This window comes from Photorhabdus sp. P32, assembly GCF_038085095.1.
Classification (GTDB): domain Bacteria; phylum Pseudomonadota; class Gammaproteobacteria; order Enterobacterales; family Enterobacteriaceae; genus Photorhabdus; species Photorhabdus luminescens.
Genome location: NZ_JAZGJN010000270.1, coordinates 1 through 56,166, shown reverse-complemented (window position 1 = coordinate 56,166; position 56,166 = coordinate 1). Strand labels below are relative to the sequence as shown.

Below are 56,166 nucleotides of genomic sequence, written 5' to 3'. Positions count from 1 at the left end.
TGCTGATTATAATTTGGCGAAATAATATTACTACAATTTTCATAATAATATTTGGCTTGATGATTTAAGAAATAAATATCATGCTCTTGAAAGTTTTCATCAAGAATAGAATGGTGCAAGTTATGGATTAATTCAGCTTCAAAATAACATGAAATATCCCTTCCTTTCAATTTTTTACTGTGAGTTTGTATATTCCTTATATAAGGTAGAGATAATGCTAACATCTTTATATATATTTCATTTTTTTTCATTTGCATACCTCATTAATACCAAGCATCATTTTCTTACCAGTAATGGTTTGGCGCCTACCGGAGTATTCTTAGTTTGCGTCTACAAACCGTTTTATAAAAGTTTTTCTATACACAATGAGTCACCAATTTTACGATATATTTCCTAGGCTGCTACCATACGATGATTTCCTTCCGCTATTTAATTCTCTTTTGCTTATGGCCGCTTGTAGGATTGCGTTTAATCCCTGAGCGACAACACTGACTCTGGCATACCCTAGTCTATAAGCCACACGATGTACCCTGATGAAAAATCAGCCGCCAATTATGTTCATTAGAAAATACCCAAGTTGATGACCTCAGTGCTGCATGACCACCGTCCTGATTGTGAGTTCTGTAAAGTATAATAACGCACATTTCTTCCACTATCGTCAGCCGGAAGTCAGAACTTACGATGCAATTAGTACTATTTTCAGCTATCAGGGCGTCAATCGTTTCACTGCGACCGACTAAGTGACCTAAGCGAGTTATTTCGAGAAAATCAGGATGAAGGATTTTCTCAAGCCATGCTCTGTCATACCGCCGGACACCGTGAAGACTACATTCCAGAGATGTTATTGTTTCAAGAAGCATATATCCTCCTGCATAGATATAGAAACTCGGATTTGCACCAAAAGGTGACATTTTAAATTTGGAATAACAAGGCGTTTTTCTGGTGATTATGCTGATCATCATGATGCCCCACGTCAAAAGTACTAACCTGGCGTCAATGCCTTTAGAACAAGGTTTAGTATTTTCGGCTATTCCCGTGGTATTCACCTCTTCTTGGATAATGCATCAAGAAGCGCCATACTTAATTGCTCGTCATTTGTATTTGGGGGCAATAAATAGTGGCCTCCTTGTAGATAAAAACTTGGCATTCGATAATCAGAAAAGGTCTCAATGAGGTAAGGCTTTTTTAGTAACTATTTAAACCTTTTTGAAATAATTAGCGGACACATAATAGTCATTACGAGTTCACTTTAATTAATTCTATAAATCAAAACTCATGACTAATCACTCATGACTAATCAGTACAAAAGCCGTTGTTTTATTATCAAACATAACTTCTACAACGTGAAAAAGCCAGCCGTAATGCCGTACCTACTTCCTCAGGGGAACTGTCTGCCGGAATGATGACATAATCAGATTCAACAATACCTTGCCCTGTCCAAAGTTCAAGTTTCTCATGACCATAAGGTTTAATAGTTATGACACCATCTAACAAGCGAATATCACAACTGTTCATCTTCTTAAATAACTGACGTCTTGAGCGATAGCGATAAAATCCCATCATCTCTGTAACCCACTGCTCGTATCGTTCTTTTCTTTTTTCATTATCTAAAAAATCTCCAAGACTCTCATAGGGAATAAATCGACTTTTAGAAAGAGCACTAAAAACCACAGCACCTAATTCTTCATCAGAAGTATCAGGAAATAACATATGGTTACCTCCTAAAGGGTCTAAATGCAAAGCACGATAACCGGAATAAGTTGTTACTGAATAAAAATCACCATTAAATACACATCCGGCATTCTTCCATCGTTCAAAAATCTCACTCATTATTTCACCACCGTGATTTTAGCAGTAAAGCTCATTAAATAATGCTTTAAACCTTTTGAGATAATTAGCAGACACATAATAGCTATTACGTGTCCACTTTAATTAATTCTATAAATCAAAACTCATGACTAATCAGTACAAAAGCCGTTGTTTTATTGTCAAACATAACTTCTGCAACGTGAAAAAGCCAGCCGTAATGCCGCACCAACTTCCTCAGGGGAACTGTCTGCCGGAATAATGACATAATCTGACTCGACAATACCTTGCCCTGTCCAAAGCTCAAGTTTTTCATGACCATAAGGTTTAATAGTTATGACACCATCTAATAAACAAATATTACAACTGTTCATTCTCTTAAATAACTGACGTCTTGAGCGATAGCGATGAAATCCCATCATCTCTGTAACCCACTGCTCGTATCGTTCTTTTCTTTTTTCATTATCTAAAAAATCACCAAGACTCTCATAGGGAATAAATCGACTTTTAGAAAGAGCATTAAAAACTGCACCCCTTAATTTTTCATCAGAAGTATCAGGAGATAACATATGGTTACCCCCTAAAAGGTCTAAATTCAGTGAACGATAACCCGAATAACTTGTTATTGAATAAAAATCACCATTAAATACACATCTGGCATTTAATCCTTGTTTAAAATCTGCACTCATTATTTCACCACCGTAATTTTGGCATTAATATTTTTTTCTTCGCAATAAACTATTGTACAATTATTTAGAGGATCTTAATTTCTAAGCTCTAATAATATTAACGGTTACTTTTACTCGATTTATTAATTTACTCCCTCTTAATATCATTACTTATGATATTAAGTGCTACAACTAATTGTAGTTTATTTTTCTTATACCTAAGCGTTTTTTCATATTGTGCCAAAGATATCTCTTCTAAAATTAATTTCTCTGAATTAATTCTGGATATTTCTACTGTCACAATTAGCTCCTTATCCAATAGAACAGTATACAAATCTTCACCTTGTTCTGGCACCCATTCTAACACAAATGCACTTTTAGTCTCTGGTCTCACTTCATACAAAAGTGAAAGTAACTCAGGGTTATCACCAGCAAACAACGACTTTCTTGATTGAAGCAATTGTTGACGATATTCTTTTTCTATTAACGAATCTATCAATTTCATTTTATTCTTCCCGGAGTTGTTGTAATTAGGTTACCATGTTTATCAGTTAAGATGGTTATAATATTAGTAGATTTGTTATCACTAAAATTAGATCCGCCGGGCTAACAAACTCTGAAGCATAAGCTTGCCCTGATATAGCGAATAGAACAGATACAATTAATTTCCTAAGACAAACAGATATACTTTCCATTGGTAATTTTTATTTCACCATACGTTAATTATTAAAACAATGAATAACGTCTTATTTTAATTGGTAATCTAGATGAAAATAAAAATCAATCTTATTTAAGTGTGAATAAAATCTTGTTTTTTAAATACTTAACAGGATAAGTAACTTTTTATATTTAATGAAATACATAATTTAGGATCATGCGAAAAGACAATTGTAATTATTTATTTACACTAAATGTAACCTTAATTTGACACAAATAAATTAATCCTTTAGCCTGCCTTTCTATAATGATTTCAATCAGTTCAGAAACTAGGGGAAAGCGTGAAGAATCGTACTCTTGGCAGTATTTTTATCGTAGCGGGCACGACAATTGGCGCAGGAATGCTGGCGATGCCGCTGGCAGCGGCCGGTGTCGGTTTTGGAACAACCTTCGTAATGTTAGTCGCTCTTTGGGTTTTGATGAGCTATACCGCTTTATTGCTAGTGGAAGTTTATCAATACAGCCCGGCCGATACGGGTCTGGGAACCGTGGCAAAACGTTATCTTGGTCGAGGAGGCCAATGGCTCACCGGTTTCAGTATGCTCTTCCTGATGTATGCCCTGACCACCGCTTATATCAGTGGCGCCGGTGAGTTGCTCTCAGGCAGTCTCTCTTCATGGCTGGATAAACCTATTTCTGTCTCATTTGGCGTGCTGATTTTTACCCTTGTCGCGGGTTGTGTTGTCACTATCGGTACTCAATCTGTCGATATGATTAATCGCCTGCTATTTACGGCAAAAATCATCTTTCTGGTTATTATGCTGACCGTCATGATGCCCCACATCAAAAGCACTAACCTGATGTCAATGCCTTTAGAACAAGGTTTGGTATTATCAGCAATTCCCGTGGTATTCACCTCTTTCGGTTTTCACGGCAGTGTGCCAAGTATCGTCAATTATATGGGAGGCGATACCCGCAAGTTACGCAAAATATTTGTTATCGGCAGTGCAATCCCATTAACTGCCTATATCCTATGGCAATTGGCAACATTAGGCGCCATCTCTTCTCATACTTTTGTCGGGATCTTAGCGGAACAATCAGGGCTGAATGGGCTATTGAAAGCCGTAAGAGAAGTTGTCGCGACGCCTCGTGTAGAGCTTGCTGTCCGTCTGTTTGCTGATTTGGCATTGGCAACCTCATTTCTTGGGGTCTCCTTAGGTTTGTTTGATTACATGGCAGATCTGTTCAAACGCCGTAACAACGCAACAGGCCGCCTGCAAACCGGCATCATTACTTTTGTTCCACCGCTACTTTGTGCTTTGTACTATCCAAACTTTGTGATGGCGTTAACTTTCGCCGCAGTAGCGCTGTCCATTCTCGCACTGTTACTGCCTTCCATGCTGGCATGGCGCAGCCGTCAAATTGAGCAAAGAGCCTATCGGGTAAAAGGCGGAAAACCCGCTTTGATTCTGATATTTCTTTGCGGGATTACGGTAATTACCATCCAAATTGGTATTGTCAGTGGTTTACTGCCAAAAGTGGGCTAATTAGACGTCGAAGCTGTCCGCATCAGAGATGGTGCGGACAGCATGCAAAAAGTAAATTAAAAATTCAAACCGGCACCGATATAAAATCCATCAGCCAATTTGTTATCCCTGTGTCCGTCTTTCCCTCTCATATTCATAACCCGATAACCGGCATCCACCGTCAACGGTTTAAATACGGTAAAACGTAAACCACCAGCAGCCTCAGCATAAGAATTAATACCCGAGGTTAATCTGGATGGCGCACCGTAAACTTCACCGTACAGAACTAAAGAGGGCATAACAGCCCAACTTAACCCCACACCTGCCGCTAATGCCTCACCATTTTTCCCATCTTTAGGGGATAAGTAGAGAGCCTTACCGCCAATGCTGGCAGTCAATGGACCGACAGGCAGGCTAAATGCCGTTCCTAAACTCCCCAGTTGCCCGTTATGATCACTGCGTGCCCAATTGCCGTTAAAAGACAAGCCAGCACTGTTATCGCCAATTGCCGCAGAAGTATTGGTGAAATGGCGACCAGCCTGAACATTCACGGAAATTGCATTCGCAGACTCAGCAATGAACAACAAACTGGTTGCTACCGCAGCAAGATAAATCTTCATTACATTTCCTCTTTATTTACTTAATGTTACACATCTTACGTAAATACAACTAAACCGATAGACAACAAAAAGAAATGAATCATCTATACTTACTAAATATGTGTGAATTCTTCATTCCATGTACTTAATAATTAACTATATGAATAATTTCGCATTAAATAGTAAATAAGAAAATAATAAATAAATTATAAAAAAACACAATATTTGCATTTCGCCATTGACCAGAACATTTTTCTTAATCAGCGATTCCGCTGTTTTTTTTCATGTAAAACAGGAGAAGTGTGATGAAAAAGAGAGGACTGACAACGAATGCTGGCGCCCCTGTCGTTGACAACAATAATGTCATGACCGCGGGCCAACGTGGTCCTATGTTGTTACAAGATGTTTGGTTCTTAGAAAAGCTTGCCCATTTTGATCGTGAAGTGATCCCAGAACGTCGTATGCATGCCAAAGGTTCTGGCGCTCATGGAATCTTTGTGGTTACTCACGATATTACTAAGTACACCCGCGCTAAGATTTTTTCTGAAATAGGCAAAAAAACCGAGATGTTCGCCCGTTTCTCAACCGTCGCCGGTGAGCGCGGCGCAGCAGATGCTGAACGTGACATTCGTGGTTTTGCCCTTAAGTTCTATACCGAAGAAGGCAACTGGGATTTAGTCGGCAATAATACCCCAATATTCTATCTTCGCGATCCACTGAAGTTCCCAGATCTTAACCATGTTGTTAAACGCGATCCTCACACTAATTTACGTAATCCTGCCTATAAATGGGATTTCTTCTCTCATCAACCTGAATCACTGCACCAATTAACCATTGATTTCAGTGACCGCGGGGTACCTAAATCTTTCCGCCATATGCACGGTTTTGGTAGCCATGCTTTCAGCTTTATCAACGCAGATAATGAACGTTTCTGGGTGAAATTCCATTTCCGTTGTCAGCAAGGCATTAAAAACCTGATGGATGAAGAGGCAGAAGCGCTGGTAGGTAAAGATCGTGAAAGTTCTCAGCGTGATTTGTTTAACGCAATTGAGCAAGGAGATTATCCACGCTGGAAATTAAAAGTTCAAATCATGCCAGAGAAAGAAGCTAATCTGTTGCCGTACAACCCATTTGATTTGACCAAAGTATGGCCTCACGGCGACTACCCGATGATTGATGTCGGTTATTTCGAGCTAAACCGTAACCCTGATAACTATTTCTCAGACGTTGAACAGGCTGCTTTCAACCCCGCTAATGTCGTGCCAGGTATCAGTTTCTCCCCTGATAAGATGTTACAAGGCCGTCTGTTCTCTTATGGTGATGCTCAACGTTATCGTCTTGGCGTTAACCATCATCAAATTCCGGTCAATACACCTCGCTGTCCGTTCCATAATTACCACCGCGATGGGGCAATGCGTGTTGACGGTAACAGCGGAAATACCGTGACCTATGAACCAAACAATGCAGGATTGTTCCAGGAGCAACCTGAATTCAAACAGTCATCATTGTCTTTAGAAGGAGATGCCGATCACTGGAACCATCGTCAAGATGAAGATTATTTCAGTCAGCCTCGCGGGCTATATAACTTAATCAGCAGTAAAGAGCATCAGCGTATGTTTGACCGTATCGCCAGTGAACTGTCACAAGCACATGAAGATACTCAACGCCGTCAGGTGGAGCTATTTAGGAAAGTTCATCCAGAATATGGCGCTGGTGTTGAAAATGCGCTGAAAAAAATCAAAGGATAGTGTCTAACAATACGTTTTTTTAACCGTCTCTGCCCATTATTACACGATAAATAATGGGCAGTACGAAGTGTTTAATTGAATATTTTCATCATGCCAACTTTTGCCACATATTATCTTTTTCAGCAAAAACCAATTTTTCTGCTTGCTGCTGGATATTGGTTTCTGACAACTTCCTCAGCATTTCACCAATATAACTTTGCTCATCAATTGATTCTGTGTAAAGAGAACGCAAAGCAACATCAGCAACCCTTGGAATACCAGACTGCCCCTTTTCCCAACGGGCAATTGTCTGAATATCGACGCCCAACAAGTTAGATAGGAGCTTTTGAGACATATTCATTTCAATGCGTAAAAAACGAACTTCTTCTGCTGACAGTGGGCGTTTCAAGGAAACTAATACCTTAGCAATTAAACGATGCAATTCATCAAGATTGTCGATATTGATATAAACTTCACCATCAATTATTTCCTGTTGAAATCCATTCGCTAACCAAATATTTGATAATCCACTTTCAACATAATGATACATAATATTATCCTTATTTAACTATCACCGTAATCATCACAAGTCAGGTCATATTCACATCTGCCTCTTTTTAAAATAATAACGACTTCAATTAATTCTCCCGATACAATGCCTTGAAGGTTGATTCTAGTCACCACCTGCCGTTTGATGGGATACAGAACTCGGAGAAAATTCTCTGATTACAGACGATCCATTTTATTCCACGAAAGCTCCCATCAAAAAGATATCTATCATTATGATAGAAAATAAAAATAAGACAAGGGAAACCAGGCAAATCCAACACCTATTTTTTGATCTGCTTGACGGAAAAATTTTAATACCATTATTTTTAAACTGCTAAGGTAAGAAGTGATTAGATTTATTTTTAATTAATTATAGTTATAGATTTCTACTTAAGAAATTACTAATTTGTAGTCCACCATTTTGCTAAAATGCTTTGGATTAGCTATCACGTCCATCCACTTTTTGGAGTGTATTGTATGCAATGGAATGTTATTCGAACACTAAGCTTGTGAGTTCTACTTTATCCACTAGGCATTGATCTCTATTTGGTATCTGTGCCAAACATAAAAGTACACCTATTGGCTTCTGATATAGAAATGAATTGGGTGTTTTCCATCTATCTCATAGGAGTTGCAAGCAGCTTATTACTTGCCGGAAAAACTGTAGACCGATTTGGCACATCGTTAACATCAGTGTTTGGATCAGCGTTGTTTATAGCATCATCAATATCGTGTGCAATCGCTCCTACTCAAGAAATTGAGTTGTTTATTGCCAGTAGATTTCTTCAAGGATGTGGCGGCGGAATATGTTATATAGTGGCACTTTCAACCGTGAGAAAATGTTCTTACGATAGTGATGAAAGAGTAAAAGCTTACTCTATCCTCAATGGTATTTCATGCACAGTGCCAATCTTGGCACCGAGTATAGGAGCGATAATTATTCTATTGGGATGGAAATTCATATTTTACTCTATGGCAGCTCTTGGTGTAATAGTTAGTACTATCTCTGTTAGCATGAGCAAGACCACCAAGCCATTTGAAGATTTCGGGAATAAAGTGCAGTCGATAAGCTCTTTTCTAGATCCCAACTTTATCAAGATGGTGGTTATTTCCTCTGTCAGCCTTACCAGTGTATTCACTTATATAAATATCAGTCCACTCGTACTGATGAGTAAATATGGCTTAACTACCAAAGAATATGCATTTTGGATGGGATTATTTGCAGCATTGAGCGTAACGACGTCTTTTAGTCTGTCTTTATTAAGACGTTGGATTTCCGATAGAAGTTTACTTAACATGGGACTCATTATACTGGGTTCTGCTGGATTCCAACTATACCCTATGGATTTCAAGATGCATCGCGACGGCAAGGGAGCGAATCCCCGGGAGCATAGCAAACTATGTGACCGGGGTGAGCGAGTGCAGCCAACAAAGAGGCAACTTGAAAGATAACGGGTATATACCAATTTGAAGATGTTTTGGGTGCTTATAGCTATTTGATAACTTTTTCACTAATAGGTATCATCAATTCTATTTTATTTACAATCACTCTAAATAGAGCTCTGGAACCTTTTAAGAATAATGCCGGTAGTGCTAGCGGCATTGTTCATACATCCCAATTAATGATTGCTGCTTGTTATATGTATATATCAGGGTTGTTCGATGTTGTTATACATGACATGATAGTCTTTCTATTAATTTTCGGTAGCTTACTGGGCTTGATATGTGTATATACAGTTGAGCAACAGCAGAGGCCAACAAACCAGTAATAACTTGTCAGTAAATAAAAGTCATATCCCTGACTTCCAATGTTATTGAAACAATATTTTTTATCGCATCTAACTATATAATATAGATGATTAGTTAAGTAATGCTAAGATACTCATATCAGTGAATTTAAAGACAATCTTGACGACTTCATGATGAAGACACTTCAAATGTAAGTAATGAAAATGGGTCACAACATGTGACCCATTATTAGGAGACGTAAAATGACAGATATGCTTAATATCGCACTCAGAGCGGTTAAAAAGGTTAAGACAATCACTCTAGATGGATTCAATGGCTCTCAAGAATTTGAATATAAACTCGATCGTTCTGTTGTAACGGATACTGATGTAAGAATCGAATCTGAAATTAGAAATCTTTTAGAGCAACAATGCCCGGGAGTCCCTATTCTTGGTGAGGAATTTGGATTGACTGGGTCTAATAAATTTGAAACTGGTTGGGTTATCGATCCTATTGATGGTACTCGGGCCTTTCTATATGGTGTGCCATTGTTCAGCACTCTGATCGCATTTGTCGAGAATGGCGAGCCTATTATGGGTGTTATTAGTTTTCCTGCTATTTCAACTATTGTGTACTCTTCGGAAGGACAGGGTTGTTGGATGAGTAATAACGATGTCTCATTACGCAGGCTTATTATTCAAAACGGTTCTCCAGATACAATTAGTAATGCCGTCATTTCTGCATCAGGGATACATAGTTCATCATACCATCTAGCCGATGGGGCAATTCCGTACAATCTCAATTCATTGGTGAAGACAGCTCGAGACTTTATGTTTATAAATGACTGTTATCAGCACTCAATGGTTGCAAGTGGTCGTATTCATTGTGCTATCGACACATTAATGAAACCGTGGGATAGCGCAGCTATTCTGCCTTGTATTAAAGAAGCAGGTGGAGATTACTGTACGTTAAATGGTAGTAGAGAAAACGTTATGTTTGGTGGCGGGTTGGTATCTGCCTGTAATTCACAGCTTTTAGATTCGGTTATAGCTTCGCTAAATTCATAGCATAATAAGCAGAATCGCTATTCTGAAGTGGCAATAGAGCAAATGAGATGGATATCCATCTCACCACACAAAATACAAATCAAAATAGCTCAAGAGCAACCGGGCAAACCCAACACCCATTTTTTGACTTGCTGACGGGAAACTTTAATGCCGTTATTTTTAAGCTTTTGAGGTAACAGATAGTAAGCGACTGGGCGCTGAAAAGCAGCCAGTTTACCAATCAACCATTCAGGTAATGTATCAATGACCTCAGATGAATTACTGTCTATGACCGCGACAGGGCGATAACCAAATTCAGGGTCGGGCACCGGAACAGCAAAACTCTGTTCTACCTGTGGATAGGTGTTAATCACCCGTTCAATATCTTCCGGCTGAATTCCTTCTCCACCGCTGAAAAATTGATTATCCATCCGGCCAAGTATCCGCAACTCGCCATTTTGTATCACTCCTCGATCACGAGTATGAAACCAGCCATCTCGATCAGCTAATGGTTGTAATTTTCCATCCAGCCAATATCCACAAGCGAGGCTGCCAGAACGAATCTGAATTTCCTCATTTATTAGCCGAATTTCCTTGCCCGGTAAGGGATTGCCGACACCGGGGCGATCGTCTGCCCGTTTAATGCATACCGTTGAAGCCAATTCGGTCAAACCGTAACTACACCAACAGCAAATGCCTTGCTGCTCCGCTCGTTGAGTCAATTCAATGGGGATCATTGCTCCCCCCAACAGCACTTGTTTCAAATTCAGTGTCTGATTTTGTGATTGCTCCAGTAACCGCCAAAGCTGAGTCGGAACCAATGAAGCGTGAGTACAATCTGCCAAAGCGTGATCTAACAGATTGGCATTTCTGAGCACCAAACAAGCCCCTTTGATTAGCCAGCGCCAAATGATTCCCTGACCCGATACATGAAACAACGGCAATGAGAGCAGCCAGCTATCTTGTTGCTGAAAATCGATGGCTGAAAGTACATCTTGCCCGCTGGCAAGATGAGCATGAATTGAGTGAACAGCCGCTTTAGGTAACCCAGAAGAGCCGGAAGTCAGTATCATACTGGCTGGGCGCATAGCATCCCATACCACTGAATTGTCATCAGAATTTAGTGGTTCACTTTTCCAATCGAGGATTCTGGCATCCATCACAGGCAAGTTGTCACCACAAAAATCAGCCACAAAATCGATATTCAAATGTGGCAGTAATTCAGCCAAGAGCATTTCAGGCAATTGAGGATTCAGTGGCAATACCCGCGCGCCACACTGTAGCGCCGCAAGATAGCAAAACAGCATCTCTTCGCTGTTCTTTCCTCGCAACATTACGCCACTACCTTCAACTACCCCCTGTTGGCGAAAATTGGCCGCAATCGTATCCAAAGAGATCACTAACTGGCGCCAGGTTAGGGAACGATCACACAACTTGACGGCAATATTTTCAGGACTAAATGATGCCCAATAGCGCCACGGCCACTGGGTAAATGGATTTAACTGCGCCATGCGATTTCTAACTCGTCCAATTCTGTTACTGGCATCGTGCTACCCGGCCAACGTCGCACTAACTGAAATTGAATCAATTCCAGCGTATCCAGTCCAGGAATCGTCGCTGGCGTCAGCCAATGAGCAATACGGGCAAGCTGAGTCAAACCAAAGCTGGTTTCAATACTGGAGCTGATCACCGCCTCTAACCCCGCATTGTGCGCGGCTGAAGTCAATTGACAACAACGAGCAAGGCTTCCTATCAGAGTGGGTTTAATCACAATAGCAGCCACCCCTTTTTGGGCCTCTACTTTAAAACCCTCATCACGGACAGTTTCATCCCATGCAATGGCGATCCCAGTCTCACGGGCAAAAGCGAGCGATTGTTCCGGGGTTTGACAAGGTTCTTCCAGAAAGACAATTCGGCTACGGTAATCAGGATTGACATACTTAGCGAAACTGTCCGCTTTAGCACGGCTCCAACTACGGTTAGCATCCAGCCGCAAAGATAAATCCGGTACCGCTTCCAGTAAGACGTTAACTACCATGCCATCACGTACCGCTTCATACAGTCCGATTTTCACTTTGGCAACTTTTTGTCCACTCAAGTTACTGAGACGAACAATCAGTTCATCAGGATCGCCATTACACAATGGCGCTTTCCGGTAGTTAGCGTCTTTCGGTAATTTACCCTGCAATTCAGCTAATGCGCAGCTAATCCCGAATGCGACAGAAGGTAATTCACTTTCATCAGGTTCAGCGCCAAGGCGCCACTGTTTAAGCCATGCCACCACTGCTTCACCTGCCAGTTCAACAGTTTCTTTGCTAAATTCCGGCAATGGTGAAATTTCACCCCATCCCTGTTGACCATTTTCCTGTAAGTGAACCAAAAAACCATCACGAGTTTTAAGCCGCTGATATCGCAGGATAACACCGGCTTCCATTGGCAATTTGAACCGGTATAAAGTTGCAGTTCGCATTATGGATTACGTTTAAATTTACTAAAATCAGGGTGGCGTTTCTCAACGAATGCATTACGTCCCTCTTGACCTTCTTCGGTCATATAGAAAAGCATGGTGGCGTTACCTGCCAGCTCTTGCAATCCAGACTGACCATCACAATCCGCATTTAGAGCAGCTTTTAAGCAACGCAGGGCCATCGGGCTATTTTTCAGCATTTCACGACACCAGCGAACGGTCTCTTTTTCCAGATCCGCATAAGGCACAACGGTGTTAACCAAGCCCATCTCCAACGCTTGTTTAGCATCATATTGACGACACAAGAACCAGATTTCGCGGGCTTTTTTCTGCCCAACAATCCGTGCCATGTAAGATGCCCCCCAACCGCCGTCAAAAGAGCCCACTTTAGGCCCGGTCTGACCGAAAATAGAGTTGTCAGCCGCAATGGTCAGATCACACACCAAATGCAGTACATGACCGCCGCCAATCGCATATCCAGCAACCATAGCAACAACAGGTTTTGGACAAGTACGAATCTGACGCTGGAAATCCAATACATTTAGGTGATGCATGTCATTGGCATCTTTATAACCACCGTAATCGCCACGGACTTTTTGATCACCACCAGCACAAAACGCTTTTTCACCCATACCTGTCAGGATAATCACCCCGATAGTGTCATCATAGCGGGCATCATCCAACGCCCGCATCATCTCTTTAACCGTCAATGGCCGGAATGCGTTACGTACTTGCGGGCGATTAATGGTGATTTTAGCCATACCATCGGTGGATTTGTGATAAAAAATATCTTCAAATCCTTCAGAGCAGTCCTGCCATACAACTGGGGCATAAAGTTCTTCTTCGCTCGGGTAAATCATATTCGTATTCCTTATGCATTAAAGAGTGATAAAAAATGGTTTACTGTCGCAGCAAACGCCGCCGCATTCGCTCGGTGAGCATTATGCCCAACATGTGGAATAGTTTGCAGCGGCAAAGCGCAATGTTTTGCTAATCGTCCGAATTTCTTGTCATTTTCGCCGCATAGATAAGCAAAAGGCAACGTCAGTTGCTGCAATACAGGAACCAACCAAGGTTGATGTCCAAGTGAAGTATTTTCCAGCATTTTAGCCACACCATCGCCATCATTATGGCAGCGTATTTTGATCAGTTGCTGACGCTGTTCAGGTAATAGATCAGAAAAAAGCGGCTGCTGATACCAATCAGATAAAACCTGTTCCATCGGCTGAGAACGAAAACGTTCGGCCCAACTGCTATCGTGTTCGAGACGATCATTCCGCTCCTGTTGGGAAAATAATCCTGGGTTTCCGCCTTCAACCATCAATCCGCATAATCCCTGAATATCACCATAACAAGCATGATGCATGGCAATGCGTCCACCCAAGGAGTAACCAATCAACCAATATTGAGCGATTTGCTGTTTTCTTAACGTTGCAGATAAAAGACGGCTCATGTCTGCAAAATCGTTTATCTGCACTTTTGCGGAATCACCGTGACCGGGTAAATCGATGACCAATGAGGGATGTTGAGCACACAGATTCACTAACGGCAACCATTCATCACCAGAGCCCAATAATCCATGTAACCACACCAGCCAAGGGCGGTCATTGTGATCGTTAAACTTGCGACAAGCCAGACTCACAACACTGCCACCTGTTTTAACAGTTGTTGCAAACACTCAGCCCCTTCTCTCTCCGGCACTTTTAGCTCAATCAGCGTGGTTTCATTCTGTTGCCATGCTTGCTCAATATCTTGTTGCAACTCCATCCAACTTTGTGGGCTGGCATATTTCAAGCCGAACATCGCCGCAGCATGATCAAAACTAACCTGCTGAGGCATACAGTAAAAACGTTGCCTTGCTTCTTCCGGGGTTGATAGTAAAGAGAAAATCTGCCCGCCGTTATTATTTACCACTATTAACACGATTGGTGCGGAAGGATGACGCAACAGAGCCAAACTATTGAGATCATAAAGCGCCGATAAATCACCGATAACCGCTAAAGTGGGCTTGGCTGTTGCCCGTTGCACACCCGCCGCAGTGGAAATTAACCCATCAATGCCGCTAGCGCCCCGGTTACTGTAAACCGGATATCCTGCTGGTAATCGCCCAAGGGCATCTATCAAACGAATAATCAAGCTGTTACCGACAAACAACTGCCCGTGTTCAGGCAGTAATTCACGCAATCGATAGGCCACAGTTGCTTCACCGAATTTCCCTGCCAATGCTGTTCTAACGCAATTAACGGCTTTTTCTGACCAGACAATGAGCTCTTCTGCCCACGGTGTATGCGATTGTGCCCACGGCATACGCGACTGTGCGGGATGAGCCAATAACCAGTCAGCAATATGACAGGTCAATTTTTTGCCGCGATGATTGGCAGGATCAAGCCGACCGGGTATCGGATCAATAATCCAAAACTCCTGCGGCTGGCATTTCGCTTGCCACTGTAACAGGCGTTTCCCTATCAGACTGAAACCAAACTGCACGACCAGTTGCGCTTGCGCTAAAATATCCTGCACATGAGGATTACCCAGCCATAAATCGGCACAGGGCAATGGCTGCCCAGTTTGTGAAAGCACATTGCCAATCAGCGGCCAGCCCAATGCTTTTGCCCATTTAGCAACATTAACTCCCTCTTCGGCACTCATTCGACCAGCCAATACAACGCCTTTTTTCTGCTGCCAACAGTTCCAATCCGGCACTTCTGCCACAACATTAGCTACTGGCTGGCTCAACCAAGGTTCGTTACTTTTCCACCAATCGCCTAACTGCTGCTGCCACTCCTTATAAGCAGGCTCTTCATTACCATATAACGGTTCGGCAAATGGGCAATTAATATGCAAGGCTCCATGTCGCAAACTCGCCATATTATGATCTATGACAGAAACCAGCCAACTTGCCGATATATCTACGGTCGGTCTTGGCAAAGAAATTGTCTGGCATGGATGAGAAGCAAAAATACCATTCTGACGGATAGCCTGATTTGCGCCACAATCCATCAATTCTGGCGGCCGATCAGCAGTAAGGAAAACCACTCGCTCACCCGTTAAACTGGCTTCAATTAATGAAGGATAAAGATTCGCTACCGCGGTTCCAGAAGTGACGATAACGGCAACCGGTTCTCTGCTTGCTTTAGATAATCCCAGTGCCAGATGCCCTAATCCACGTTCGTCAAAATGAGTATGACAAATCAGTTTGTTATTTGCCGCAGCAGCTATTGTCAAAGGCGTGGAACGTGAACCGGGTGCAATGCAAACATGACGTAATCCATGACGAGTAAGTGCTTCCAATAAAAGTTCCGCCCAGCGGCGGTTAAATGCGCTGTTTGACATAGTTTACTCAAAAAATTTCTATAAAAGCTGACTATTAGCCTAACGGCACAGATAATTATTTCTTTATCCTAGTTCAATGAATTGCCACTTAATTGGAGATTGTTTTCATTCAACTATTCCCCTTTCAGCAAAGTACGCAACCCGGCAGCTTTGTTCTCTATTTCTATCCATTCCTGTTGTGGATCAGAACCCATCACAATCCCCGCACCGGCATACAGTGAAAGTAAATTGTTGTTAATTTCTGCGCAACGTAGAGAAACCGCAAACTCACTCTGTTCACAGGAAAGATACCCTGCGGAACCTGCATACCAGTCACGATTAAATGGTTCGCTATCACGAATAAAATCACGTGCCGCTTCACGAGGTAATCCAGCAACTGCGGCCGTTGGTTGTAAACGATGCAAGCAATCACTATCACGGGCATGCTTCAATTTTCCCTGTATCCGGCGGCGTAAATGCTGGACTTTTCGCAGACGAATCACATCTGGCGGAGCCACATCGACAGAAACCACCGCACCTTGAAGACGCTGGCAAATATCATCAACAACGAGTAAATTTTCATGCTGATTTTTTTTATCATCCAGCAACCATTGCCCTAATTTTTCGGCTTGCTGAGCATCATCAGAATTAGCAACCGTCCCCGCCAGCGCTTCGGTATAAAGCTGAGTCTGCTTACGGTAGTAAAGCTGTTCTGGTGAAGACGCCAAAAATGCCTCGTGCCGATTAAAAGCCAGCATAAAATGATAACAACAGTGATTTATCCGGCGACTCGCTGCCATAAACTGTGCAGCCGCTAAAGATTCACTCAGTACTAGTTGCGTCTTACGCGCCATCACTACCTTCTCCATCTTACGATGGGTGATAGCCTCCAAAGCCTGCTCAATCAAGTCACACCACCGGGCGCGTTCCGGCATATTCTCCGCATTCACTACCACCGCCTGTAATGCAGAGAATTCCCGGTGCGGAACTAACTGTTGCAGAAATTCCTGTGCATTTCTCACATCCTGCCGGCCTGCGATATTCAAATACAACCAGCTTTCGTCACGGCAGCGGCGTAATTCGATGCGAGGCAAAAACAGATAACCCGCTTCCCCGGCTGCGGATTGCGTAATACGGGCTGGTTGAATCCGATCCCACGCATTCAGCCCCCAGATCCGTATCTGTGGAAATTGACGGTTTCTGTGCAAAAAATTTTCGGCTAAAGCGATATCACTGAAAAGATGGATTTGCCCACAAGCAGCGACTTCTTCATGGCCCTCTCTGTGATGCCAATAGAATTGCGGATAATGAGACTGCGCCGCCAGCCATTCCAGCCAGTAAGTGCTGCAACCTGCTGGCAGAGGAAATGCAATCTGTTGGATACCAACTTCGCTAACTTGTTCATTATTCAGTGTTTTACATACATCAGCGACAACATTAGCAATTTTATTCACCACTTCTGCCTCAAAAGACGTGATAAAAGTAGGATTATACGGGGCATTAATAATAATTAAAGCCCTGATTATTTATGTAGTTATGCTTGTTCGATTCCGTTAGCAGCATGCTCTTATCCCGATACTGAAACAGGCTGAATCAGAGGTTTTGCCCTTCAAATAACGAATATTAAGTTCACTAGCATGATCAATTCTCACGATGCAATTTATAAAAAAATGACTCTTTTATTTACTACGGAAAATTTACTAAATAAATAACGTTATTATAAACTAGGGAACAAATATTTATCCTTTTAATAAGATCATCCTATAAAAACATGTCTTATTCTCACAATAGCCAAATAGGATTATAGAAAAAACCCTCTTATTTGTTAATTTTAGCTATTATATAAACAATTAAGTCTTTAATTGAAACATATAATTAAAAATAATAAAAAAACATCTGACTTATTTTTTATAAAAATACAACATTACCTAATTTTAAAATTAAAAAGATAGAAATCATATAATCACCACATCGCAAAATTGACCTAATTATTTGTTTTAATTGCATTTTTATATAAAATTTATTTAAACATTTTATATTTATCATTCTAACATCAATAAATAAATGAAAACTTAAGTCATATAGACAAGAAAACCAAAGGATTATTCTCACCCTCAATTGCTAAAACAATAAAAATTCATACTATTTAATTCTATATATCAGACATAAAAAATTAAAAATAAATTTATTTAAGATTAATAGCAACGTAAAAATACTATTTAACAAAACTCATGAATTAAACTATTTTTCCAACAATTAATCACGTAAATATATGTATTTTTAATTAAGATTATTCAATAAAAAACACAACGTGAATTTAACAACATGAGTATTATGACGTTCGGTTATGACTTGATGTATTTAATAATTTTTTAATAAAGCAAGAACCATTAATGGAGAAATATATGTTATTAGCTCAACTTCCAGCGGAAAAAACACTGAACGAAACAGATATTCCCTCGGCTACCTTGCAATTACTGACTGGTAAACAAGAAGGTGTTGCACGCCCAGGAGGAATATTTACCAAAGAAGACCTGATTAATATCAAACTGTATGTTAAGAAAGGGCTATCACTCCCTTTTAATCTTGAGGAGGTGAAAAGCTACTTGGGTTACCAAAAGATCGATATCGCTGGATTAGAACCAAAGGATATTCATGCCTTATTTGAAGAAATCCGCATTCACTCGCTTAGCTGGAGCGATGTGGAAAACGATATTCTGCAACAGAGCATAGACCTGGAAGTTGTTGGCAAACAAATTACCGAAACCGGTGAGAATATCATTAGTCTCATTAATGAAATGCCAATTATTACGCGCATAAAGAGGAGATTGGGAGAAATATCACATAGACAACTCGCCGAGATCACCTACACCCATGAAGACAGAGAAGTATCCTATGTTTTAGGGGAAATCCTTGACACCATGAAAAGTGATATTAAGAAACAGCAGGAAAAAACTGAAAAAGTCAAAACTGAAGTATCTGATTTCAAGCTAAAGCTGATTGGCGGCAGATTATCAAACGGCAATATTGCTCTAGGTTTACAGCCACAAGTCGAAAATAAGCGAAAGCTGATGAGAGATAATAAGGTGTCAGTCAGCATCGGAAATCTGGACGATAAGATCGCTGAGAAAAAAGCGGAAATTACCCAACTCAAGAAAGACTACGATAAATTCGTAGGCCTGGCCTTCTCCGGTATCGCAGGGGGACTAATCGGCCTCGCTATTACTGGCGGCATCTTTGGCTCCAAGGCAGAGGAAGTGCGAAAACGTAAAAACATGCTGATCGAAGAAGTGCGTAGCCTGGAAGAGAACATCAACGGCAAACGCGCACTACAAAAATCTATTACTGGCTTATCCCTTGATTTTAGCGACATTGATACCCGGTTGTTGGATGCAGAAGTCGCTCTGAATCATTTGGATTACATGTGGCAATCCATGCTAACCCAAATTAATGCTTCCAAAGATAAGTTTAGCCAGATTAACGACGCACTGAATCTGACCTCTTTTATGACTAAATTCCAGCAAGTCATAAACCCTTGGAAAGAGGTAGAAGGTTCCGCGAAACAATTGGTCAAAGTTTTCGATGAAGCGTTGAAAGAATACAAATCTCGTTATAACTAATCATTCACGTATTACATAGGATTTACAGAAAAAAGGAGTATTAAAATGACTGACGTCATCACTTTCCCTCAGAAAACGATTACTTATCCAGAAATTAGCGTAAAAACTTTGAGTCAAGCGGTGAAAAATATCTGGCGTTTAACACACCAGCAAAAATCAGGCATTGAAATCATCCAGGAAAAAACTCTGCGGATAAGCTTATATAGTCGCGATATTGATGAAGCTGCTCGCGCCTCTGTTCCTCATCTACAAACTGCTTTGAGGCAACTTCCCCCTCAAGACTATTTCCAGACCATCATCGAAATTGATACTGCTCTGGAAAATACCGAATTGGATGACGAGACACGCAAAACCCTGTTGGAAGCACGTTCAGAACAAGTACTCAATTTGAACAAAGACGTTAAAAACGTTATTTCTAGCTTACACACAGAATCTAACATAATAGCCAGCAAAATTGCCGATGTTAGTAATGTCGTTATTTTAGAACGTCTGGAAGAACGCCTGAAAGAAGAACAGGAAAAAAAAGAAGAGCTGCAAACTGATATCACACAGAAAGAGAAAAATAAGGCCAAATTAATCCCAGATCGCGACAAACTCATCGAAAGCCAAAATATTATCCGTCAATATAATCTGGCCGATATGTTTAAGGACTATATTCCCGATGTCAGTGAACTCGACAAACTGAATCTGGCTAGTCCTAAAAAAGAACTTATCAAACAGGCGATCAAACAAGGAATTGAAATCACTAAAAAGATTCTAAGCAATATCTCCACAGGACTAAAATATGTTGAGCTAGCTGATGCCAGAATCAAATTGGATCAACAAATTGCTCAATTAACCAAAGATTGCGACGATTTAAAAACCCAGTTAAAAGGCGTAGAACAACGGATTGCCGGTATAGCTGATGTGCATCAAATCGACAAAGAACGCATTACCCTATTACTCCAGGCAACTAAACTGGAACAAGTATGGAGCATCTTTGCCAGCCAATTACAGGAAACCATAGATGATCAAACTCGTCAGCAAGGCTTGACTAAACTCATACACGATCAACTAGACTACCTTGACAATCTGGAATCGCAATACAGCGGGCTTCTGCTGAAATAAATATAATATAACTTGCCCCTTGACCTTCATCAGGCAATACAAGGTATTGAGTATGATAAGCAAATAAAAGTCGTGCGAAGTATAATTCAGGGGGAAAAAGTATTATCAATAAGTTGCAACAACCCGGTAAGGACAACCTTACCGGGTCAAGTTATTGACCAACCCATTTAAAAACATCCCCAAAGAAATAAGCAGGGCCGCACGTCGCTAGATTGGGGACATAATATGATTACGCGGAAACTGAAAGATTTTCACAAATCCCCCCTTCTAATAAGCATCAGTCCAGCATTATCGATTGTGTCGCATGATCGATTGTATTGCATGATCGAGTGATGTTTTAATGCTCGGTCACCATCTTTTCGATATAAACTAGGAGAATGTAAATGAGCAAGCTAATTCTGCCCTCTAATATGTTGTTGAAAGAGGAACAAACTGTTTCGTTGACCCAAGTAGACCTAACCAAAGAAGACCCATCTCTGCTGGAGTTGCTACAACAGCAAATTGAAGCCGAGGACAGTCTCACGCAACAGACCGGACCACGTTGGTATCGCTCTGGTTTAGGCCCTAAACCAACTCAAGGCGGTACGTATATTTCTGGTACAACCTTAGCTCCCTTGAACGGACCGACGCCTTCAGGAATTGTGAACACCATTCAGTGTACCTATGACCGAGTCAATTGGGCTGGCTGGCAAAATCAAATCACGCTGCGTCTTTTCATCACCACCCCGGATAATTCTACTGCATGGGAAGCATTTCTAGATGTAGCCAGCGGCTCGGCCACGATCAATGCCGCAGGAGCGAATGTTCCAGCAGACTGTAGGATTACCCTGCAAATGAAAGTCGGAAATATCACGGGCGGGTTGTATCAGCCGCCGTACATTTCATCCTATGACTGCTGGGTAAGCTACAACTAACACGAACTGTTGAGGACGCGTCTTTGGATATATGTCAAAGGCGCATTTCTAAATACGTTGTTTACTGTGAAAGGCGTTATCCTGAATATATTCTTGAAGAAGTCAGATTGAATGCGATAATTAAAGAAATAAACTTTAATTTTAATACCATTAATATATTTATTACCCTCTTTGGTTTTAAACCTAAAAATCAAATACAAGAAGAAGGAAAAATGAGAAAATCAGAGTATCGATTTAGTAAAAATGGGTAAATTTAAATTACAGGCTCAAAATAGTCCAATAAAAACCATTCATTAAATGAATTTTTAATCGAAAAATAAGAAAACTCTCTGAATGGAAATCGCCCTATTTGATATCACCTTTTTAACCATATTCATTTTATCTTTTTACCTGCCTTTCCCTTTAACATCCTATTCACATTCATATTTAATTCGTTTATCGGTAATGTTATCCACCCACTTATTTTACATTTACCTAATCTGACATAATCATTTAAAATCACAAAAACAAAAATATTAAATATTTCATATAAAAGACGGATTTAACTATAAGTGCAGATTTTTAAAAAAACGTTAATCAAATTAAATCCAACCCCATTAACCATTAATAAAAAATTGAAAAGAAATCAGCGAAAAAAGAATATTATCCGAAAAAAAATAAAGGGGTATCTTTATACCATCAAGCTATTTATTGGTTGATTTATACCCGTCATCTTTCAAGTTGCCTCTTTGTTGGCTGCGCTCGCTCCCTTGCCGTCGCGATGCATCTTGAAATCCATAGGGTATATAACCATTTTTAAATCTCATTTATACCCCGTAAAAAAGGCAAATAAAAATATAAAACAGGTTAACAAGACAATACATTTAAAAAATCAACCGATTTTAATAACGTTTTCAACTGAGAATTAAATTTTTTATCAGCCAGTTAAATAATCGTTTATAAAGAATCCGATTCCCTGCAATAAAATATTATTAAATGAATTTACTGATTTATTTAAACATCATTTAAATAGACATGGTTTTAAGAGAAAACCTAAAATCATATGACGAGACTATTTTAATAAATAAAAGATTTTATTTTTATAACTCAAGTCTTTTCAAAACTGACCCGGTAAGGACAACCTTACCGGGTCTTTATTATGCCAAATAATCCGTAACAACCGACTGGCTATTTAGAGCATAATTTTCGCTTGCTGTATCACATCAATCAGCGGTTGAGGCCAGATACCTAGCGCTAATACCAATAATGCGGAAATCAGAACAACGATCCCGCCGGCAGTCGATGCCCAGTTCCTTGGTGTGTCACGATTAAGGGCTTTCGGCGCAGGCAAGTACAAGCTGACCATTACCCGCAGATAGTAATACAAACCAATAGCACTACCCACAACCACAGCGCCCGTCAGCCACCACAGTTCCGCTTGCACACCCAACACAATGACGTAGAACTTACCAATAAAGCCAAATGTCATTGGTATCCCCGCCAGTGACAACATCATCACCGTCATCACCGCAGACAGAATAGGTTTGTGCCAAAACAGGCCACGGTATGAGTAGAGGGAATCTGCATCCGGCCCTTTATATGGGCTGGACATGAGGCTAACAACGCCAAATGCGCCAATACTGCTAAACAGATAACCCGCTAGATAGATACCGACCGTTTCTTCCGAAAGCTGGTGATTCTGTACCGCTACCAGCGCCACCAGCAGATAACCGAGGTGAGCAATAGAAGAGTAACCAAGCAGACGTTTAATATTTGTCTGGGTCAGCGCCATCAAGTTACCGAACAGCATAGAAGCAATCGCAATAACGGTTAATACTGTACGCAGTGCTTCACTATCCGCCATTGGCGCTTCAACGAATAAACGTATCACTACCGCAAAAATCGCTATCTTACTGGCTGTTGCCAGAAAGGTAGAGACCGGCGCAGGCGCTCCTTGGTAAACATCCGGCGTCCAGAGATGGAAAGGCACCAGTGATAATTTAAAGCCAAGGCCGACAACCAGCATACCCAAGCCTGACAGTATCAAAGGTTGATAGATATAGCTGTCAGACAAACGATGCCCCAGCGCAGCAAAAGAGAGATCGCCTGATTCCGCATATAACAACGCTATACCAAACAGCATGAAGGAAGAGGCTGCCGCAGACAGCAACATATACTTGATAGCTGCTTCCAGAGAGCGTTTCTGGCGGTATGCATAACCAATCAAACCAAACAGCGGCAAAGTTAATAACTCAATACCGATAAACAATGATGCCAAGTGGTTTGCACAAGCCAGAAGAATCCCGCCCACTGTCGCAATTAGCACCAGCAGATAGAACTCTTCTTTGTTATCTGGATAATTTTCCAGCCAGGAATAGGCGAAAGTCGTCGTTGCCAAGCTCGCAACCAGCACGAGACCGATATAGAGCATAGCATAGCGATCCACATGAACCAGTGGAGTGACATCCATCGCTTCTTGTTGTCCGACAAAATAGAGAGACAGCAGAGCCAGATTCAAACCTATCACGGTCAGAGTGGTGTTAATAAAGTGATCGCGTCGCCACGCAATGGACAGCATCACAACTACTACCGTCAATCCGACGATCAACAGCGGTAACAGCGCGATCAGTTGTTGAGGAGTTATTGTCATGGCGAATTACGGCCTTGTAGTTGAAATTGAAGCTGAGTACCAGGTCTGGATGTTATCCATCGCTGCCGCTGAAGTATCAAGGATAGGTTGCGGGTAGAAACCCATCACCACCAGTAATATCAACAGCACCATTACAATGGATACTTCTCGCATATCCATCCGTCTTAGTGGTTCGTCTGATTTTGCCTCACCGTAGTAAGCACGCTGCATCATATACAGGGCATAGACAGAAGCGAACACCAGACCAAACACAGAAATCGTTATAATTAACGGAAATTCACTAAAACTACCAAACAGGATCATAAATTCACCGATGAAGTTACCGGTCCCCGGCATCCCCAGTGTCGCGACAGCAAAGGAGAGCGATAATGCAGGCAAGAACTGCACACGTTTCCACAAGCCGCCCATGAGATTCATATCACGGGTATGTAAGCGCTCATAAAGCTGCCCGCAGAGAATAAACATGCCTGCGGCTGACAGACCATGAGCAATCATCTGAATAATCGCCCCCTGGTAAGCAAGCTGGCTGCCAGAATAGATCGCGATTAACACAAACCCCATATGAGAGATACTGGTATAAGCAATCAGGCGTTTGATATCTGTCTGGCTGAATGCCATCCATGCGCCATAGAAGATCCCTAGCACACCGAACCACATCGCAATGGGAGTGAACTCATGAGAAGCTTCCGGGAACAGTGGCAAAGCGAAACGCAACAGACCATAACCCGCCGTTTTCAGCAAGATACCCGCCAAATCAACAGAACCCGCGGTTGGCGCCTGACTATGCGCATCAGGTAACCACCCATGCAAGGGCACAACTGGCATTTTCACTGCAAAAGCAATGAAGAAACCAAGCATCAGCAAGTATTGAACGGTGTGTGACATGGGTGTATTCAGCAGTTTTCCATAACTGAATGTCCACTCGCCTGTTCCGTTATAGTGAACCAGTACCAGCGCCATAATCGCAATTAACATCACCAAGCCGCTCGCTTGGGTGTAAATGAAAAACTTGGTCGCCGCAGTGATACGGGTTTTACCGCCTGAGCCTCTGTGCCCCCACAGCGCAATCAGGAAGTACATCGGCACCAACATCATTTCCCAGAAGAAGAAGAACAGGAACATGTCGATAGCGAGGAACACCCCCATCACACCGCCAAGAATCCATAGCAGGTTCAAGTGGAAAAAGCCCTGATATGGCTGATTTTCCGTCCATGAACAGAGAATAGCCATCAGCCCCAATAGTGCGGTCAACACCACCATCAGCAGCGATAAGCCATCCAGAGCAAGGTGAATACTGATACCAAAACGCGGAATCCACGGCATAACAAATTCTATTTGCCATTGAGGGATCCCCTGCGGATTCGCCAAGGTGAAGCCCCCCTGCAACCACAGTTGCAGAGAGAGCACCAAAGTCAACCCCATCGAAATTAACGCGATCCAACGCGGTACACGGGTACCGAAGCGTTCAGCCTGCCAACTCAACAGGCCACCGATGAAGGGCATAAGAATTAGCCAAGGTAATAGCATGGCGCAATGTATCCCTTAAATTAAACCAGTAGCAGCAGAGCTAAAACCAGCACTGCACCCAACCCCATAGAGGCAACGTACCAACGGACCTGTCCATTTTCACTCAGACTAAGACCTTTGTTACTCCAGCGTGATAACACCGCAGGAATATTCATCAGCGAATTTAGCGGATCGTTTCGCAATACATGCGTAATGTTCTTGAACGGCTTAGCAAATACCCAATCATAGAGAACATCAAAGCCCCAGGCATTAAACCACCACACGGAGAAGAAACGCCCCGGAGCACTTTTCGCCACACCATTCACCAACTGACGTTTACCCAAATACAGTGCCATTGCCAGCAAAATACCCGCTATAGCGATCACGCCAGAAACCACTTCAAGAGTCATTTTGCCTGTGTGATCCGTTGAATGGCTGCCCGGCAACACCCCCGCCAATGGCGGCACAATCAGTGCGCCTACAAAGGTGGAAAGCACCAGCAGCACCAGTAACGGCAGATGATGGGTAATACCTTTAACAGGATGGGCTTTTGTTTTCGCCTCACCGTGGAATACGATGAAAATCATGCGGAAGGTATACAAAGAAGTCATAAATGCCCCCGCCAGACCAGCCAGCATTAGGTTGATATGACCATGTGACATTGCTCCCCACAGAATTTCATCTTTACTGTAGAAACCGGCAGTGACGATTGGCAACGCGGATAACGCCGCGCCCCCCACCAGAAAGCAGACATAAACCAATGGAATGGATTTACGCAATCCTCCCATTTTGAAAATATTCTGCTCGTGATGACAAGCTAAAATGACGGAACCCGATGCCAAGAACAACAGCGCCTTAAAGAAAGCGTGGGTCATCAGGTGGAAGATTGCTGCATCCCACGCCTGAACCCCCAACGCCAGGAACATGTAACCAATCTGGCTCATGGTTGAGTAAGCTAATACACGCTTAATATCGGTTTGTACTAACGCGGCAAAACCTGCCAACACCAGCGTGATAGCACCGATCGTGCCAACCAGTTGCAGGATTTCCGGCGCCATCAAGAATAGGCCGTGACTACGTGCAACTAAGTAGACCCCGGCGGTTACCATCGTTGCAGCATGAATCAGCGCAGAAACCGGCGTTGGACCGGCCATCGCATCAGCCAGCCAAGTTTGTAACGGCAATTGGGCTGATTTACCTACGGCCCCACCCAACAACATCAGGGTTGCCCAGGTAATCACCGAAGAACCGGCTTCCAGATGCTGCGGAGCTAAAATCGCCAACTCGCGGAAGTTCAACGTTCCCAGATTGTCATACAGAATGAACATGCCGATAGCCAGGAAGACGTCACCTACACGGGTAACGACAAAGGCTTTCATTGCCGCGGCGCCATTCGCCGGATTGGTATAGTAGAAGCCAATCAGCAAATAACTGCATAGCCCCACCCCTTCCCAACCGAGATACATCAGCATCATGTTATCTGCCAGAACCAGTATCACCATGCTGGCGATAAACAGGTTGGTATAAGCGAAGAAACGAGAATAACCCTCTTCCCCACGCATATACCACGAGGCATACATATGGATCAGAAAACCAACACCGGTCACCACACTCAACATGGTAAGCGATAAACCATCAAGAACCAGAGTGAACGGGATACTGAAATTCCCAACCTCCATCCAGTTCCACAGGTTCTGGCTATAAACCAGATCGCCCGCGCCATTCTGACTGTTGAAATCGATAGCAACCCATAAGGTAACCAATGCAGCCAAACCAACAGAACCAATCCCAATGGTAGCTGATGTATTTTCAGACCAGCGGCCACGGGAAAATGCCAACAGCAAAAATCCCAGCAGTGGCAGAAGAATTGTTAAATAGAGTAAGTTCATCCGCGCATCTCACTGACTGTATCAATATTCAGATTCTGGCGACGACGATAGAGCTGTAATAACAGCGCCAAGCCAATACTCGCCTCTGCCGCCGCCAAGCTGATAGCCAAAATAAACATCACCTGACCATCTGGCTGGCCCCAATAGCTGCCTACCACAACAAAAGCCAGAGCCGCAGCATTAATCATCACTTCGAGCCCAATTAACATAAACAACAGATTACGGCGAATAATGAGCCCAGTCAGGCCCAACACAAATAGAATTGCCGCCAAAATCAGTCCATGTTGAAGAGGTATCATGGTTGTTCCTCCGCATTTCGGTTGCTGAGCACTTCACCCTGTTTATGTTCACGGCCTATGTGATACGCCACCACCATACCAGCAAGTAATAGCAAAGAAGCCAGTTCAACGGCCAATACATATGGACCAAACAAACTGATACCCACTTCTTTAGCGCTGATCACTTCACCGGTGATATTGTCAGCAATATCGCCATGAGAAACATTGATAATGGTATACACCAGCACAACAAGCAGCACGGCTGACAGTATCCCCGGACCAACCCAGGTCTTCGGTTTTAACCAGACACGCTCCTGTTCCACAACAGATTTGCCAAGGTTTAGCATCATCACCACGAAAACGAACAGCACCATAATGGCCCCGGCGTAGACGATGATCTCTAGCGCACCGGCAAAATAAGCGCCAAGCGAAAAAAACACCGCTGAAAGCGCCAGCAGAGAAACAATCAGATACAAAAGCGCATGTATCGGATTGGTATGGGTAATCACCCTGATAGTTGCCAATATGGCAATCAGCCCGGCGGTATAAAACGTAAATTCCATGAATATCGCTCCTTACGGCAACAAGCTTTTAACGTCGATAGGTTTCGCTTCATCGTCGGCTTCACCTTTTGGTTTGCCGCCAATTGCCATACCTGTCTTACGGTAAAAGTTATAATCAGGATATTTACCCGGACCTGAAATCGTCAGGTCCTCTTTTTCATACACCAGATCCTGGCGCTTAAATTCCCCCATTTCGAAATCCGGCGTTAATTGGATCGCAGTCGTCGGGCAAGCTTCTTCACATAAGCCACAGAAAATACAACGTGAGAAGTTAACGCGGAAAAATTCTGGATACCAACGACCATCTTTATGTTCAGCTTTTTGCAGTGAGATACATCCCACCGGGCAAACCGCCGCACACAAGTTACAGGCAACACAACGCTCTTCACCGTCCGGATCGCGCGTCAGCACGATACGACCACGGTAACGGGGCGGCAGATAAACCGGTTCCTCTGGATACATTTGGGTTTCGCGTTTATGAAAGGCATGCAAGCCAATCATCCAAATACTGCGTACCTGGGTGGCAAAACCAACCACTAACTCTTTCAATGTCATGGTTCATTCCCCCCTTATTGAGCGTTGTACAAAATCACTGCCGCAGTCGCTAGCAGGTTAAGTAAGGTCAGCGGCAAACAGATTTTCCAGCCAAACGCCATCACCTGGTCATAACGCGGACGCGGTAAAGAAGCACGTATCAGGATGAACATCACCATGAAGAATGCCGTTTTCAACGCAAACCAGACAAACGGCGGCAGGAATGGACCATGCCAGCCACCAAAGAACATTGTCACAATCAGGGCAGAAACCGTGACAATACCGATATATTCACCCACGAAGAACAGGCCGAATTTCATACCGGAATATTCAATATGGTAGCCGTCAGCCAGCTCCTGTTCTGCTTCCGGCTGGTCAAAGGGGTGACGGTGACACACCGCCACGCCCGCGATGGCAAAAGTCAAGAAGCCAAAGAACTGAGGAATGACATTCCACATATGCTCTTGTGCATTGACGATATCCACCATATTGAAAGAATCTGCCTGCGCAACAACGCCCATAAAGGAGAGGCCGATAAACACTTCGTAACTGAGTGTCTGCGCAGAAGCACGCATCGCCCCCAGTAATGAGTATTTGTTATTACTTGACCATCCAGCAAACAGCACCGCATAGACAGCCAGACCCGCCATCATCATGAAGAACAAAATGCCGATGTCCAGATCAGCGGCCATCCAAGTCGGCGTGATCGGCACAATGGCAAATGCCAACAACAGAGAAACAAAACCAATCACCGGCGCCAAAGTAAAAATCATTCTGTCGGCAAACCGTGGTACCCAGTCCTCTTTGAAGAACATTTTGATCATGTCAGCGACGATTTGTAACGAGCCACCCCAACCTACACGGTTCGGCCCATAACGGTTTTGAAACAGCCCTAGCAAACGACGTTCGCCAAAACTCATCAATGCCCCACAGACAACCACCACGACCAGGATCACCACGGCCTTCAGAACAGCGATCAGCACATCAATAATTTCGGGGGTTAACCAACTCATTGTGCAACCTCCCGCAGATTATTCACGGAAACACCTGCCAATACCGGAGGGATACCCGGCATTCCCATCGGCAAACCGATCTGCCCTTGAGCAAGACTTTCACTCAGACGAACTGCCAGACGCAGTTGCTGACCAAAACAATCAAACTCCAGAACAGAACCCGTTTTCACACCCAACTGATCCGCATCTTTGCTATTGAGCATCACATAAGGCTCCGGCATACGTTCCTGAATGACATCAGAACGCTGAGTTAACTCTTCACTACCAAACAAATGGTGGTAAGGAGCCACTGTCCATTGGTTATTTTGTGCAGTAAACGCTGCCGGAATCTGATCAAAATAGTTCAGACCACCGTCAGTTGTTTCAATCAGACGCACACCCGGATCGCCAAAGCGCAGATGACCACCTACCTCCGCCTGGAATTTGTTCCAAGCTTGCGGTGAGTTCCAGCCTGGCGCCCATGCAAATGGCACCTGCTGACGATAGGCATTTGGGCTATTGTTACCTTCCATTGAGAAAGCAAATGGCGAATCGACATCCTCTGGCTGACGCTGCTCATGTACGCTGAGATTCGCCAGCATAGCAGTACGACCGCTGTAACGGTGCGGTGAACGAGCCAGTTTCTGACCACGGATACGGAATGTAGAATCAGGCGCTGCATCAACAATGCCTTTAAGCTGCGGCATTGTTTCAACACAAGCATCAATCACATGGTCAAGCTGCGTCCAATCCAAATGGCGTTCAGTATAAGTTGTTTGCAAAGAGTGCAACCAACGCCAACTTTCCAGCATCACCACCGATTTGTCGTAGAAAGAGGGTTCGAAAACTTGGAAATAACGCTGCGCCCGGCCTTCCTGATTTACCAGCGTACCGTCACTTTCCGCAAAGCTAGAAGCTGGAAGAATCAAATGGGCTTTATCCATGATGGCAGTGCGTTGATGATCAACCACAACCAAGTTTTTCAGATTGTTCAGCGCATCGTCTACCTTATCTGCTGCGGCATGGCGATAAAGATCATTTTCCATCACGATAGCCGTATCAGATTCACCACGGCTTATCCGTTGCAGCGCAACATCCAGCGGCTGAGCTTCCATCATTGCCAATCCAATACTATTCGCATAGATTGCAACAAACGACAAACCGACATCTGAGCCTCGGTCTTTCAGTGCCCAGGCAACATTGGCCGCTGCTTGAATAATCGCATCACTGCCGACGTTACTACCACTGATAATCAGCGGTTTCTTCGCGCCAATCAACGCTTGCGCAACCATTTCCACTTTAGCTTTCAGTTCGTCAGGCAAATTTTCAACTGCCGGCGCAGTGTTATCCAATGCATGAGCGACTGCAAAACCAAAACGCGCCTGATCATCAACCGGCGCACGATAATTCCACGCTGCGATATCATCCAGACGCGTATCATCCACGTTGGTCACAAACAGGGGGTATTTCGCACGCTGACCAATATTCATCACAGCGGCAATTTGCCAATCAGCAACTTTCTGAGCAGCGGCCATTTCGCGGGCTTTGCCTTTCACAGCCTGACGAACTGCCAGTGCCATCCGGGCGCCGGTTTGCGTTAGATCTTCACCTAAAATCAGTACCGCATCATAGCTTTCAATTTCACGCAGCGACGGAGTATAAACGCCACCTTGTTGCAAAATTTCCAGCATCATATCAAGACGTTGCTGTTCAGCCGCAGCAATCCCACTATAGAAGTTTTCCGCGCCCACCAGTTCACGCAGGGCAAAATTGCTTTCCAGACTGGCGCGTGGGGAACCGATACCGATGGCATTTTTGGCCTGACGTAAAATATCCGCCCCACCCTGCATGGCCTGTTCAGCGTTAAGTGAGATCCAATGATCGCCACGCAATTGCTGTGGCTGACGAGGGCGATCTTTACGGTTGACATAGCCGTAACCGAAACGACCACGGTCACACATAAAATAGTGGTTTACCGTCCCGTTATAACGGTTCTCAATACGGCGTAATTCACCATAACGCTCTCCCGGGCTGGTGTTGCAACCAATGCTGCACTGTTGGCAGATACTTGGCGCAAACTGCATATCCCATTTACGGTTATAACGCTCAGAATGGGTTTTATCAGTAAATACCCCAGTTGGACAGATTTCTACCAAGTTACCGGAGAACTCGCTTTCCAACGTGCCGCTTTCAGGGCGACCAAAATAGATATTATCGTGAGCGCCATAGACACCAAAATCAGTGCCGTCGGCGTAATCTTTGTAGTAACGCACACAACGATAACAAGCAATACAGCGGTTCATTTCATGAGAAATAAACGGCCCCAATTCCTGATTGTTATGTGTGCGCTTAGTGAAACGGTATTTACGGAATGTATGACCGGTCATCACAGTCATATCCTGTAAGTGGCAGTTGCCCCCTTCTTCACACACCGGGCAATCGTGCGGATGGTTAGTCATCAACCACTCAACCACACTCTCACGGAACTTTTTAGCCTCTTCATCATCAATAGAGATAAAAGTGCCATCCGCCGCCGGAGTCATACAGGACATTATCAGACGACCGCGCGTATCATCCGCATTTTGATATTGCTTCACCGCACACTGGCGGCAAGCGCCAACGCTTCCAAGCGCTGGATGCCAGCAAAAATAAGGAATATCCAACCCCAAAGAGAGGCAGGCTTGTAACAGGTTATCAGCCCCGTCTACATCATATTTTTTGCCGTCTACATGTATCGTAGCCATAGTCAGCATGCTTCCAAATGACCTGCTTTTCAGCAAGTGTTAATCAAAAATTCTGCTAATTTCGTGAAAAACCCATTACCAACGCTGTTTCAACAGGTTTGACTGGATACCCGCAATGAAATGAGTGTTGCCATAGTCTTTGGTCACAATTCCAGCTTCGAATTCATCACGGAAATATTTGATGGCGCTCTGTAGTGGTTCCACGGCCCCTGGTGCGTGAGCACAAAATGTATTACCTGGCCCAAGGAAGCGACAGAGCTGTTCCAACGTTTCAATATCCCCCGGTTGCCCTTCCCCACGCTCAATTGCACGCAGGATTTTCACGCTCCACGGCAACCCGTCACGGCATGGAGTACACCAGCCGCAAGATTCACGGGCAAAGAACTCTTCAAGATTACGGGTTAAAGAAACCATGTTAATTTCATGGTCAACCGCCATTGCCAAGGCAGTACCCAAACGGCTGCCCGCTTTGGCGATATTTTCAAAATCCATTGGCAGATCCAAATGTTCAGCGGTCAGGAAGTCAGTCCCTGCACCGCCTGGCTGCCAGGCTTTGAATTTCAGGCCGTCACGCATACCGCCGGCATAATCTTCAAGAATTTCACGGGCAGTCGTACCAAATGGCAATTCCCACAAGCCCGGATTTTTCACCCGACCGGAGAACCCCATCAGTTTGGTGCCGGCATCTTTACTCTTGCCCGCACTTAGACCGATATACCACTCTTTGCCGTAGTCGAGAATTGAAGGAACGTTGCACAAGGTTTCAACGTTGTTGACGCAAGTAGGCTTACCCCATGCGCCGGAAGTGGCTGGAAATGGCGGCTTTGAGCGAGGATTTGCTCGGCGACCTTCCAGTGAGTTAATCAGCGCGGTTTCTTCACCACAAATATAACGCCCTGCGCCGGTATGAACAAACAGCTCAAAATCAAAGCCGCTGCCCATAATATTTTTCCCCAACCAACCCGCCGCCTTAGCTTCTTCGATGGCTTTACGCAGATGCACCGCCGCTTCCACATATTCGCCACGCAAGAAGATATAGCCACGATAAGCTTTCAAAGCGAACGCACTGATCAACATCCCTTCCACCAGCAGGTGAGGAAGTTGTTCCATCAGCAAGCGATCTTTGTAAGTACCCGGCTCCATTTCATCTGCGTTACATAGCAGATAACGGATATTCATGCTTTCATCTTTCGGCATCAGGCTCCACTTCAAACCAGTAGAGAAACCTGCGCCGCCACGGCCTTTCAGCCCGGCGTCTTTTACCAAAGAAACCACTTCATCCGGGGACATGCTTTTCAGTGCTTTTTCAGCGCCACGATAACCATTTTTGCTACGGTACTCATCCAGCCATACCGGTTGTTTATCATCCCGTAAACGCCAGGTAAGAGGATGGTTTTCCTCAGTAAGAATAATTTCTTTTATTCCTGAATATGCTGTCATGGATACTGCTCCAGTAACTTCTCAATCTCTTCAGGTCTGACAGAACTGTGCGTATCGTCATCGATCATCATGGTCGGACCTCTGTCACAGTTACCCAGACAACAGGTTGGCAACAGCGTAAAACGACCATCTTTCGTCGTCTGCCCCGGACAGATATTCAGATGTTTTTCAATCGCAGCCTGAACATCCTGATAACCGGTAATATGACAAACCACGCTATCGCAATAACGAATAATATGGCGGCCCACAGGTTGACGATAAATCTGGCTGTAGAATGTTGCCACACCTTCCACATCACTGGCGGGAATACCAAGCACATCAGCAATCGCGTAAATGGCGCCATCCGGCACCCAACCACGATGTTTCTGTACAATTTTCAATGCTTCTATCGAAGCGGCGCGCGGATCTTCGTAGTGGTGTTTTTCATGCTCAATGGCATCGTGCTCTTCGGTACTCAGCACAAAATCTGCTTTTGCCTGAGACTCTGTTACGTTAACCACATCAAGGCGCGCTTGTTGAGCACTCGCGTTAATTTCACTTTGCATAGTTAGCGATCCACATCAGACATAACAAAATCGATACTGCCCAGATACACGATCAGGTCAGAGACTAAGCCACCGCGGATTACCGATGGGATCTGCTGCAAATGCGGATAACTCGGTGTACGAACGCGGGTACGGTAACTCACTGTACTGCCGTCGCTGGTGAGGTAATAGCTGTTGATGCCTTTGGTGGCCTCAATCATTTGGAAAGATTCATTTGCCGGCATTACTGGCCCCCATGACACTTGCAAAAAGTGGTTAATCATGGTTTCGATATGCTGCAAAGTACGCTCTTTCGGTGGCGGCGTCGTCAGTGGGTGATCGGCTTTGAATGGACCTTCCGGCATATTATCCAGACACTGTTTCAAGATTCGCAAGCTCTGACGCACTTCTTCCACTTTCAACATCACGCGGTCATAACAGTCGCCGTTATTACCAATCGGCACGTCGAAATCGAAATTTTCATAGCCGGAGTATGGGCGCCATTTACGCACATCAAACGCAATGCCCGTCGCCCGCAAACCCGCTCCCGTGGTGCCCCATTCAAGGGCTTGTTTGGAATTATAAGCGGCAACCCCGATAGAACGGCCTTTCAGAATGCTGTTTTTCAGCGCTGCTTTCACATAGGAATCAAGGCGTTTAGGCATCCAGTTCAGGAAATCGCGCAATAATCTATCCCAACCACGCGGTAAGTCATGAGCAACGCCGCCAATGCGGAACCATGCAGGGTGCATACGGAAACCGGTAATCGCCTCCACCAGATCATACACTTTCTGTCGGTCAGTAAAGGCGAAGAATACCGGCGTCATCCCGCCGACGTCCTGAATAAAAGTGGAAATGTACAGAAGGTGACTGTTAATACGGAACAATTCCGACAACATAACACGAATGGTCTTTACCCGGTCAGGCACTTCAATACCCGCCAGTTTCTCCACCGCCAACACATAAGGCATTTCGTTAACACAACCGCCTAAGTATTCAATACGGTCTGTATAGGGAATATAACTGTGCCAAGATTGGCGCTCTCCCATCTTCTCCGCGCCGCGATGGTGGTAGCCGATATCCGGCACGCAATCAACAATCTCTTCACCATCCAGTTGAAGAATGATACGGAATGCGCCATGAGAAGAGGGATGGTTAGGACCAAGGTTAAGGAACATAAAGTCCTCATTCTCGGTACCTCGTTTCATTCCCCACTCTTCTGGTTTGAAAGTCAGCGCTTCCATTTCCAGATCTTCTTTCTGTCTGGTCAATTCGAAAGGATCAAATTCTGTCGCACGAGCGGGATAATCCTTCCGCAGCGGATGCCCTTCCCAAGTCGGCGGCAACATAATGCGGCGCAGGTTTGGATGGCCGTTAAAGACAATGCCGAACATTTCCCATGTTTCACGCTCATACCAGTTGGCATTTGGGAACAGAGGAGTTGCAGTCGGCAGATTCAAGTCTTTTTCACTGAGTGCAACCTTCAACATAATATCGCGGTTACGCTCAATAGAAAGCAGGTGATAAAACACAGAAAAATCTGCCTCCGGCAGACCCTGGCGGTGAGTACGCTGACGCTCATCCATGCCATGCAAATCAAACAGCATGACATAAGGTTTAGGCAGCTTCTTCAGGAAAGTTATTACTTCCAGTAATTGTTCACGCTTTACCCAGACAACTGGCAAACCAGTACGGGTTGGCTGAACGGTAAAGGCATCCGGGCCGAAGTGGTTACGCAGCTCACTCACCACCGGATCATCAAGATGGTCGTGAGTTTGCCACGCAGGCCGGGCGCTTTCTTGCGCTATCTGATCTATCATCATTTTTCACCACAACGCTTTGATCAGTGTTCGTTTTGATCAGGATTAGTATCGCAACACATTGCTCTGGTTACATTTATTAGGCTACTTTAGTCACGCCTACTGTCTAAAAGACAGATTCTTAAACTTCGTCTGGCGTACGCAGATTTTTCACTGCAATACGTTCCCCGTGCTTACGTTCTCTTTCTGACTGCATATTGGCACGGTAAACCCCTTGATCTCCCACCACCCAAGACAGCGGACGACGCTCTTTGCCGATTGATTCCTGTAACAACAGCAGAGCTTGCATATAAGCTTCAGGACGGGGAGGACAGCCAGGAATATAAACATCAACGGGGATAAACTTATCGACGCCTTGAACTACAGAGTAAATATCGTACATACCGCCAGAGTTGGCGCAAGCTCCCATAGAGATAACCCACTTCGGCTCAAGCATCTGGTCATATAAACGCTGAATAACCGGCGCCATTTTGGTAAAACAGGTTCCAGCAACCACCATAAAATCCGCTTGGCGGGGTGATGCACGTAAAACTTCAGCGCCAAAACGAGCGACATCATGAACAGCGGTAAATGATGTGGCCATTTCCACATAACAGCAGGAAAGACCAAAGTTGTAGGGCCACAGGGAGTTTTTACGTCCCCAATTCACCATATCATGCAGAGCATGCTCCAGTTTGCCCATGTAAACACTACGGTGGACATGCTGCTCCAGTGGGTCTGCGACAATTTCTTGTTTTTGCAGGGGATAACGGTCATTCTCACCGTTCGGATCTATGCGGGTGAGCGTATAATCCATCTTTAAATGCCTCGCTATTACTGCGGATGACTATTGTTAATGTTAATCACAACACTTGGTTTACTTACCTGGCGGCTTGAACGAGATGGCGTCCAATTCAGCGCCCCAATACGCACCAGATAAAACAAGCCTGCGAGTAACACCAAAATGAAAATGCTTGCTTCGATAAAGCCTAACCAGCCACTCTCTTTGATAGAGACTGACCATGCATATAAAAACAAAGCTTCAACATCGAAGATGACAAAGAACATAGCGACCAGATAGAACTTGGCCGACATACGGAGACGAGCACTACCGACAGAATCAATACCGGATTCATAAGGGACATGTTTTGCCCGGGCTTTCGCTCTTCCGCCCAAGAAAAATGCCCCTAACAGCATCAAAGCACACAGACCGAAAGCACCTAAAAGAAATACCGCGAATGCCCAGTGATGGGCAAAGAGTTCAGTGGATGTTGACATACTCATTGCTTACTCATCAAAAGTGGTGTCAAAAGTGTCTGCTCTTTTATCTGGCAGTGTTGCACCACATCGATTCAAGGGAAGGGGTAACAACCAAATCTGAAACACTGCTAATCAATGATTGATGGAGTGAATCTTCTTGGTTTTTACTCCTCTCAACAATATTTTGTCTGTTTTGACAAAATTAATCTAACATTTATTTACAAACAACAAACTTAGTCTTAACGGATCGTGCTACCGCACAGCTAAAACGTGTCAGTCAACTGGCATGCGAACAGCGGCGGAAGCTAGTTTAACCGATAACTCGCTTTTACTACATCATTATCTCAGGAAAAACCTGCCTTTCCACTGCTACATAGGGAGTATTTCTTTGATCAAGTACACAATTCGACAGAAAAAAATTTTACTGCTGCTGATAATTCATTCAAATCTGAAGAAATTATATTTTTTACCCATTAGCAACAAGAAAAGTTCTGGTTCACTATAGAAATTCTTATTTCATCAATTCAGCGAATTATTACTTTGTTAACAATATAACAATTTGTTAACCAAATCAGGGGGGTGTTAAGAAAAATGCCACCGTATATTTAATGATTACGATAACAACAAAATAAGATGAATTTAGTTGATGATTGCTTATAAATATATCCAGGGAGCTAATACCTCCTTCCGTCCATAATGGAGGTATTAGCAAAGACAAGTGTTTCAGATATTACTCATCAATAATATCGTCATCATCAGGAAGTTCTTCAGAAACACCCGAGATCGTGTATGGCGTTTTCTTATTCTCTATTGCACTAAAAACCGTCAGAACAGATTCATTCTGTTCATTGCTATGTCTATACAGAGAGAATTGGGTTTCAGGCAAACGAGGAAGCCCTTCACTTTCTCCTAAAATACGCAGATCAGCATTTTGCATTTCCAGAGGACGGGCAGTAATACCGACTTCCGCATTCACTGCCGTGCGAACTGCCGACAAAGAAGCGGCTTCGTAAGCAATCCGCCACGATACCCCCACTTCATCCAGCGTATCCAACGCCAACTGACGGAATGGGTTGGTTTCATCCATCACAACCAATGGCACAGGTTCATTTGATTGTAACTGGAAATCAGGAGCGCAATGCCATAATACCGGTGTTGAGCGTAGAACAGTCCTTGGATGATGACTGATTTTCGCGGTTGTGAGCGCCAAATCGATCTCATGGTTATCCAGCATACTTTCAATAAATTGAGTACGCTTTATACGGACATCTATTGCCATCCGCGGATAAACAGAAGCGATACGATTTAACAAAAAAGGGAGCAGTGTATCCACCGTATCGTCGGATGCACCGATTCTTAGTTCGCCTTCCGCATCGCTATAGGTTAATGATGCGCTGGCATCATCATTAGCGCGCAGAATTTGTCTTGCATAACCAAGAAGTTGAAGACCATGCTCTGTAAGAAGCTTATTACGGCCATGACGGGCAAACAGCTCTCTGCCCACCAACTGCTCCAAACGTTGCATTTGCTGACTTACAGCCGATTGCGTTCTGCATACTGCTGCTGCTGCTGCTGCAAAAGTATTTAAATCAGCAACAGCAACAAAAGTTCTTAGCAGATCGAGATCGAGATTCATTATCGGACGATTTGCATTTATCATTGTTTATTCATCACTTTTTTTTGATTTTAATTACTAACTAACCTGGTGTTTTTACGTAAGCACTATCAAATTAAATTAACATCGCTTAGACAGTACTCTACTCTATTAAATAGGGCAAAGATTTACTGCTGTTTTTTTACCTATTGAACCCATTGCGGGTTTTATTTTCTCCTCTCTCTTAGCAAAAGTTACTCGGATTCCTAAATAAATTGAGGACAATCCCTATTTACAACACCCTATATGTGATTTCTAGTTTGGTTATTTTGTTTTCTGACTCACGTCAAAGAATAACATAAGTTATATCAGAAAAACTAAATATAAAGTAAAAATCTACAATATCACTAATGTTTAATAATCCTATTCAGATAAATTTACAACTAGTTTCCAGAAATGATCAAAAATATTGTTCGATCTTTCTAAAATATATAGTTCTGAATTGCCAATTCAAGGCAAATCTTATACATAAGAATAAATTATACAAACACAACAATTTTTATTGGCAAATTGAGCGATGCTCATTTTCTCCCCACAATGGTGCAACCAGACTGTTATCACGTTAAAAACGCGCCATTTCCACACTAGAAAACACCGACAATTCAGATTATAAATTTAATCTTGTAAATAAATTCAGAATTTAACGCTAACATAATTTGCATAAAAAGATACTCAAATAACAACTTCCCTACTAAAACAACCATTTTAACCAAATATATCAAGGCATCTTCAAAACATTCAGCGGGAAGAGTACATTAAATGTTACACACTATGTGCCAGGCGACCTCTTTTTTTGCCAAGATAAGGTAAGACTCTCTATGCTAGCAGTTAAAAAATCCAGCAAATTGGATAATGTTTGTTATGACATCCGCGGCCCCGTACTCAAGGAAGCTAAACGCCTTGAAGAAGAAGGTAATAAAGTCCTCAAATTAAATATTGGTAATCCAGCCCCCTTTGGTTTTGAAGCGCCAGATGAAATCTTGGTAGATGTTATCCGTAACTTACCAACCGCGCAGGGTTATTCAGATTCGAAAGGTCTGTATTCTGCACGCAAAGCTATCATGCAACATTATCAAGCCCGAAATATGATGGACGTGACTGTTGAAGATATTTATATCGGCAATGGCGTTTCTGAATTAATCGTTCAGGCAATGCAAGCATTACTGAATACCGGTGATGAAATGCTGGTTCCTGCGCCTGATTATCCTCTCTGGACTGCGGCAGTTTCACTTTCCAGCGGTAAAGCCGTACATTATATGTGTGATGAAGGATCAGATTGGTTTCCTGACTTAAACGATATCCGTAACAAAATTACGCCCCGTACACGTGGGATTGTGATTATTAACCCTAATAATCCAACGGGTGCTGTATATAGTAAAGAATTGCTATTAGAAGTTGTTGAAATAGCCCGTCAACATAATTTGATTATTTTTGCTGATGAGATTTACGACAAAATCTTATATGACGATGCACAGCATCATTCAATTGCCGCACTCGCCCCTGATCTGTTAACGGTAACATTTAACGGGCTATCGAAAACATACCGGGTAGCCGGTTTTCGTCAAGGCTGGATGGTATTAAACGGCCCGAAGAAACACGCCAAGAGCTATATTGAAGGTTTGGAGATGCTGGCATCAATGCGTTTATGCGCCAATGTGCCAATGCAACATGCTATTCAAACTGCCTTAGGTGGTTACCAAAGTATCAGTGAATTCATTTTACCTGGTGGTCGTTTGTATGAGCAGCGTAACCGAGCATGGGAATTAATTAATCAAATCCCCGGCGTTTCCTGTGTAAAACCCAAAGGCGCTTTATATATGTTTCCCAAAATTGATACGAAGCGCTTTAATGTTCACGATGACCAAAAGCTGGTACTTGACCTTTTATTACAAGAGAAGGTTTTGTTAGTGCAAGGAACCGCATTTAACTGGCCGGAACCTGACCATTTCCGTATCGTGACGCTACCAAGGCTTGATGAACTGGAGATGGCAATTCAGAAATTCGCTCGATTTATTGGCAAATATCATCAGTAAAAATAATCTCCGTTCACAGAAAGAGATGACTGATAACGGAGATTATTCATACCATGCGTTCTATCGGTGTAGAAGAAAACCTATTTCTTCTATTCCGATAAATCTAGTCTGTCCGATAAATCTAGTCTGTCCGATAAATCTAGCCTGCCCGTTTTTTCCTCACTGATGAAAACCTCCCCGGTCAAAGAAAAATCCTTGATAACCATTTCCATAACTTTCCTTATTGATACCAAATGATGACTCTCTGCCAAATAAGACCAATAAATTTTCATCTTTTACCGGTAACACAGACTAATTTTTTTATTTTATCGGGGACTTTTGCAGTGATTATATAAGGCATTAGCAAGATACAAAAGAATTAAACATTGCATGTATTAAACTTGATAAAAGAGAACACCTGAATAAATAACAAACTATTGTAAATTATATGAAATTTTTGTATATAAATTGTATGTAAAATGGAGTGGAAAAATAAATTTCTTTAAAAAAAATATCCATTACGATTATAACATTGCCAGTTAATGGCAAATGTAAACTAATCATGTCACTAATCACTATACGGTCTGGATACCCGTTTTAATGCATACCCGATAAACAGCACATTTCCCTCATATACCCAATGGATTTCAAGATGCATCGCGACGGCAAGGGAGCGAATCCCCGGGAGCATAGAGAACTATGTGACCGGGGTGAGTGAGAGCAGCCAACAAAGAGGCAACTTGAAAGATGACGGGTATAAAAATAAGAAACGATTTTAAGGTTTACTTTACCCCAACACACCGCTCACAATAAAAGCAATGTTTACTGTAAGAGATGATTATGAGCCACTTTTTTGCCCACCTTTCCCGTCTGAAACTGATTAACCGTTGGCCTCTGATGCGCAATGTACGTACAGAAAATGTGTCCGAACATAGCCTACAGGTAGCCTTTGTCGCACATGCCTTAGCCATTATCAAAAACCGCAAATTTGGCGGCAACGTGAACGCTGAACGCATTGCGTTGCTGGCTATGTATCACGACGCCAGCGAAGTTATCACCGGAGATTTACCCACCCCGGTCAAATATCACAATCCACATATCGCACGGGAATACAAAAAGATAGAAAAAATCGCGCAGAAAAAATTACTAGAAATGCTACCAACAGAGCTGCAAGAGGATTTCCGTCCAATTCTGGATGACAGCCAGCATACAGCAGAAGAAACTTTTATCATTAAGCAAGCCGATTCCCTGTGTGCTTACCTGAAATGTCTGGAAGAATTATCAGCAGGTAACCATGAATTCAATCTGGCGAAAGCCCGGCTTGAAAAAACCCTGGCTGATCGTCACAGCCAGGAGATGGATTACTTTATGCAGGTTTTTGTACCGGGGTTCAGCTTGTCATTGGACGAAATTAGTCTCGACATTCCACATTAAAATGGAAACAACCAAGGAATGACCAGTACACTAATCACCATTACCAGCACGGTAAATGGCACCCCCAACCGGACAAAATCGGAGAACTTATAACCACCGGGGCCAAGAACTAGCGTATTGACTGGGGATGAAACTGGAGTCATAAATGCGGCGGAAGCCGCCACACCAATAATCATGGCAAATGGCATGGGAGATACTGCCATTTCACGTGCGGCAGCAATGGCTATCGGCGCCATTAATACCGCCGTTGCCGTATTAGAAATAAACAAACCGATCACGGCACAAAGTACAAACAGACATACCAACATCACCCTCGGCCCCATATCACCCGCAATATCCATCAGGCCACGGACAATCAGAGCAATCCCGCCGGTTTTCTGTAATGCCAGCGCAAACGGCATCATCCCGACAATCAGGATAATACTGGGCCAATGAATAGAACGGTACGCACTTTCCATATCAATACAGCGGAATTTTCCCATCAACAGGCAAGCTATCAATGCGGCAATCACATTAGGTATTTCATCGGTAAGCATCATGGCTACCATGAGCGCCAAACTAAAAAGCGCATGTGGCGCTTGAGACGTTGCCGGGGCCACTTCTTCGATCTCAACCGGTAGATTGAGGACAATAAAATCGCGCATTTTGGTTTTCAGGACACGGATCAATTTCCAGTCACCAATAACCAGCAAAATATCCCCAAGTTGTAGTGGCTCATCGACCAGCTTACCCGACAACGATTCACCGTCACGTCGAATACCAACAACATTCAAACCATAACAGGTACGAAAACTTATTTCCCGCAGCGACTTACCCAATAAATCCGATTCTGGGATCAGAGAAACTTCCGCCATCCCCACGTTACGAGATTGTTCAGAAAAATATTCTCCACGCAGCACCATCGGTTCTAATAATTGCTCACTGCAAAATTGACGCAGATCCACCTCACCGTCTGACATATCAACCAGTAATACATCCTGCGCTCTCAATTCGGTATTGCCCATCGCACTGACCATAACGCGCCGGAAACGCCGCCAACGCTCAATACCAACGACATTAGCCCCATAGCGGACACGCAAATTCGACTCATCAAGAGAGAGGCCAATCAACGGGGAACCCGGGCGGATCGCCAGACGACGCGCGCGACCTGATAATTTATAGTCGCGAATAAGGTCACGGAAAGTGCGGCGATTCCATTTGTCATGGCCTTTATCCGACTGATCATTTCCCAGCCAATGACGAGCGATCAGCATATAACCGATACCGGCGAACAGAATCAAAACACCAATGGGTGTAATAGAGAAGAATTTGAAACCGGAAAGCCCTTCCCGTATCAACTCACTGTTAATCACCATATTGGGCGGCGTCGCTACCAATGTCATCATGCCGCTGATAAGCCCGGCAAAACTCAAAGGCATCATCAACCGCCCCGGCGAAATTTTCATTCTTGCCGCCACACTGAGCACCACAGGAATGAAAATCGCGACCACGCCCGTAGAGCTCATAAAAGCGCCAAGCCCCGCCACAGTCAGCATCAGTAACGCCAACATTTTGGTTTCACTGTTTCCGGCAACCCTTACCAGCCAGTCCCCCATTTGATAAGCAACGCCAGTCCTTACCAATCCCTCGCCAATAACAAACAGGGCAGCTATCAGCAACACATTGGGATCGCTGAAACCGCTGGTCGCTTCACTTAGCGTCAACGTTCCACTCATGACAAACGCGATAATCACCAATAATGCGACAATGTCCATACGCAGTTTACTGGCGGTAAAAAGAACAATAGCTATCAACAGCAGGGTCAATACCCACAAGAGTTCGCTATTCAAAATGGCCTCTATCAACAAAGAAGAAGATATTAGTGTCGAAAACTTGGCTAGTAGACCATTTTATTGAGGGAAAATCTCCAGTTGCGATCAACAATATATCCACTTTTCATCATGAATCTTAAATATCATCAAGAAACGAACGATCGAGTTGTTTAAATGCGCGTTTCAACAGTTCTGCAAGAGATTGATAAGTTGGCGTTTGCTGCACAGGCGCCATTGCGATACCGGCTGCGGCAAATTTATCACGGATTTCATGAAACCATTTCAGCAATGCCGCCGGTAATGGCGTTGCTGCCCGTTTCCCCAACCACCATAACCCTTGCATCGGTAAACTACAGGCAAACAGTGCCGTCGCCACCGCGGGACCAAGCTGACCACCCAGTGCGATTTGCCATGTCAAAGTAAAAATAGCCAACGGCGGCATAAACCGGATACCAAAACGGGTCGCCTTAATAATCCGGTTTTCAGGAAACATGGGCGCCAATTGTTTCTCAATCGGCCAAGTCTTCATGTATTGCTGCCCCAGTTGCATCTTTCTCAACCATCCATTACTGGTGGGAGGTGTTACGCTCATCATGACCTCAATCAATTAAAAACACATTTTTTAAAAAAACATTGTAAATGATAAAATATTTTTTGTAGGATTAAGTATATTTTGTCTTTACTGCTGGCTATCGGTATCCTACATCCACTTTTGTGTTATACACAGCAGTAAAGCGACACATTTTACCTTTTTTACTGCATTTAGGTTCATTTTGTTAACAAATCACGCTATCTCTTAACATCATGGCTAGCAAAAAAGGTTTTTGAAAATCGAAACCTTATCATCATGCTCTTTGTACTTAGCATGATGTTAATCATTTAATGTCATCACCTTACGCGCTACGCTAATAAGTAATTGACGTTTTATTAATCACATGTCTTATCTGTAAGACTCAATGACAAACACGATATAGGTATTTCCATGTCAAGTAAGCTGGTACTGGTCCTCAATTGCGGTAGCTCTTCTCTGAAATTTGCTATCATCGATCCTGCTAACGGTGAAGAATATCTTTCTGGTCTAGCTGAATGTTTTAACCTGCCTGAAGCCCGCATTAAGTGGAAAATGGATGGCGCAAAACATGAAGCCGCTTTAGGTGCTGGTGCAGCCCACAGTGAAGCATTGAACTTTATTGTTAATACTATTCTGGCCGAAAAACCAGAACTTTCTGATCAAATCGCCGCAATCGGCCACCGCATTGTTCACGGCGGTGAAAAATTCACGGCATCCGTCACCATCAATGATGAAGTGATTCAAGGGATTAAAGACGCGGTTCCATTCGCGCCATTGCACAACCCTGCTCACCTGATTGGCATCGAAGAAGCGAAAAAAGGGTTCCCACACCTGACTGACAAAAACGTTGCCGTATTCGACACTGCGTTCCATCAGACCATGCCGGAAGAAGCTTACCTGTATGCCCTGCCATACAATCTGTACAAAGAGCACGGTATTCGTCGCTATGGCGCACATGGAACCAGCCACTTCTTCGTTTCCCGTGAAGCGGCGAAAACCCTCAACAAATCGGTTGAAGAGCTGAACGTTATCGTCTGCCATCTGGGTAATGGCGGTTCTATCTCTGCTATCGTTAATGGTCAGTGTGTTGACACCTCGATGGGATTGACGCCACTGGAAGGTCTGGTCATGGGTACTCGCAGCGGCGACATCGATCCGGCGATCATTTTCCATCTGCACGATTCACTGGGCATGAGCGTTGAACAAATCAACAAACTGTTGACCAAAGAATCTGGCCTGCTCGGTCTGACCGAAGTCACCAGTGATTGCCGTTATATAGAAGATAACTATGAAACCAAAGCCGATGCTAAACGCGCTATGGATGTTTATTGCCACCGTCTGGCTAAATACGTTGGCTCTTATTCCGCACTGATGGAAGGCCGTTTGGATGCTATTATCTTTACCGGCGGTATTGGTGAAAACTCCGCACTGGTTCGTGAGCTGGTACTGAAAAAACTGGCTCTGTTAGGTTTCGAATACGATCACGACCGTAACCTGGCGGCCCGCTTCGGTAAATCCGGCGCGATCACTACCGACAACAGCCGTCTTGCTTTGGTGATCCCAACCAATGAAGAATTAGTGATCGCTCAAGATGCAGCGCGCTTGACCGCGTAATAATTTTACTAACCGCCAGCCACTGCTGGCGGTACTATTTTTTGACCAACGAGCAACCGTAAAGAGGTTTCCGTGTCCCGTACAATTATGTTGATCCCTACTAGCACCAGCGTCGGCCTGACCAGTGTTAGTTTAGGTGTAATCCGCTCAATGGAGCAAAAAGGCGTTAGCCTGAGTGTTTTCAAACCTATCGCCCAATCCCGTTGCTGTGGCAACACCCAAGATCAAACCACGACCATCATCCGCTCTCATTCCAGCATAAAGACCGCTGAACCGCTGGATATGGCATATGTGGAATCTTTGCTGACAACCAATCAGAAAGATGTACTGATGGAAAAGATCGTGGCTCTTTACCACGAAAACACCAAAGATGCAGAAGTTATTCTGATTGAAGGTCTGGTTCCAACCCGCAAGCATTCATTCGCTCAGTCTCTCAACTATGAAATCGCCAAAACCCTGAATGCTGAAATCGTCTTCGTATTGGCGCTAGGCAACGACTCCCCGGAACAGTTGAAAGAACGTGTTGAACTGGCTCGTGCTGAATTTGGCGGCAGCAAAAACCAGAACATTACCGGTGTTATCATTAACAAACTCAATGCGCCGGTTGACGATCAAGGCCGTACCCGTCCGGATCTGTCAGAGATCTTTGATGAATCCTCAAAAGCTACCGTCTCTAACATCGATCCGAACACGCTGTTTAAAAATAGCCCATTGCCAATCTTGGGTTGCATTCCGTGGAGTTTTGACCTGATTGCAACTCGTGCCATTGATATGGCAAAACACCTGAACGCCCGTATTATCAACGAAGGCGCGATCAAAACCCGTCGTATTAAATCCGTAACTTTCTGCGCACGCAGCATTCCACACATGTTAGAGCACTTCCGCCCCGGCTCTCTGCTGGTCACTTCGGCTGATCGTCCAGATGTTCTGGTTTCAGCTTGTCTGGCGGCTATGAATGGGGTTGAAATCGGTGCGATTCTGCTGACTGGCGGCTATGCCATCGATGAACCGATTAAGCAATTGTGTGAACGTGCCTTCAACACTGGCTTGCCAGTCTTCATGGTTGATACCAACACCTGGCAGACTTCCCTGAGCCTGCAAAGTTTCAGCCTGGAAGTCCCGGTGGATGACCATGAACGTATCGAAAAGCTGCAAAACTACGTCGCACACCATATCAACAAAGAGTGGATCGATTCCCTGACAGCAAACTCTGAGCGCCCACACCGCCTCTCTCCACCGGCATTCCGCTATCAATTAACAGAACTGGCGCGCAAAGCAGGCAAACGCATTGTTCTGCCGGAAGGTGACGAACCTCGCACCGTGAAAGCGGCGTCTATCTGTGCTGATCGCGGTATCGCGCAATGTGTTCTACTGGGTGATCCAGAAGAGATCCGCCGGGTGGCCGCTGCTCAGGGCGTAGAACTGGGTGCAGGTATTGAAATTGTTGATCCAGTTGCTGTACGTGAGCGTTATGTCCCACGTCTGGTTGAACTGCGTAAAAACAAAGGCATGACCGAAGTCGTTGCACGTGAACAACTGGAAGACAACGTTGTTCTGGGTACGTTGATGCTGGAACAGGGCGAAGTTGATGGTTTGGTATCCGGTGCGGTACACACCACGGCAAATACTATCCGCCCACCATTGCAGTTAATCAAAACTGCACCGGGTAGCTCGCTGGTATCATCTGTATTCTTTATGCTACTGCCAGAACAAGTTCTGGTTTACGGTGACTGCGCAATCAATCCAGATCCGACTGCTGAACAACTGTCCGAAATCGCCATTCAGTCGGCAGATTCGGCTAAAGCATTTGGCATCGAACCACGCGTAGCCATGATCTCCTACTCTACCGGCAACTCCGGTGCCGGTAGTGATGTTGAAAAAGTTCGTGAAGCAACTCGTTTGGCGCAGGAAAAACGTCCAGACCTGATCATTGATGGTCCATTGCAGTACGACGCCGCAATTATGGCGGACGTAGCGAAATCCAAAGCGCCAAACTCACCGGTTGCCGGTCAAGCTACCGTGTTCATCTTCCCTGATCTGAACACCGGCAACACCACCTACAAAGCGGTACAACGCTCTGCGGATCTGGTTTCAATCGGACCAATGCTGCAAGGTATGCGCAAACCGGTGAACGATTTATCCCGTGGCGCTTTAGTAGACGATATTGTTTACACAGTTGCACTGACTGCGATTCAATCAGCACAGGGTGAAGCGTAACCGTTTCTTGTTCGCGCCAGTTAAATTAATAAGGTCTGACCTCATTAATAAGGTTCAGACCTTTAAATTTATTCTTCTGCGTTATATACCCGTTATCTTTCAAGTTGCCTCTTTGTCGGCCGCACTCACCCCGGCCACATAGTTATCTATGCTCCCGGGGATTAGCTCCCTTACCGTCGCGATCCATCTTGATATCCATAGGGTATAAACCTTACGCCAATCTTACTTGATGAAATTGGGCATAATTCAATCCGCTTGGTGATTTGTTTTAATTCAGTACAATTTAGAGAAGATTAAAGATCATAATCCGTAGCGGGTTATTTTCAGCACTAATAAGTTTAATCGCTAACACACAGCATACCAATATCAGCATCGGCTTGATTAAACGAGAGCCTATTTTAAAAGTTATATATACCCTTCATCTTTCAAGCTGCTGCTTTGTTGGCTGCTTTCACTCACCCCAGTCACATCGTTATCTATGCTCCTGGGGATTCGTTCACTTGCCGCCGCGCTGCAACTCGAAATCTATTAGGTACAATTGCTTTATCATCAATGACATTTATAGCACCAACCGGCAAGTGCTCTGCGCTTTATTCACCCAAGAGACAAAAACTTTCGATATAGGTATAAAATGCTGCACAAGGAGATTCTGTATCCCAATTTATCCGACTTGAATAATACAAAGTTGCCCCGCCAAACAGGGGTCTTTTATTTCAGCTTGCGATCTGATGACCCACTTGTGACGCAGCTCTCAACATCAAAGCCAGTTCGTTCTCGGAAGCATCGCTTTTCATCATAATATCAAGAGGTGTTCTATTGCAGGGTAATGGCGTCGTTAAAAAAGACATTTTCGACACTGGGTTAATGCCCACACCCATCACTTTCATGACATCTTCAAAGTAAGGCAAGACTCCGCCGGTAGTGAACTGGAATGTAGGAAAAACGTAATCACTGTTTTTTCTGAAAGCAAGCAACTTTCCGCTTTTCACTCTTATGTTAACAACCTGACGACTTATGCCGAGTATCTCAGCAACGTCTCCGGTTTTGATAGTTCCGCCCATTTTATCAAGTTCCTGATAGAACAGAGCCAAGTTTTCAGCGCGGCGTTTAAGCTTACGAAGTTCTCGTGCTGGAGTTCGGACTTTGTGTTCAAGTTGAGTCGTATATAATAGTTCAAGTAGTTCGCTATCACTTAGCGCCAGAGCATTTGTGGCCTGCGTTTTCTCTTTAAACTCAGGCAGTAATGATGTGAGCAATTTATCAAATCGCCGTTGCAAAAGGGACTGGTACTCATTAAGAGTCTCAGCATTTTTGCTGCGGTTTGTCAGTATCGTGTTCATAGCACCCCCTTACTTGCTTGACAATTATTGTATTTTCACATTATGGAATCGTCAAACTTATACCTAGAGGCAGATGGGTAAAAAATCAGAAATTTAATCGTGCCGCAGATATGATTTATCTGCACAAATTTAAGGTTGATAATTACATGGTAACAGAATAGAGGTTAAATCCTATTTTTAGGGATTTTTCGGTAATAATACATAAGCAACCTGAGCTTGCACTTCATTCGTTGATAATCATTGGTTAAATTCATTCCCTGTCTTATATGTAGTAGGTTTACAGCTAGTCCTTTTATCACCCGATATGCCTGTTCCAAGAGCAGAACTCTCGACCAAGAAGAAACCGATCTAAATTGAGGAACAAACATAGACAAAGTGAACTCTCTCGCCAAGGGTGGAGTGACTTTCATCGCATCAACACGCAAGAAGATGAAAACCAGAATGCTCACGTCACTGTAATGTAAAAGAATTCCTATTAGTGGTTTCAGGCGGATTGCTTATTTCCTTAAAAAGAGTAAAACGTCACTGAATATATCCTACTCGGAAAACAATTTCTTAATGACGAATTAAACTGAACTCAGATTAATTAAGTTAATTGAATACCTCATATATTTACACTATTAACTCTTTTTAACAAAAAATTACACATATTAAAACTATTAACCTTGATATCCATCAGATCAAAATATAAATTCACATTAATATTTGATCACAAAAGAGACAGGCGTAAATCAGGTATGAAAAATATGTCATTTACGGAGAAATAAGTATGGCAATATCCAACAGCGGTAAGATGTGCCCGACTGTAACCTCAATTAATTGCACGATGGAAATAGGCATCTTTCCCGCCGATGAAGATCCCTGTTATCTGGCAGAAAAAGCTGAGTATGCTCTGCGTATGCCCGCAATGATTATTACCAAACTGGGCGCTATTCGCTTTCTTAGTCAAGTCATTATGAGTGGATTGATTAAGGTTGAAGAACTTAAACATGACTTTTTATGGCCCTATAAAGCGGAAGTAGTGTTTGCTATCCGAGGGAAGCAAGATGTTCCTCTGCCTATGCTGGCGACCAGTCAAGCCTCTAAACAGCGTTATGGCGATAATTTACCGCAATCCAGCAACCCATTTGCCCGACCTTCTGCCGACGATGTGGAGAAATTTGGCGTTAAGCGTATTCGCCGCCCCGATATTATTTTGGTTAAAAATGAAGCTCTCCGCTGGCCGGGTAGAAATGCCACCTATTTCGATGGTTCTGTGCATCCCAATAATCTTAAAATGCTGATTGAGGTGAAATTTCCGGGGGATAAGCTTAGTGAAGATCAAGAAAAAGATTATATCCAGATTGCTACCCGCTCTCGCTTTGGTGTGATGCGTGTCAACGATAACCGCACAGAAGAGCAAAAACAGTATGATGAAGCGTGGAGAAAACATTATCAACCTAGTTCACAACACTATAAAAATCCGATACCACTGGCCCCGCTGCCGTCCGGTTCGCCGCCTGATGATAAAGCTTTACCCGCTCCTCCCGCAGAGGGCGTGCCGGGGACCATTCCTCAACCCCTGACAAAAAATCCACCGCTTCTCAGCACTTCCCGCTGGTCGTTTTTACCGAGCTATGAAGACTGGGTTGTCCTCGGGCAGGAAGTGGCGGGTCTGGCCGAAAATGGATTGAATTATGTCCGCGACAGTACCCGGGAGCTCCTTGCCAAATTTGGCACTTGGTTCAATCAAGCTGGCAAGTGGGTGTGTGAAGAGATTATTGATCCGATCACCCATCAAGTCAGCTACGCGTTTTCCTGGGTCAGTGAACAAACGGGGAAAATCGTGACCTGGACTGAGAATGAAATAAAAGCCCAATGGCAGACTGTGCAAGAAGGCTCAGATATCACCCTGGAGGAGCTAAAAAACATCAACTGGATGCAAATATTGAAAGAGGTAGGTGAAGGAATGCTGGAAATGGTTGTGATTATTGCCGACGTTGCCGTTGTTATCCTGGTCACCGTTGCCGTCGCTGCCGCGCTGATTGCACTGGTGGAAATTTTAGCTGCCGCCACCACAGTGAGCGCCACAGCATTAGCTACCGTTCTGGCAATATTAGCGAGTGTAACATTCGCTACCGCTTCATAATTAACGGAGAGAATATGGATACTTCAGATTACTTTGCTCAGTTGAGATCACAACTGACCTCTTTTCTTTTTCTCAATGGTGATGAACTGACGGTTTCCCGCCTGGGTCTCTCGATTACCCTGTTTTTTAAACAAGGCTACACCCAAGAAAAAAAACAGCGCATTCTGGCCTGTTATCGTCGCTTTCGCGAAGAGTTTGGTACTCACCTGCGTTTTCACAGTCATTCACTGAAAGGGTTAAGCAAATATTCACCGGAAAATATTATTAAGATAGAGGAAGGCATTCTCGCCAGGAAAAAAAATCAGCCTTGTGGTTGGGTCGTCAGTGATGCTAAAAACGAAGATGAAGCACCTCATTATCTAATGCGTTATCTGGATTCCGATGAGGATGATGGTGACGACAGTAGTTCTTACCTAAGTCTGGTGCTGCCTTGGGATTATTTAAAAAAACAAGAGGGCATGACTCACTTTATGGCCTGGCTGAATTTTCTATGTGAACAGCTTGAACCTGACTGGGGAGATTGTGGTTACTGTCTGGTCTTACCCAAAGACTACTATGATTATTTCCCTTTAGAGTACCAACTGGCTCTGCGCTACCCTTCCCTGCAAGTCAATTCCACTGTTCACACCACACTGGATGACTATGCTCACTCTATCAGAAGCATCAACTGGATCACCCTGCTGTCCAAACGCTTTGTAGAACGGTTGGGAGGAGAATCATGGATACGCCACACGCTGGCCCGTCACCGCTACCCGGATGTGGTGATTACTCCTTATACCAATGGTCTGATGATCCGGGCCGGTCAATACCCGGACTTAACGCCGCTGCCGGGCAGTGTCCCGGAGAGTTATTTTGCTATTAACCAACTGATACGTCCGATACGTTTTGTTCCGAGAGAAGGTGATTCACTGCATTTTTATGGGGAGGGTCATTTTAATGATATTTCCACACAAGCCTGGTATGCCCGTTATGACCGGGGACCGCTGCAAGTGACCCCTTTGAGAAGTAACCATCCGGCGCTAGTCAGCGGGATCTGGCAAACCGATAGCTTGCCCGGTCGGCAGTACTTCTTTGCTCAGGGAGCGATGGCTTTTGATGTTGAAGGCGCAGAGACGGGCACAACTGTATGGCATCTGATACGGGAAGCGGCGAATATGTGGGAATAACACAGAATAATGTATATACCCGTTATCTTTCAAGTTGCCTCTTTGTTGGCTGCACTCACTCACCCCGGTCGCATAGTTATCTATGCTCCCGGGGATTCGCTCCCTTGCCGCCGCGATGCATCTTGAAATCCATAGGGTATAGACTCTAGGCTGCACGTAATGAACTGCAAAAAATAATTTAATCGTGCCGCATATTGCGGCACTTTATATTTATCTGCACAAATTTAAGGTTGATAATTACATGGTAACAGAATAGATGTTACACCTTATTTTTATGGCTTTTTCGGTAACAATGCATAAGAAACTTGAGCTTGTATTTGATGTCCTGATAACCACCTGTTAAATACATTTCCTATTCCAATTCCCCTATATTCTGCATCACAACTTCCCGATGTTCCTGTCCTGCCAAGCCCATATGTCCCCCCACCTTCCGCTTTAGTACTACACCTATGTTGAGTTGTGAATTCGTTATATAACCAACCAGCTCCTTCTGTAGTGAATTCTATAGTAATTTTCGGCTTTTCATCTTTCGGATATTGTTTTGCATAATTATATTGAGGTGTAATTCCACAAAAGCTTTCTTCTGTAACACAAGGGATTGCATTATATCCATTTCGGTCTAATAATATATATTCATTTTTACCCATTCCTCTATACCAATACTTTGCTGTTTCTGCCTCAGAATCCTGATTATGAGTAGAAGTGTTATTTAACTCAACGTCATTTCTTTTTTCAAAATTGTTCGTATTCGCTCTAAGTTTGCAATTTTCATACATAGACATGACTTTAGTCTTTGCCAACCCATTTACCGTTATTGCGTTTTTTACCTGATTTCTAATGTTCTCCAGATCTTTCATACAGGCCATACTGAAACTACTCATCGCTAATAAAAGCGGGGCAATAAGTAAAACCTTTTTATTCAAACTCATATATCTCTCCTTGCTTTATTTATGGTTTTATCACTAAATGGAAAAAATTAACTTCGTTATTATTAAGTTGAAATACAATTTACGACATAAATAGTAATTTAAATCACAATTCAAACGCAAATAATAAATTAATAACAATAGAATATCACAATATAAATTATTTAATTAAATTAGTTATTATTGCCTCCATTAAATAAGGATAGATTATTAAATCAAAAAAACACAAATTACAGAATCATTAAATTGGAAAATATCTTATTTAAATACATAATAACCACTGATTTTTTATATCATAACAATCTAAATAACCTTCACAAGATTGCAATTATGCTCGATTATAAAATTTATAAAAAATAAAATAATTATTTATCACTATTGTAAAATATTTTTCAATGAAAATTTTTCTGCTATCTAACTGAACGCAATTAAATAAGAAAACAATTTAATCGTGCCGCATATTGCGGCACTTTATATTTATCTGCACAAATTTAAGGTTGATAATTACATGGTAACAGAATAGATGTTAAATCCTATTTTCAGGGATTTTTCGGTAATAATACATAAGCAACTTGAGCTTGTATTTTATTCGTTGATAACCATTTGTTAAATTCAGTCCCAGCATTATATTTAGGATCTTTACTATCCTTGCACTTCGTTCCTTTTTTACCAAGCCCATACGAAGATGCTCCAGCTTCCAGTTTATATTCACACTTATGTTTAGTTGTGAATTCATTATATAACCAACCAGATCCTTCTGTAGTGAACTCTATCATAATTTTTGGCTTTTTACCTTGCGGATATGGTTTTGCATAAGTATATTGAGGTGTAATTCCACAAAAGCTTTCTTTTATAACACAAGGAATTTCATTATATCCTTTTTCGTCTAATGATATATATTCCTTTTTACCCATCCCTCTATACCAATATTTTGCTGTCTTTATCTCATCATCCTGATTATAAGTAGAAGTGTTATTTAACTCAACGTCATTTCTTCTTTCAAAATTGTTCGTATTCGCTCTAAGTTTACAATTTTCATACATAGACATGACTTTAGTCTTTGCCAATTCATTTACCGTTATTGCGTTTTTTACCTGGTTTCTAATGTTCTCCGGATCTTTCATACAAGCCATGCTGAAACTGCTAATAGCCAATAAAAACGGCGAAATAAAGAAAACCTTTTTATTCAAATGCATATCTCTCTCCTTACTTAATTTATAGTTTTAGCACTAAATGGAACAAAAATTAACTTCGTTATTATTAAGTTGAAATACAATTTACGACATAAATAATAATTTAAATCACAATTCAAACGTAAATAATAAATTAATAACAATAGAATATCACAATATAAATTATTTAATTCAATTAGTTATTATTACCATCCTTAAATAAGGATAGATTATTAA

The 56,166-nt window shown here is 43.3% G+C and carries 45 protein-coding genes and 1 pseudogene; 14 read left to right on the top strand and 32 right to left on the bottom strand.

Annotated features, from left to right (window positions below):
• On the bottom strand, positions 1-251 hold a 251-nt coding region (locus V2H77_RS13590), incomplete at its 3' end, for a zinc ABC transporter substrate-binding protein (protein WP_341499228.1).
• Between the two features lie 258 nt (positions 252-509).
• Positions 510-860: a nuclear transport factor 2 family protein gene (locus V2H77_RS13585; RefSeq protein ID WP_341499227.1), complete on the bottom strand. Its 351-nt coding sequence runs from the start codon at positions 858-860 to the stop codon at positions 510-512.
• Between the two features lie 82 nt (positions 861-942).
• On the opposite strand from V2H77_RS13585, the gene V2H77_RS13580 reads away from it, so the two are divergent.
• On the top strand, positions 943-1,173 hold the full coding sequence (locus tag V2H77_RS13580; RefSeq protein WP_341499226.1) for a hypothetical protein: 231 nt from the start codon (positions 943-945) through the stop codon (positions 1,171-1,173).
• Positions 1,174-1,323: 150 nt separating this feature from the next.
• Here the strand turns inward: V2H77_RS13580 and V2H77_RS13575 are convergent, their stop codons facing one another.
• The 3 genes from V2H77_RS13575 to V2H77_RS13565 all read right to left on the bottom strand — a co-directional run bounded on the left by V2H77_RS13575 (position 1,324) and on the right by V2H77_RS13565 (position 2,979).
• Positions 1,324-1,830 carry a contact-dependent growth inhibition system immunity protein gene (locus tag V2H77_RS13575; RefSeq protein WP_341499225.1) on the bottom strand — a complete coding sequence of 169 codons (507 nt, stop codon included), beginning with the start codon at positions 1,828-1,830 and terminating at the stop codon, positions 1,324-1,326.
• Positions 1,831-1,988: 158 nt separating this feature from the next.
• Entirely contained in the window at positions 1,989-2,495 is a 507-nt protein-coding gene (locus tag V2H77_RS13570; protein WP_341499224.1) for a contact-dependent growth inhibition system immunity protein, read from the bottom strand.
• Positions 2,496-2,622: 127 nt separating this feature from the next.
• Complete coding sequence (locus V2H77_RS13565) at positions 2,623-2,979, bottom strand: hypothetical protein (protein ID WP_088372774.1); 357 nt, start codon at positions 2,977-2,979, stop codon at positions 2,623-2,625.
• Positions 2,980-3,472: 493 nt separating this feature from the next.
• On the opposite strand from V2H77_RS13565, the gene tyrP reads away from it, so the two are divergent.
• A complete protein-coding gene (tyrP, locus tag V2H77_RS13560) occupies positions 3,473-4,678 on the top strand; it encodes a tyrosine transporter TyrP (protein ID WP_445935498.1) in 1,206 nt (401 codons plus the stop codon).
• 56 nt (positions 4,679-4,734) lie between these two features.
• Here tyrP and V2H77_RS13555 read toward each other — a convergent pair whose 3' ends face one another.
• Positions 4,735-5,277 (bottom strand): YfaZ family outer membrane protein, encoded by a 543-nt coding sequence (locus tag V2H77_RS13555; RefSeq protein WP_341499223.1) that lies wholly within the window; start codon positions 5,275-5,277, stop codon positions 4,735-4,737.
• A gap of 284 nt (positions 5,278-5,561) precedes the next feature.
• Here V2H77_RS13555 and V2H77_RS13550 point away from each other — a divergent pair, with 284 nt between their 5' ends.
• Positions 5,562-7,004, top strand: a complete 1,443-nt coding sequence (locus tag V2H77_RS13550) for a catalase (RefSeq protein ID WP_139654751.1) — start codon at positions 5,562-5,564, stop codon at positions 7,002-7,004.
• A gap of 88 nt (positions 7,005-7,092) precedes the next feature.
• Here the strand turns inward: V2H77_RS13550 and V2H77_RS13545 are convergent, their stop codons facing one another.
• Positions 7,093-7,533, bottom strand: coding sequence for a helix-turn-helix domain-containing protein (locus V2H77_RS13545; RefSeq protein ID WP_341499222.1), 441 nt, complete (start codon positions 7,531-7,533; stop codon positions 7,093-7,095).
• Positions 7,534-8,063: 530 nt separating this feature from the next.
• Between V2H77_RS13545 and V2H77_RS13540 the strand changes: the two are divergent.
• Both V2H77_RS13540 and V2H77_RS13535 read left to right on the top strand, forming a co-directional pair.
• Positions 8,064-8,984 (top strand): annotated as a pseudogene (locus V2H77_RS13540) (MFS transporter); the annotation flags it as partial.
• Positions 8,985-9,523: 539 nt separating this feature from the next.
• Entirely contained in the window at positions 9,524-10,327 is an 804-nt protein-coding gene (locus V2H77_RS13535; protein WP_341499221.1) for an inositol monophosphatase family protein, read from the top strand.
• A gap of 89 nt (positions 10,328-10,416) precedes the next feature.
• Here the strand turns inward: V2H77_RS13535 and menE are convergent, their stop codons facing one another.
• The 6 genes from menE to menF form a co-directional block, all read right to left on the bottom strand.
• Positions 10,417-11,817: an o-succinylbenzoate--CoA ligase gene (menE, locus tag V2H77_RS13530; protein WP_341499220.1), complete on the bottom strand. Its 1,401-nt coding sequence runs from the start codon at positions 11,815-11,817 to the stop codon at positions 10,417-10,419.
• Positions 11,805-12,776, bottom strand: coding sequence for an o-succinylbenzoate synthase (menC, locus tag V2H77_RS13525; protein ID WP_341499219.1), 972 nt, complete (start codon positions 12,774-12,776; stop codon positions 11,805-11,807). The genes menE and menC overlap by 13 nt, the downstream gene beginning before the upstream one ends.
• Positions 12,776-13,633 (bottom strand): 1,4-dihydroxy-2-naphthoyl-CoA synthase, encoded by an 858-nt coding sequence (menB, locus tag V2H77_RS13520; RefSeq protein WP_341499217.1) that lies wholly within the window; start codon positions 13,631-13,633, stop codon positions 12,776-12,778. The genes menC and menB overlap by 1 nt, the downstream gene beginning before the upstream one ends.
• Before the next feature lie 11 nt (positions 13,634-13,644).
• A complete protein-coding gene (gene menH, locus V2H77_RS13515; protein ID WP_341499231.1) occupies positions 13,645-14,415 on the bottom strand; it encodes a 2-succinyl-6-hydroxy-2,4-cyclohexadiene-1-carboxylate synthase in 771 nt (256 codons plus the stop codon).
• Entirely contained in the window at positions 14,412-16,106 is a 1,695-nt protein-coding gene (gene menD / locus V2H77_RS13510) for a 2-succinyl-5-enolpyruvyl-6-hydroxy-3-cyclohexene-1-carboxylic-acid synthase (protein WP_341499216.1), read from the bottom strand. Before menD ends, menH begins: the two co-directional genes overlap by 4 nt.
• A gap of 113 nt (positions 16,107-16,219) precedes the next feature.
• Positions 16,220-17,539 carry an isochorismate synthase MenF gene (menF, locus tag V2H77_RS13505; protein ID WP_341499215.1) on the bottom strand — a complete coding sequence of 440 codons (1,320 nt, stop codon included), beginning with the start codon at positions 17,537-17,539 and terminating at the stop codon, positions 16,220-16,222.
• A 939-nt stretch (positions 17,540-18,478) separates the two neighbouring features.
• Here menF and V2H77_RS13500 point away from each other — a divergent pair.
• The 3 genes from V2H77_RS13500 to V2H77_RS13490 all read left to right on the top strand — a co-directional run bounded on the left by V2H77_RS13500 (position 18,479) and on the right by V2H77_RS13490 (position 21,726).
• On the top strand, positions 18,479-19,705 hold the full coding sequence (locus V2H77_RS13500) for an alpha-xenorhabdolysin family binary toxin subunit A (protein ID WP_445935496.1): 1,227 nt from the start codon (positions 18,479-18,481) through the stop codon (positions 19,703-19,705).
• A 45-nt stretch (positions 19,706-19,750) separates the two neighbouring features.
• Positions 19,751-20,812: an alpha-xenorhabdolysin family binary toxin subunit B gene (locus V2H77_RS13495; protein ID WP_341499212.1), complete on the top strand. Its 1,062-nt coding sequence runs from the start codon at positions 19,751-19,753 to the stop codon at positions 20,810-20,812.
• Between the two features lie 383 nt (positions 20,813-21,195).
• The gene (locus V2H77_RS13490) at positions 21,196-21,726 is read left to right on the top strand and encodes a hypothetical protein (protein ID WP_341499211.1); all 531 of its coding nucleotides are present in this window, start codon (positions 21,196-21,198) and stop codon (positions 21,724-21,726) included.
• Between the two features lie 1,171 nt (positions 21,727-22,897).
• Here V2H77_RS13490 and nuoN read toward each other — a convergent pair.
• The 14 genes from nuoN to hexA all read right to left on the bottom strand — a co-directional run bounded on the left by nuoN (position 22,898) and on the right by hexA (position 39,544).
• Positions 22,898-24,355 (bottom strand): NADH-quinone oxidoreductase subunit NuoN, encoded by a 1,458-nt coding sequence (nuoN, locus tag V2H77_RS13485; RefSeq protein WP_341499210.1) that lies wholly within the window; start codon positions 24,353-24,355, stop codon positions 22,898-22,900.
• Positions 24,356-24,361: 6 nt separating this feature from the next.
• On the bottom strand, positions 24,362-25,882 hold the full coding sequence (nuoM, locus tag V2H77_RS13480; protein ID WP_265379594.1) for an NADH-quinone oxidoreductase subunit M: 1,521 nt from the start codon (positions 25,880-25,882) through the stop codon (positions 24,362-24,364).
• Positions 25,883-25,902: 20 nt separating this feature from the next.
• Positions 25,903-27,750: an NADH-quinone oxidoreductase subunit L gene (gene nuoL / locus V2H77_RS13475; RefSeq protein ID WP_341499209.1), complete on the bottom strand. Its 1,848-nt coding sequence runs from the start codon at positions 27,748-27,750 to the stop codon at positions 25,903-25,905.
• Positions 27,747-28,049 (bottom strand): NADH-quinone oxidoreductase subunit NuoK, encoded by a 303-nt coding sequence (gene nuoK, locus V2H77_RS13470; RefSeq protein ID WP_011147297.1) that lies wholly within the window; start codon positions 28,047-28,049, stop codon positions 27,747-27,749. The genes nuoL and nuoK overlap by 4 nt, the downstream gene beginning before the upstream one ends.
• Positions 28,046-28,591: an NADH-quinone oxidoreductase subunit J gene (nuoJ, locus tag V2H77_RS13465; RefSeq protein WP_049584760.1), complete on the bottom strand. Its 546-nt coding sequence runs from the start codon at positions 28,589-28,591 to the stop codon at positions 28,046-28,048. Before nuoJ ends, nuoK begins: the two co-directional genes overlap by 4 nt.
• A gap of 12 nt (positions 28,592-28,603) precedes the next feature.
• Positions 28,604-29,146, bottom strand: a complete 543-nt coding sequence (gene nuoI, locus V2H77_RS13460) for an NADH-quinone oxidoreductase subunit NuoI (protein ID WP_049584761.1) — start codon at positions 29,144-29,146, stop codon at positions 28,604-28,606.
• 14 nt (positions 29,147-29,160) lie between these two features.
• Positions 29,161-30,138, bottom strand: coding sequence for an NADH-quinone oxidoreductase subunit NuoH (gene nuoH, locus V2H77_RS13455; RefSeq protein WP_341499208.1), 978 nt, complete (start codon positions 30,136-30,138; stop codon positions 29,161-29,163).
• The gene (gene nuoG, locus V2H77_RS13450) at positions 30,135-32,861 is read right to left on the bottom strand and encodes an NADH-quinone oxidoreductase subunit NuoG (protein ID WP_341499207.1); all 2,727 of its coding nucleotides are present in this window, start codon (positions 32,859-32,861) and stop codon (positions 30,135-30,137) included. The genes nuoH and nuoG overlap by 4 nt, the downstream gene beginning before the upstream one ends.
• Before the next feature lie 75 nt (positions 32,862-32,936).
• Complete coding sequence (gene nuoF / locus V2H77_RS13445; RefSeq protein ID WP_132347247.1) at positions 32,937-34,301, bottom strand: NADH-quinone oxidoreductase subunit NuoF; 1,365 nt, start codon at positions 34,299-34,301, stop codon at positions 32,937-32,939.
• Entirely contained in the window at positions 34,298-34,846 is a 549-nt protein-coding gene (gene nuoE / locus V2H77_RS13440) for an NADH-quinone oxidoreductase subunit NuoE (RefSeq protein WP_049584765.1), read from the bottom strand. The genes nuoF and nuoE overlap by 4 nt, the downstream gene beginning before the upstream one ends.
• Positions 34,847-34,848: 2 nt before the next feature.
• Positions 34,849-36,648 carry an NADH-quinone oxidoreductase subunit C/D gene (nuoC, locus tag V2H77_RS13435; RefSeq protein ID WP_341499206.1) on the bottom strand — a complete coding sequence of 600 codons (1,800 nt, stop codon included), beginning with the start codon at positions 36,646-36,648 and terminating at the stop codon, positions 34,849-34,851.
• 118 nt (positions 36,649-36,766) lie between these two features.
• On the bottom strand, positions 36,767-37,441 hold the full coding sequence (locus tag V2H77_RS13430) for a NuoB/complex I 20 kDa subunit family protein (RefSeq protein WP_011147305.1): 675 nt from the start codon (positions 37,439-37,441) through the stop codon (positions 36,767-36,769).
• A 17-nt stretch (positions 37,442-37,458) separates the two neighbouring features.
• Entirely contained in the window at positions 37,459-37,908 is a 450-nt protein-coding gene (locus V2H77_RS13425; RefSeq protein WP_011147306.1) for an NADH-quinone oxidoreductase subunit A, read from the bottom strand.
• 706 nt (positions 37,909-38,614) lie between these two features.
• The gene (gene hexA / locus V2H77_RS13420) at positions 38,615-39,544 is read right to left on the bottom strand and encodes a transcriptional regulator HexA (protein WP_265379588.1); all 930 of its coding nucleotides are present in this window, start codon (positions 39,542-39,544) and stop codon (positions 38,615-38,617) included.
• Between the two features lie 812 nt (positions 39,545-40,356).
• Between hexA and V2H77_RS13415 the strand changes: the two genes are divergently transcribed.
• Entirely contained in the window at positions 40,357-41,571 is a 1,215-nt protein-coding gene (locus tag V2H77_RS13415) for a pyridoxal phosphate-dependent aminotransferase (protein ID WP_341499205.1), read from the top strand.
• Between the two features lie 819 nt (positions 41,572-42,390).
• Positions 42,391-42,984, top strand: a complete 594-nt coding sequence (gene yfbR, locus V2H77_RS13410; protein ID WP_341499204.1) for a 5'-deoxynucleotidase — start codon at positions 42,391-42,393, stop codon at positions 42,982-42,984.
• On the opposite strand, the gene V2H77_RS13405 is transcribed toward yfbR, so the two are convergent.
• On the bottom strand, positions 42,981-44,813 hold the full coding sequence (locus V2H77_RS13405; RefSeq protein WP_341499203.1) for an SLC13 family permease: 1,833 nt from the start codon (positions 44,811-44,813) through the stop codon (positions 42,981-42,983). The two genes, yfbR and V2H77_RS13405, sit on opposite strands and share 4 nt — an antisense overlap.
• 118 nt (positions 44,814-44,931) lie before the next feature.
• Entirely contained in the window at positions 44,932-45,387 is a 456-nt protein-coding gene (yfbV, locus tag V2H77_RS13400; protein ID WP_341499230.1) for a terminus macrodomain insulation protein YfbV, read from the bottom strand.
• A 390-nt stretch (positions 45,388-45,777) separates the two neighbouring features.
• Here yfbV and ackA point away from each other — a divergent pair, with 390 nt between their 5' ends.
• A complete protein-coding gene (ackA, locus tag V2H77_RS13395) occupies positions 45,778-46,980 on the top strand; it encodes an acetate kinase (protein WP_341499202.1) in 1,203 nt (400 codons plus the stop codon).
• 87 nt (positions 46,981-47,067) lie between these two features.
• On the top strand, positions 47,068-49,197 hold the full coding sequence (gene pta, locus V2H77_RS13390) for a phosphate acetyltransferase (RefSeq protein WP_341499229.1): 2,130 nt from the start codon (positions 47,068-47,070) through the stop codon (positions 49,195-49,197).
• 713 nt (positions 49,198-49,910) lie between these two features.
• Here pta and V2H77_RS13385 read toward each other — a convergent pair.
• Positions 49,911-50,537, bottom strand: coding sequence for a helix-turn-helix domain-containing protein (locus V2H77_RS13385; RefSeq protein WP_341499201.1), 627 nt, complete (start codon positions 50,535-50,537; stop codon positions 49,911-49,913).
• Between the two features lie 769 nt (positions 50,538-51,306).
• On the opposite strand from V2H77_RS13385, the gene V2H77_RS13380 reads away from it, so the two are divergent.
• Positions 51,307-52,665 (top strand): VRR-NUC domain-containing protein, encoded by a 1,359-nt coding sequence (locus tag V2H77_RS13380; protein ID WP_341499200.1) that lies wholly within the window; start codon positions 51,307-51,309, stop codon positions 52,663-52,665.
• A 14-nt stretch (positions 52,666-52,679) separates the two neighbouring features.
• Positions 52,680-53,831, top strand: a complete 1,152-nt coding sequence (locus tag V2H77_RS13375; protein ID WP_341499199.1) for a type VI immunity family protein — start codon at positions 52,680-52,682, stop codon at positions 53,829-53,831.
• 272 nt (positions 53,832-54,103) lie between these two features.
• On the opposite strand, the gene V2H77_RS13370 is transcribed toward V2H77_RS13375, so the two are convergent.
• Together V2H77_RS13370 and V2H77_RS13365 are read right to left on the bottom strand one after the other, a co-directional pair.
• Positions 54,104-54,760, bottom strand: coding sequence for a hypothetical protein (locus V2H77_RS13370; RefSeq protein WP_341499198.1), 657 nt, complete (start codon positions 54,758-54,760; stop codon positions 54,104-54,106).
• Positions 54,761-55,296: 536 nt separating this feature from the next.
• Entirely contained in the window at positions 55,297-55,953 is a 657-nt protein-coding gene (locus tag V2H77_RS13365) for a hypothetical protein (RefSeq protein WP_341499196.1), read from the bottom strand.
• Between the last annotated feature and the right edge of the window lie 213 nt (positions 55,954-56,166).

Bases quoted from the DNA above. Each gene is read 5' to 3' on its own strand.
- V2H77_RS13535 (WP_341499221.1), top strand. From the start codon at position 9,524: ATGACAGATATGCTTAATATCGCACTCAGAGCGGTTAAAAAGGTTAAG.
- nuoG (WP_341499207.1), bottom strand. From the start codon at position 32,861: ATGGCTACGATACATGTAGACGGCAAAAAATATGATGTAGACGGGGCT.
- V2H77_RS13365 (WP_341499196.1), bottom strand. From the start codon at position 55,953: ATGCATTTGAATAAAAAGGTTTTCTTTATTTCGCCGTTTTTATTGGCT.
- V2H77_RS13545 (WP_341499222.1), bottom strand. From the start codon at position 7,533: ATGTATCATTATGTTGAAAGTGGATTATCAAATATTTGGTTAGCGAAT.
- yfbV (WP_341499230.1), bottom strand. From the start codon at position 45,387: ATGAGCGTAACACCTCCCACCAGTAATGGATGGTTGAGAAAGATGCAA.
- V2H77_RS13570 (WP_341499224.1), bottom strand. From the start codon at position 2,495: ATGAGTGCAGATTTTAAACAAGGATTAAATGCCAGATGTGTATTTAAT.
- V2H77_RS13425 (WP_011147306.1), bottom strand. From the start codon at position 37,908: ATGAGTATGTCAACATCCACTGAACTCTTTGCCCATCACTGGGCATTC.
- nuoE (WP_049584765.1), bottom strand. From the start codon at position 34,846: ATGCAAAGTGAAATTAACGCGAGTGCTCAACAAGCGCGCCTTGATGTG.
- V2H77_RS13385 (WP_341499201.1), bottom strand. From the start codon at position 50,537: ATGAACACGATACTGACAAACCGCAGCAAAAATGCTGAGACTCTTAAT.
- menC (WP_341499219.1), bottom strand. From the start codon at position 12,776: ATGCGAACTGCAACTTTATACCGGTTCAAATTGCCAATGGAAGCCGGT.
- V2H77_RS13375 (WP_341499199.1), top strand. From the start codon at position 52,680: ATGGATACTTCAGATTACTTTGCTCAGTTGAGATCACAACTGACCTCT.
- nuoM (WP_265379594.1), bottom strand. From the start codon at position 25,882: ATGCTATTACCTTGGCTAATTCTTATGCCCTTCATCGGTGGCCTGTTG.
- ackA (WP_341499202.1), top strand. From the start codon at position 45,778: ATGTCAAGTAAGCTGGTACTGGTCCTCAATTGCGGTAGCTCTTCTCTG.
- V2H77_RS13565 (WP_088372774.1), bottom strand. From the start codon at position 2,979: ATGAAATTGATAGATTCGTTAATAGAAAAAGAATATCGTCAACAATTG.
- nuoK (WP_011147297.1), bottom strand. From the start codon at position 28,049: ATGATACCTCTTCAACATGGACTGATTTTGGCGGCAATTCTATTTGTG.
- nuoI (WP_049584761.1), bottom strand. From the start codon at position 29,146: ATGACATTGAAAGAGTTAGTGGTTGGTTTTGCCACCCAGGTACGCAGT.
- menE (WP_341499220.1), bottom strand. From the start codon at position 11,817: ATGGCGCAGTTAAATCCATTTACCCAGTGGCCGTGGCGCTATTGGGCA.
- V2H77_RS13500 (WP_445935496.1), top strand. From the start codon at position 18,479: ATGGAGAAATATATGTTATTAGCTCAACTTCCAGCGGAAAAAACACTG.
- menB (WP_341499217.1), bottom strand. From the start codon at position 13,633: ATGATTTACCCGAGCGAAGAAGAACTTTATGCCCCAGTTGTATGGCAG.
- V2H77_RS13430 (WP_011147305.1), bottom strand. From the start codon at position 37,441: ATGGATTATACGCTCACCCGCATAGATCCGAACGGTGAGAATGACCGT.
- yfbR (WP_341499204.1), top strand. From the start codon at position 42,391: ATGAGCCACTTTTTTGCCCACCTTTCCCGTCTGAAACTGATTAACCGT.
- nuoJ (WP_049584760.1), bottom strand. From the start codon at position 28,591: ATGGAATTTACGTTTTATACCGCCGGGCTGATTGCCATATTGGCAACT.
- V2H77_RS13490 (WP_341499211.1), top strand. From the start codon at position 21,196: ATGAGCAAGCTAATTCTGCCCTCTAATATGTTGTTGAAAGAGGAACAA.
- nuoL (WP_341499209.1), bottom strand. From the start codon at position 27,750: ATGAACTTACTCTATTTAACAATTCTTCTGCCACTGCTGGGATTTTTG.
- nuoC (WP_341499206.1), bottom strand. From the start codon at position 36,648: ATGATGATAGATCAGATAGCGCAAGAAAGCGCCCGGCCTGCGTGGCAA.
- V2H77_RS13585 (WP_341499227.1), bottom strand. From the start codon at position 860: ATGCTTCTTGAAACAATAACATCTCTGGAATGTAGTCTTCACGGTGTC.
- menD (WP_341499216.1), bottom strand. From the start codon at position 16,106: ATGTCAAACAGCGCATTTAACCGCCGCTGGGCGGAACTTTTATTGGAA.
- V2H77_RS13550 (WP_139654751.1), top strand. From the start codon at position 5,562: ATGAAAAAGAGAGGACTGACAACGAATGCTGGCGCCCCTGTCGTTGAC.
- V2H77_RS13555 (WP_341499223.1), bottom strand. From the start codon at position 5,277: ATGAAGATTTATCTTGCTGCGGTAGCAACCAGTTTGTTGTTCATTGCT.
- V2H77_RS13370 (WP_341499198.1), bottom strand. From the start codon at position 54,760: ATGAGTTTGAATAAAAAGGTTTTACTTATTGCCCCGCTTTTATTAGCG.
- pta (WP_341499229.1), top strand. From the start codon at position 47,068: ATGTTGATCCCTACTAGCACCAGCGTCGGCCTGACCAGTGTTAGTTTA.
- nuoN (WP_341499210.1), bottom strand. From the start codon at position 24,355: ATGACAATAACTCCTCAACAACTGATCGCGCTGTTACCGCTGTTGATC.
- V2H77_RS13415 (WP_341499205.1), top strand. From the start codon at position 40,357: ATGCTAGCAGTTAAAAAATCCAGCAAATTGGATAATGTTTGTTATGAC.
- hexA (WP_265379588.1), bottom strand. From the start codon at position 39,544: ATGATAAATGCAAATCGTCCGATAATGAATCTCGATCTCGATCTGCTA.
- V2H77_RS13495 (WP_341499212.1), top strand. From the start codon at position 19,751: ATGACTGACGTCATCACTTTCCCTCAGAAAACGATTACTTATCCAGAA.
- nuoH (WP_341499208.1), bottom strand. From the start codon at position 30,138: ATGAGTTGGTTAACCCCCGAAATTATTGATGTGCTGATCGCTGTTCTG.
- V2H77_RS13380 (WP_341499200.1), top strand. From the start codon at position 51,307: ATGGCAATATCCAACAGCGGTAAGATGTGCCCGACTGTAACCTCAATT.
- V2H77_RS13575 (WP_341499225.1), bottom strand. From the start codon at position 1,830: ATGAGTGAGATTTTTGAACGATGGAAGAATGCCGGATGTGTATTTAAT.
- nuoF (WP_132347247.1), bottom strand. From the start codon at position 34,301: ATGACAGCATATTCAGGAATAAAAGAAATTATTCTTACTGAGGAAAAC.